This window comes from Terrabacter koreensis (assembly GCF_054783315.1).
Genome location: NZ_BAAGQU010000001.1, coordinates 1 through 57,335, shown reverse-complemented (window position 1 = coordinate 57,335; position 57,335 = coordinate 1). Strand labels below are relative to the sequence as shown.

Below are 57,335 nucleotides of genomic sequence, written 5' to 3'. Positions count from 1 at the left end.
AGCAGCACCACCACCAAGCCGGCCGCGGCCTCCACACGCGCCACCACAGCAGCGACGGCACGCGACCGCGTGCCCGAGCACAAGACGTACGTCCTCGACACGTCGGTGCTCCTGTCCGACCCGCGGGCCATGCTCCGCTTCGCCGAGCACGAGGTCGTGCTGCCGGTCGTCGTGGTCACCGAGCTCGAGGGCAAGCGGCACCACCCCGAGCTGGGCTACTTCGCCCGCCAGGCCCTGCGGCTGCTCGACGACCTGCGCGTCAGCGAGGGGCGCCTCGACAAGCCGGTCGGTGTCGGCGACGACGGCGGCACGCTCCGCGTCGAGCTCAACCACACCGACCCGTCCTCGCTGCCGGCGGGCTTCCGCCTCGGTGACAACGACACCCGCATCCTGGCCGTCGCCAAGAACCTCGCGAACGAGGGCTGCGACGTGACCATCGTGTCCAAGGACCTCCCGATGCGCGTCAAGGCGTCCGCCTGCGGGCTCGAGGCCGAGGAGTACCGCCACGAGCAGGGGGTCGACACGGGCTGGACCGGCCTGCAGGAGCTCGAGGTCACGACCGACGAGCTCGACCAGCTCTACGACCGCGGCCGCGTCGAGCACGCGGGCGCGGCCGAGCTGCCGTGCCACACCGGTCTCGTCCTGCTCTCGCCGCGGGGAAGCGGTCTGGGGCGGGTCGGCGCCGACAAGCAGATCCGGCTTGTGCGCGGCGACCGCGACGCGTTCGGCCTGCACGGCCGCAGCGCCGAGCAGCGCATCGCCCTCGACCTGCTGCTCGACCCCGACGTCGGCATCGTCAGCCTCGGCGGCAGGGCCGGCACCGGCAAGTCGGCGCTCGCACTCTGTGCGGGCCTCGAGTCGGTGATGGAGCGCCGCATCCAGCGCAAGGTCCTCGTCTTCCGGCCGCTCTTCGCGGTGGGTGGCCAGGAGCTCGGCTACCTGCCCGGCACCGAGGCCGAGAAGATGAACCCGTGGGGGCAGGCGGTCTTCGACACCCTGAGCGCGCTGGTCTCGACCGAGGTGGTCGAGGAGGTGATGGACCGGGGGCTGCTCGAGGTGCTGCCGCTCACGCACATCCGCGGCCGGTCGCTCCACGACGCCTTCGTCATCGTCGACGAGGCGCAGTCGCTCGAGCGCAACGTGCTGCTCACGGTGCTCTCGCGCATCGGCCAGAACTCGAAGGTCGTCCTCACCCACGACGTCGCCCAGCGCGACAACCTCCGCGTCGGTCGCCACGACGGCGTGGCCGCCGTCATCGAGAAGCTCAAGGGCCACCCGCTCTTCGCGCACGTCACCCTGACCCGGAGCGAGCGCAGCCCGATCGCGGCCCTCGTGACCGACATGTTGGAGGGTCTGGACGTGTGACCTGAGTCACGTCACGCACGGCGCCCCCTGAGCACGACTTCGGGGGGCGCCGTGTTGTGGCACACAGGCGCAAAACACCCCAACCACCCATTACGGTTGGGCTCGAACTTGCTCTCGGGTGCCGCGCGCTGGCACCGTTGCTCATCGAAGGTCTCGGAACGATAACGCTCGCCGTGGGGTGCGATCGCTGTCGCAGCCTGGACCTCCCTCCCACACGACCAGTCTCCGGGACGGCCAGCTGCCGTCCCGCACCTGCGTCGAGCACTGACCCCGAACCCAGGAAGGCGTGACGTACGTTCATGGCACGGTATGAAGGCCGGCACCGCAACGCCCCGGCTCCCTCGACCGCCCCGCACGAGAAGCGCCCCACCCCGCCGGCGCGCGCGAGCGAGGCCGCGGCCACCCGCCGCAGCCGCCACGAGGCGACCCCGCAGCGCAAGCGCCACCTCGGCCGCCCGGTCCTCGCCGGCGCCCTGGCCCTCGGCCTCGGCGCGTCCGGCCTGGCGTACGCCAAGGCCACGAACATCATCGGCGCGGACTCCGCCGCCTTCGTCGTCGGCTCGGGCGTCGCCGCCCAGACCGACGAGCTGGCCCGCGCGACCACCGTCGACACGACCTACCGTGCCGCCGCCTCGGTCTCGCGCAACGAGCGCCGCACCGCGATCGCCGCCACCGGGCTGCGCACGGCCAAGGAGCTCGAGGCGAAGAAGAAGAAGGAGGCGGCCAAGCAGGCCGAGAAGGCCCGCGAGGCCGCCGAGAAGGCCGAGCGCGAGCGTGAGCGACAGCGCGCCATCGCGAACGCCAAGGAGGACCCGAAGGCCGCCGCCCGCGTGCTCATGGTCGACCAGGGCTGGACGAGCGACTCGCAGTACAACTGCCTCGTCAACCTCTGGACGGGTGAGAGCGACTGGCGCTGGTGGGCCGAGAACCCCAGCTCGGGCGCCTACGGCATCGTCCAGGCGCTGCCCGGCCGCAAGATGGCGACCATGGGCTCCGACTGGCGCACCAACCCCATCACGCAGATGAAGTGGGGCATGTGGTACATCAAGATGTCCTACGGCAACCCCTGCAACGCGTGGTCCACGTGGCAGGCGCGTTCGCCGCACTGGTACTGAGCAGCCGCGGTCGACAGGCCGCCGACGTATGCCGTGTGGCCGGTTCCCAGCGGGAGCCGGCCACACGGCATACCTGCGTCTGCACCCGCTCGCGTGCGGGGCGCGCAGGGCGGCGGGTGGCGCTCAGATCTTGCGGAGCCGGACCCGGCGCACCTCGTGGTTGTCGCCCTTGGACAGCACCAGGCTGGCCCGCGACCGGGTGGGCAGGATGTTCTCGACGAGGTTCGGGCCGTTGATCTCGCGCCAGATGCGGTTGGCGGTGGCGACCGCCTCCTCGTCGGACAGCACGGCATACCGGTGGAAGTACGAGTCGGGGTCGGAGAACGCGGTCTCGCGCAGGCGCAGGAAGCGCTCGACGTACCACTTGCGCACGTCGTCGACCCACGCGTCGACGTAGACGGAGAAGTCGAAGAAGTCGCTGACGGCGAGGCCGGTGCCGCGCACCGGGTGCACCTCGGGCGCCTGGAGCACGTTGAGGCCCTCGACGATGAGCACGTCGGGCTGGCGCACGACGATGCGCTCGCCGGGGACGATGTCGTAGGTGAGGTGCGAGTAGACCGGGGCGGTGACCTCGGCGCGTCCCGACTTGATCTCGGCGACGAAGCGCAGCAGGGCCCGGCGGTCGTAGGACTCGGGGAAGCCCTTGCGCTGGAGCAGCCCGCGGCGCTCGAGCTCGGCGTTGGGCCAGAGGAAGCCGTCGGTGGTGACGAGGGCGACGCGTGGGGTGTCGGGCCAGCGGGCGAGCATCTCGCGCAGGATGCGCGCCGTCGTCGACTTGCCGACGGCGACCGACCCGGCCACCCCGATGACGAAGGGGGTCTTGGCCGGGCGCTCGCCGAGGAAGTCGCTCGTGACCTGGTGCAGCTGCCGGGTCGCGCCGACGTAGAAGTTGAGCAGGCGCGACAGCGGCAGGTAGACCTCCTCGACCTCGTTGAGGTCGACCCGGTCGCCGAGGCCGCGCAGGCGCGCGAGGTCCGCGTCGTCGAGGTTGAGCGGCTGGTTCTCGCGCAGCCGTGACCACGCCGCCCGGTCGAACTCCACGTAGGGGGAGGGGATCGACCCGTTGCCGCCGTTGCTGCCGCTCGGCGTCTCCCTGGATGAGTCCGACACGGTGGCCATTGTGTCGGACGGGTGTCGGACGCGCGCCCGGAGGGTGGCGTCGGGCCCGTGGGCGGTCCCCTAGGCTGGACCTCATGTGTGGAATCGTGGGATACGTCGGCCGGACGAACGACGGCACGGCGCTCGATGTCGTCATGGAGGGCCTGGCCCGCCTCGAGTACCGCGGCTACGACTCCGCCGGTGTCGCCCTGCTCGACGGCGACCACGTCGAGACCCGCAAGAAGTCCGGCAAGCTCGCCAACCTCACCGCCGAGCTCGAGGCCGACCCGCTGCCCGCGTCCACCACCGGCATCGGGCACACGCGTTGGGCCACGCACGGCGGCCCCACCGACGAGAACGCACACCCGCACCGCGGTGGCGGGGACGGCAAGCTCGCCCTCATCCACAACGGCATCATCGAGAACTTCCACAGCCTCAAGAAGGGCCTGCTGGCGGACGGCGTCCAGTTCACGAGCGAGACCGACACCGAGGTCGTCGCCCACCTGCTCGCCGCCGCCTACGAGCGCGAGCACGACCTGACGGTCGCGATGCGTGCCGTCGTCGCCGACCTCGAGGGCGCCTTCACGCTGCTCGCGATCCACGCCGACCAGCCCGACGTCGTCGTCGGCGCCCGCCGCAACAGCCCCCTCGTCGTCGGTCTCGGCGACGACGCCAACTACCTCGGCTCCGACGTCGCCGCCTTCATCGGCCACACCCGTCACGCCCTCGAGCTCGCCCAGGACCAGATCGTCACGATCACGCCCGACGGCGCCACCGTCATCAACTTCGACGGCACGCCCGCCGAGGGCAAGGCGTACGAGGTGACGTGGGACGCCGCGGCCGCCGAGAAGGGCGGCTACGCGACCTTCATGGAGAAGGAGATCCACGACCAGCCGCACGCGGTGGCCGACACGCTGCTCGGGCGTACCGACGCCGAGGGCCGGCTCGTGCTCGACGAGATGAGCATCTCCGAGGAGCAGCTGAAGAACGTCGACCGCATCACGATCGTCGCCTGCGGCACCGCCGCGTACGCCGGCATGACCGCCAAGTACGCCATCGAGCACTGGACCCGTATCCCGGTGGAGGTCGCGCTCGCCCACGAGTTCCGCTACTGCGACCCCATCGTCAACGAGCGCACGCTCGTCGTCTCCATCAGCCAGTCGGGCGAGACGATGGACACCCTCATGGCCGTCAAGCACGCCCGCGAGCTGGGCGCGCTCACCGTCTCGGTGTGCAACACGCACGGATCGACGATCCCGCGCGAGTCCGACGCGGTGCTCTACACGCACGCCGGTCCCGAGATCGCCGTCGCCTCGACGAAGGCGTTCCTCGCGCAGATCACCGCCTGCTACGTGCTCGGCCTCTACCTCGCGCAGCTGCGCGGCGGATCCTTCGCCGACGACGCGGCCGCGGTGATGAAGGAGCTCGGGCAGGTCCCGGCCAAGATCGAGACCCTGCTCGGCCAGATGGGCCGCGTCAAGGAGATCGCGAAGTTCATGGCCGACACCCGCTCGGTCCTCTTCCTCGGCCGCCACGTCGGCTACCCGATCGCGATGGAGGGCGCGCTCAAGCTCAAGGAGCTCGCCTACATCCACGCCGAGGGCTTCGCCGCCGGCGAGCTCAAGCACGGCCCGATCGCGCTCATCGAGCCGGGCCAGCCGGTCTTCGTCGTCGTGCCCTCGCCGACGAGTGAGCACGGCCTGCACGGCAAGGTCGTCTCCAACATCCAGGAGATCCGCGCCCGCGGCGCCCGCACGCTCGTGATCGCCGAGGAGGGCGACGAGGCCGTCGAGCCCTTCGCCGACGAGGTCATCCGCGTGCCCGCGACCTCGCCGCTGCTGGCGCCGCTGCTCACCGTCGTGCCGCTCCAGGTCTTCGCGCTCTGGCTCTCCACCGCCAAGGGCCTCGACGTCGACCAGCCGCGCAACCTCGCCAAGTCGGTCACGGTCGAGTGACGTGATCGTCGGGGTCGGCATCGACGTCGTCGACATCGCGCGCTTCGAGGAGACGCTGCAGCGCACGCCGGCGCTGCGCGAGCGACTCTTCACGCCGGAGGAGCGCGGGCTCGGCATCGCCTCCCTCGCCGCGCGGTTCGCCGCGAAGGAGGCGCTGGCCAAGTCGCTCGGGGCCCCGGGCGGCATGGAGTGGACCGACGCCCGCGTCGTCACCAACGACGACGGCCGCCCCTCGCTCGAGATCGGCGGCACGGTGCGCGCCCGCGCCAACACGCTCGGGGTCGACTCGTTCCACCTGTCCATGTCGCACGACGCGGGTATCGCGTCGGCCGTCGTCGTCGCGGAGGGCTGATGATCAGCGCCCACTCCATCGAGGCCGTGCGGGCCGCCGAGCAGGCCGCCATGGCAGACCTGCCCGAAGGCACGCTCATGGCGCGCGCCGCGCTCGGTCTGGCCGAGGTCGCCGCTGCGCGGCTGTCGGACACCGAAGGCACGACGGTCGTCGGGCTCGTCGGTGGCGGCGACAACGGCGGGGACACCCTGTATGCCGTCGCCCACCTCGCCGAGGCGGGCTACGCCGCCGCCGTGGTGCTGCTCGCGTCGTCCGGCCGCGAGGGGGTCCACGCGGGCGGTCTGGCGGCCGCCGAAGCCGCCGGGGTCATGGTCCACCTCGCGTCCGGCGGACCCGGGGAGGCCGCGGGCCCCGACGCGCTGGGTGATGCCGCCGACGTCGTCGCCGAGGCGGACCTCGTGCTCGACGGCATCGTCGGCATCGGCGGACGCCCCGGCCTGCGTCCCGAGGCAGCCCGGCTCGTCGACGCCATCGACGACGACGCGTGGGTCATTGCCGTCGACGTCGCCAGCGGGCTCGACCCCGCAGGCGGCGCGGGCGAGGACGACGCCGTCTGGGCCGACGAGACGGTGACGTTCGGCACCCCGAAGCCGGCGCACCTGCTGCCTGCGGGCGAAGGTGCCACCGGCGTGCTCACCGTCGTCGACATCGGCGTCCCCTTCGGCGACGTGCCGGCCGCCGTGGAGCGGCTCACCTGGGACGACGTCGCCGCTCTCTGGCCGGTGCCGCACGCGTCCGACGACAAGTACTCCCGCGGCGTGCTCGGCGTCGTCGCCGGCAGCGAGGCCTACCCGGGTGCTGCCGTGCTGTGCACGACGGCCGCGGCCGAGGCCGGCGTCGGGATGATCCGCTACGTCGGCACGCCGACCCCGGTCGGCCTCGTGCACCACGCCGTCCCGGAGGCGGTCGTCGGCGCCGGACGGGTCCAGGCGTGGGTCGTCGGCCCGGGCCTCGACGCGCAGGCCGACGACGACTCGGCCACGGCGCAGCTCGACGCGGCCCGCGATGCCCTGGCCTCCGACCTGCCCGTGGTCGTCGACGCCGGCGGCCTCGACCTCGTCTCGGGCGACCCCCGCGACGCCCCCACCGTGCTGACGCCACACGCCGGTGAGCTGGCCCGCCTGCTGACCCGCCTCGACGGGTCGACCGGCCGGAACGAACCCGCCGAAGGCGACGCCGCAGGCTCGGGGCACTCCGACGATCCGGCCGACCGGCCCGCTGTCACCGCCGACGACGTCAAGGCCGACCCGCTCGGCCACGCCCGGCGCCTCGCCGAGCTCACCGGGGCGACCGTCCTGCTCAAGGGCTCCACGACGCTCGTGGTGACCGAGGACCACGCCGTGCGCGCCCAGGCCGATGCCCCGACGTGGCTGGCCACCGCGGGCGCGGGCGACGTCCTGTCCGGCGTCGTGGGGACGCTGCTCGCGGCGGGCCTCCAGCCGCACGACGCCGCCTCCCTCGGCGCGCTCGTGCACGGCGTTGCCGCCGACCGAGCCTCGGGCGGGGGCCCGCTGCGGGCCCTCGCGGTGGCCCACGGCATCCGGCCCGCCGTGCGCGACCTGCTCGCACGGGGACGGTCAGCACCGGGGTGACCGGCAGGGCCGCCGCCGCCCTGCCCCGCTCAGCGACCCACACCACGAACTGCGAGACTGCACCCATGAGCACCATCGACGCCGCCGAGGCCGCCGACGCCGGGAGTGCGGCCGTGCCCCCCGAGCGCCTCGTGCCCGACACCCGCGGCCTCACGGTGTGGGCCGAGATCGACCTGACGGCCCTTGAGGCCAACGTGCGCACCCTCCGCGCCCTCGCGCCGGCGTCGGAGTTCATGGCCGTCGTCAAGGCCGACGCCTACGGCCACGGCCTGCTGCCGGTGGCGCGGGCCGCCCTGCGCGGCGGCGCGACCTGGCTCGGGGCGGCCCAGTTCGCCGAGGCCTTCGCCCTTCGTGACGCCGGGATCACGACCCGGCTGCTGACCTGGCTGAGCGTGCCGGGCTCCGACTTCGCCGGTGCCGTCGGCCGCGACATCGACCTGTCCGCCTCCGCCCCGTGGGTGCTCGACGAGATCGCCGCCGCAGCTGCCGCCCTCGGTCGCACCGCCCGCGTGCACCTCAAGGTCGACACCGGTCTGGGGCGCGGCGGCGCCTACGGCGCAGACTGGGGCACCCTGGTGGCGCACGCCCGGCGCCTCGAGGCCGAGGGCACCGTCCGCGTCGTCGGCATCTGGACCCACTTCGCCCACGCCGACTCGCCCGAGCACCCCACCGTGCTCGCCCAGCAGGAGCGCTTCTTCGAGGCGGTCGCCGAGGCCGAGCAGGCCGGCATACGCCCGGAGGTGCGGCACCTCGCCAACTCTGCCGCGACCCTCGTGCACCCCTCGGCGCACGCCGACCTCGTGCGGCCCGGCATCGCCATGTACGGCCTCACGCCCGTGCCACAGGTCGACGACGACTTCGGGCTGCGCCCGGTCATGACGCTGCGGGCCCGGCTCGCCCTCGTCAAGCAGCTGCCCGCGGGGCAGGGGATCAGCTACGGCCACGCCTACGTGCCCGACGTCGACACCGTGGTCGGCCTCGTGCCCGCCGGCTACGCCGACGGCATCCCGCGCAACGCCACGAACGTCGGGCCGCTGCTCGTCGACGGGCGCCGCACCACGATCGCCGGCCGGGTCTGCATGGACCAGCTCGTCGTCGACCTCGGGCCGGGTTCCACGGCCCGGGCCGGCGACGTCGTCACGCTCTTCGGCGGGGCACCCGGCGAGCCCACCGCCCAGGACTGGGCCGACGCCACCGACACCATCAGCTACGAGATCGTCACCCGGCTCGGGGCGCGGGTGCCGCGACTGCTCATCGGCGACGAGGGCGCGCCCGCCACGCACGCCGACGGCTCGGATGTCACCACGGCCGGCGCCACCACGGCCGGCGCCGCCACGGCCGACGCCGCCACAGCCGGCGCCGCCGTCGAAGCGGGGCTCGCATGAGCCCCCGCCGCAACCCCGTCATCGGCATCGCCGCCGCCACCCTGGGCGTGGCCGCCGGCGTCGCCGCCGGCATCGCCGCCGACCGCGCCGGCAAGCACCGCGCCGCGATGGCGGCCCTCGAGACCCCCGAGCTGCTCGACATCGAGCCCGACGAGCAGCACGTCGTCCTCACCGACGACGGCGTGGCGCTGCACGTCGAGATCGACCTGCCGACCCCCGAGGCGGCAGCAGCGGCGGCGGACGGCTCGACCCGCCACGGCCGCGCCGACGAGCTGCCCACGGTCGTGCTCACCCACGGCTACTGCCTCAGCCTGCGCTGCTGGGTCTACCAGCGCCGCGCCCTCAAGGAGGCCGGCTACCGCGTCGTCTCGTGGGACCAGCGCGGTCACGGCCGCTCCGGGCGCGGCGAGAAGGAGAGCTACACGATCGACCGCATCGGGCAGGACCTGCGCACCGTCCTGGCCGAGATGGCGCCGGAGGGCGACCTCGTGCTGGTCGGGCACTCGATGGGCGGCATGACGATGCTGGCGCTCGGCGAGCACGACCCGAAGCTGGTGCTCGACCGCGTCGTCGGGGCGGGCTTCGTCGCGACCAGCCCGGGCGGCCTCATGCTCGCCAACGGTGGCCGCGTCGCCACCCTGGGCCGGCTCATGCTGGAGCGGCTGGGGCCCGGCGTGCTCGGCTCGCTCGCGCGTCGCCCCGAGGTGTTCACCAAGATGCGGCGCGCGGCCCGCGACCTCGAGCACTTCATGGTCGAGCAGAACTCGTTCGCGTCGCCGGTGCCCCGCTCGGTCGTGCGTTACACCGCCGACATCCTGCTCGGCACCCCGCTCGACGTCGTCAACGACTACCTCCAGACGTTCGACGGCTTCGACAAGCGACCGGCCCTCGGCGAGTTCCGCAACGCGGTGGTGCTCGTCTTCAACGGGCGCGAGGACATCCTCACCCCGCCGTCGCACAGCGAGCTCATCGTCGAGGGCATCCCCGGCGCCGAGCACATCGTCGTCAACGACGCCGGGCACGTCATCATGCTCGAGCACCCCGACCTGCTGAACGCCCACCTCATCCAGCTCGTCGACCAGGCCACCCGTGCCCGCGCCGAGCAGATCGAGGTCTCGAAGCAGCCGCGCGTGCGCCGCGTCGTCACCGACGTCGCGAAGAACCGGCGCCAGCGCCGGCTCGAGAAGGAGGCGGCCGACCTCGTGCGGACGGGCCGCAGCAAGGCGGCCCGCGCGAAGACGCCGCGTTCCTCGACCCCCCGCGCCAAGGGGGCCTGAGCACGATGGGCGAACGAGCGGGCAACCGGCGCGAGGTGCGCTGGTCATCCCTCGCGCAGACCCAGGACTTCGGGCGTCGGCTCGGGGCGCTGCTCCGCGGCGGCGACGTGCTCGTGCTGACCGGAGACCTCGGGGCGGGCAAGACCACCCTGACCCAGGCCGTCGCCGAAGGTCTCGGCGTGCGCGGGCCGATCACGTCACCAACCTTCGTCATCGCCCGGGTGCATCCCTCGCTCGTCGGCGGCCCCGAGCTCGTGCACGTCGACGCCTACCGCCTCGGCAGCGCCCTCGAGCTCGACGACCTCGGCCTCGACGCCGACCTCGACGCCAGCGTCACCGTCGTCGAGTGGGGTGCGGGTCTCGCCGAGCAGCTCAGCGACACGCGGCTCGAGCTCACCATCACGGGGGACGACGAGCGCACCGTCGAGCTCACCGGCGTCGGCTCCCGCTGGGACGCCGTGCTCGACGAGCTGGCCCCGCGCTCCTGACGCGCTGCCCGACCGCGCCGTCCAGCGCGACGGTGGGCCTCGGATAGCCTGACGACCGTGCTCCTGCTCGCGATCGACACGTCCACGACGGCCATCACCGTCGGGCTGCACGACGGCACGTCGGTGGTGGCCGAGGAGACGACCCTCGACGCCCGTGCCCATGCCGAGCACCTCGCGCCCGGCATCAGCGCCGCCCTCCGCGCCGCGGGTGCCGCGCCCGGTGACGTGACGGACGTCGTCGTCGGCATCGGGCCCGGCCCGTTCACCGGCCTGCGCGTCGGCATCGTCACCGGCCGCACCTTCGCGTTCGCGCTCGGACTGCCGGTGCGGGGGCTCACGAGCCTCGACGCGCTCGCCCACGAGGCCTGGATGGACGGCCACCGCGGAGACCTCCTCGTCGCGACCGACGCCCGCCGCAAGGAGGTGTATGCCGCCGGGTACGCCCTGGGTGACGACGGAGCCGCCCGCACCAGTGCGCCGACGGTCGCTCGCGCAGCGGACCTGCCGGCCGAGCTGCGTGCCCTGCCGTGCGCAGGGCGGGGCCCCTCGCTCTACCCCGAGGCCCTGCCGCACGCGGCGGGACCCCTCGACGTCAGCGGGGGAGCGCTGGCCGACCTCGCCGTGCGCCGACTCACTCGAGACACCGGCGACACCCCGGCCGAGGCGCTCCAGTGGGTCGACCCGGGAGACGGCTTCGACGGGCTCGAGCCGCTCTACCTCCGCCGCCCCGACGCCGCGCCGGCACCGCCGTCGAAGAAGTCGACGCTCGGATGACCGTGGCGACCACAGAGCCGACGGCCCCGACCGGGGGCCCCGAACCCTCCGACGGTGCCGGCATGTCGCCCGACGTGAGGCTCCGCGACCTCGAGTGGACCGACCTCGCCCGTCTCGTCGAGCTCGAGCAGGAGCTCTTCGCCGACGACGCGTGGTCCGAGGCGACGTGGTGGAGCGAGCTGGCCGGGCGTCCGCGCCGTGACTACGTCGTCGCAGTGAGCGCCGACGGGAGCACCGCCGGGTATGCCGGCCTCGACGTCTCGGGTGACGTCGCCGACGTCATGACGGTGGCCACCGCGCCGGCCGCGCAGGGCCGGGGCATCGGTCGGCTGCTGCTCGACGAGCTCGTTCGGCGGGCCGTCGCCCGTGGCGTCGAGGCGGTGCTCCTCGAGGTGCGTGCCGACAACGACGCCGCACGCCGGCTCTACGACCGCGCTGGCTTCGAGGTCATCTCGGTCCGCCGCCGCTACTACCAGCCGGGGGACGTCGACGCGCTCGTCATGCGTCTCCTCGTCCCGAAGGGAGACGCATGAGCGACGAGCCCCTCGTCCTCGGCATCGAGACGTCCTGCGACGAGACCGGGGTCGGGATCGTGCGCGGACAGACGCTGCTCGTCGACACGGTCGCGAGCAGCGTCGACGAGCACGCACGCTTCGGCGGCGTCGTCCCCGAGGTCGCGAGCCGGGCCCACCTCGAGGCCATGATCCCGACCATCGAGCGTGCCTGCCGCGACGCCGGGGTGCAGCTGCGCGACCTCGACGCCATCTCCGTGACGTCCGGTCCCGGTCTCGCCGGCGCGCTGCTCGTCGGCGTCGCCTCGGCCAAGGCCCTCGCGCTCGCCCTCGGCAAGCCCCTCTACGGCGTCAACCACCTCGCGTCGCACGTCGCCGTCGACATCGTCGAGCACGGCCCGCTGCCCGAGCCGACGATGGCGATGCTCGTCTCCGGCGGGCACTCCTCGCTGCTGCTCGTCCCCGACGTCACCAACGACGTGCGCTCGCTCGGCTCGACGATGGACGACGCCGCCGGAGAGGCCTTCGACAAGGTCGCCCGCGTGCTCGGCCTTCCCTTCCCCGGCGGCCCGCACGTCGACCGGGCCGCCCGCGACGGCAACCGGATCGCCATCGACTTCCCGCGAGGGTTGACGACCGGGCGCGACATGGAGCGGCACCGCTTCGACTTCTCGTTCTCGGGGCTCAAGACGGCCGTCGCGCGCTGGGTCGAGACCCGGCACCGTGCGGGGGAGTCGGTGCCCGTCGCCGACGTCGCAGCCAGCTTCCAGGAGGCCGTCGTCGACGTGCTGACCCGCAAGGCCCTGCTCGCCTGCAAGGAGCACGACGTCGACCACCTGCTCATCGGCGGCGGCGTCGCAGCGAACTCCCGCCTGCGGGCACTCGCCGAGGAGCGGTGCGCCAAGGCCGGAGTGACCCTGCGCGTGCCGCATCCCGGGCTGTGCACCGACAACGGCGCGATGGTGGCAGCACTCGGCGCCCAGATGGTGTCGAAGGGGCGCGAGCCGAGCGACCTCGGTCTGCCGACGGACTCGTCGATGCCGGTCACCCTCGTCCAGGCATAGCCCGGCTCACACGCTCGGCGGTCACCCGGCTCGGCAAGTCCGCCGGGCTGAGCCCGTCGGGCACGCGGGGACACTCGCGGCGTGGAGCGCCGGCGGCCGTATGCCGGTACGTCGGCTCCCAGCGTCCGCCGGCCGCCGCCGATGCCGCTCGCGTCCCCGCCCGCCCCCTGCGGGAAGGGGCCCGTGGTCAGCTGCAGGTGGCGAGGCCGCGGCGCAGCTTGAGGTCGACGACGCGGGTGGTCGCGGCCTGGACGAGCGTGGCGAAGGCGGGGTCGGCGGCCATCGTGCGGGTGATCGCGTCGTGCATCGCGGGGATCGTCGAGGGCCGGGCGGTCAGGGTGATGTCGCCCCCGGCCTGGATGAAGCGCGTCGCGCGCTGGGCCACCGGCACGGCGGCGAGGGCCTTGGCCGCCCCGACGTCGTCGGTGATGACGACCCCGTCGTAGGAGAGCCGGCCGCGCAGCAGGTCGGTGACGACCGCCTTGGAGAAGGTGGCGTTGGTGCCGGGGTCGATGCGGCTGTAGATGGCCGAGCCGACCATGACGAGCTCGACCCCGTCCTGGATGCCGGTGCGGAACGGCTCGAGGAACGGGTCGTCGACGGTCGTGGTGCGGTCGGTGATGCCGCTGGACGTGAAGTCGGTGTTGCCGGTGATGCGGCCGATGCCGGGGAAGTGCTTGACGGTCGAGGCCACGCCGCCGGCGCGCATGCCGGCGATGAAGGAGCCCACCATCCGCGACACCCGCTCGGGGTCGCTCGAGAACTGCCGGTCGTGCTGCCCGATGGGACCGTTCGCGCGGCCGACCGACGTCGGCACGGTGTCGGCGACCGGGGCCAGGTTGACGTTGATGCCGGCAGCGCGCAGCTGGTCGGCCCAGCGGGTGGCGTCGGCGGTGAGCTCGCCCGGCGAGCCCTGGTTCTGGACGCGGGCCGACGGCATACGCGTGAAGCCGTCGCCGCGCAGCTGCTGCACCTGGCCGCCCTCCTGGTCGGCGGCGAGGAAGAGACCGAGGCCGGCCGTGGCGCGGTCGGAGGCCAGGCTCGCGAGGTGTCGCGTCGTCGCTCGGACGCGGTCGGCGCCGTTGAACCAGCCGCCGAGGAGGACCACGCCGCCGAGGTGGCGCTTGGCGACCAGCGCATCGAGGCTCGTGCGGCGCGCCCCCGTGTCGAGGCCGACCATGAGCAGCTGACCGGCGCGCTCGCCGGCGTCCATGCGGGCGACGATGCTCGGGGCACAGGAGGTGGAGCCGCCCACCGTCGCAGTGGGGGAGGGCGTCGGCGTGGTGGTCGTCGCGCGGCTCGACGTGGTCGACGGCGTCGGGCTCGTGGTGCTGCTGGGCGAGGTGGCGGAGGAGCCGGCCGCACTGCTCGACGTGCTGGTCGACGTGCTGGTCGACGTGGGCGCGGACGAGCAGGCGGCGACCGTCGACACGACGGCGGCGAGCGTGGCGAGCCTCCGGACGGTCGTCGGGAGGCGGCGTCGGCTGGGGCTCTGGCGCATCATCCGACCCTATCTCGCCCCGCCTCGAGCTTCGTGGGGCCGTGGGTGCGGTGCGACGCTCCGTGCGCCCCGCCGCGACCACGGTGGCCCGGCGACGGGGCACGGCACCACCCGGTACGTTGCCGCTGTGACGACCGAACCCACTCCCGTCGTGCTCGACGTCGACACCGGCGTCGACGACGCGTGCGCCCTGCTGCTCGCAGCGCTGCACCCGGCTCTCGACCTCCGCGCGGTGTCGTGCGTGGGCGGCAACGCCCCCGTGGACGACGTCGTGCGCAACACGCTCACGGTGCTCGAGACGGCGGGCCGCGCCGACGTGCCCGTCGCGCGTGGCGCCGAGCGGCCGCTCCTCGAGCCGCCGCTGCACGCCCGACACGTCCACGGCGAGGACGGCATGGGCGACCTCGGGTGGCCCGCACCCTCGCTCGCGCCCGACCCTCGCCATGCCGTGGAGCTGCTCCGGGACGTATGCCGTGAGGCCGCCGTCGCCGGCCGCCCCGTCACCCTCGTGCCCCTCGCCCCCCTGACGAACATCGCCCTGCTGCTGCGCACCTACCCCGACGTGGCGGCGGGCATCTCGGAGATCGTCTTCATGGGCGGAGCGGCCAACGTCGGCAACGCCACGGCGTCGGCCGAGTTCAACGTCTTCCACGACCCCGAGGCCGCTGCGGTCACGCTCGATGTCGCGGCCGACCTCGGCATCCGCGTCACGATGTACGGCCTCGACGTGTTCTACGACCCGGTCATCTCGACCGAGGCGGCGGCCGAGCTCGTCGCCGTCGGCGGGCGCGGGCCGGCCGAGCTGGGCGGCCGGTTGATGGACTTCCAGCGCGAGCGGCTGGGCGGCCAGGACGCGACGATCGGCGACGCCGGTGCCGTCTGCGCGGTCATCGACCGCGAGGCCCTGCGCACCCAGGTGCTGCCGATCCGCGTCGAGCTCGCGGGCCACTGGTCGCGGGGGCGCACCATCGTCGACCGCCGCGACTGGAGCGGGGCGATCAAGCACGACCCGCACGGTGAGGCCCCGGTCCGCGTGGACGTGGCCCTCGGCGTCGACGGTGGCCGCTACGCCCGGCTGTGGGCCGACACCCTGCTCGGCCGCGTGGGGCAGCGCTGATGGGTCGCGTGGTGGTGCTCGGCTCGCTCAACGTCGACGTCGTGACCCGCGTGGAGCGGCACCCCCTGCCCGGCGAGACCCTGCTCGGCGAGGCGGACGGACGGTTCGCCGGCGGCAAGGGCGGCAACCAGGCCATGGGGGCCCGCCGCGCGGGGGCAGACGTCGTCATGGTCGGCGCCGTCGGCGCCGACGAGGCCGGAGACGCCTACCTGGCTCGGCTGCACGCCGCCGGCATCGGGACGGCCGTGACGCGTGACCCTGAGGCGCCGACGGGCACCGCGTACATCGCCGTCGACGACGCGGGCGAGAACACCATCATCGTCGTGCCGGGCGCCAACGGCCTCGTGCGGGACGAGGCGGTGGCATCGGTCGGGATCGGCCCGGGTGACGTGCTGCTGTGCTCCCTCGAGGTGCCGCTCGACACCGTCGCCCGGACGGCGCTCGCAGCGCGCCGGGCGGGTGCCCGGGTCGTGCTCAACATGGCCCCGTACGCGCCCCTGCTCTGGGACGCCGTCGCCGTGTGCGACCCCGTCGTCGTCAACGAGTCGGAGATGCGGCAGCTCGCCGACTCCGACCTCGTGCCCGGCTCGCTGCTCGTCACGTTCGGTGAGGCGGGGGCCCGCTGGGGTGAGCACCAGGTCGACGGCATACCTGTGGGTGCGGGCGACGTGGTGGACACGGTCGGCGCGGGCGACGCGTTCTGCGGGGCGCTGGCCGCCGCCCTGGCGGCAGGAGCCGACGACGCGGCGGCGCTCGAGGCGGCCAACCGCGCCGGCGCCGAGGCGGTGCGCTGGGCCGGGGCCCAGCCCGACGCCGCCCTCTGACTCGACCAGAGCCGTGTGTATCTTGACGGTTACGTAACCGACAAGTTACGTTTGGGGCGTGAGTGGGACCTTCGAGGCACTGAGCGACCCGACGCGTCGCGCGATCGTCGAGCACCTCGCGCGTGAGGAGCTGACGGCGGGCGACGTCGCGGCGCTCTTCGACACGGCCCGGCCCGGCATCTCGAGGCACCTGCGGGTGCTGCGCGACGCCGGCGTGGTCGAGGCCGAGGCGGTCGCCCAGCGGCGGGTCTACCGCCTGGTGCCCGGCGCGCTCGACGAGGTCGAGCAGTGGTGCCGCGAGGTCCGCTCGTTCTGGGGGCAGCGACTCGACGCACTCGACACCGAGATCGCCCGCGGCGCGCGGGCCAGACGACAGGATGAGGGATGAATGAGCTGCTGCAGGTGCTGGGCCGGATAGAGCGCAGCGACGACGCCGTGGCCGTCGTCTTCGAGCGGCACTACGCGACGACGGTCGACGACCTCTGGCAGGCCTGCACCGACCCCGACCGGCTTGCGCGGTGGTTCGCCCCGGTGTCGGGCGACCTGCGCGAGGGTGGCGCCTTCACCATCCACTTCGACGACGCCGACACCCCGGTGTGCCGGGTCGTCGAGTGCGCAGCCCCCGGTCGGCTCGTCTGGGAGTGGCCGGTGGGGGAGGCTGCCAGCCTCGTCACGGTCGGCATCGCCGGCGACGGCGACGGGGCGCGTCTCACGCTGCGGCACGAGCGACTCTCACCCGGTCAGGCGGCCGGGTACGCCGCCGGCTGGGACACCTACGTGCGTCGGCTCGACGCCGACCTGTCCGGTGCTGCGATGCCGGACTGGGAGGCCACGTGGAGCGCCCTGCACCCGCTGTACGCCGCCTCGTCGGGCCTCGGCCGTCAGTGAGGCCCGTGAGCCGACCCCGTGGGTCGAGTGCCCAGTTCCTCGCCCAGGAGACAGCCGCGCAGCCACCACCCATTGGTCGAGTGCTCATTTCCCGACGCCCCTCCGTCACGAAACTGAGCACTCGACCGGGGCCTGGCGTTGGGAACTGAGCACTCGACCGGGGCCGGGGGTTGGGAACTGAGCACTCGACTGGGGCTTGGGGTTGGGAACTGAGCACTCGAGGGGGGTCGGTGAGGTCGGTCAGGCGGGGGTGACGACGACGGCGGCCTGGGCGCCGCCGACGCGCGTCAGCACGAGGATCGCCTCCGACCCGCCCTTGCCGCGGCCGGTCATCTTCAGCTGCCGCCGCAGCACGTCGGCGTCGAGGGTGACGCCGCGCTTCTTGATGGTGACGCGGTCGTGGCCCTGGTCGCGCAGCCAGCGGGCCAGTCGCTTCGTCGACAGCGGCATCGCCTCGACCACGCGGAACCGGCGCGCCCACGGCAGGTCGCGCGCCACCGCGCTCGTCACGTAGCCCACGCCGGTGGCCAGCTCGGTCCCCTCGACGGCCGACACGAGGGCCCCGGTGAGGCCGGCGCGGATCACGGCGCGGTCGGGCTCGTAGAGCCACTCGCCCATCTCGTTGACCGAGCCCAGGACGGGGCGGTGCGCGCCGTCGCCCGCGTCGTCCTCGGTGACGACGGACGTCGACGTCTCGGTGCACACCGCGGCGGTGCGCCCGGTCGTCGACACGAGCGGGCCCCACCAGACGGCGCACTCGAGCACCTCGCCGTGCCAGGAGGTCCACTGGGCCTCCGCCCCCCGCGGCACGGACCCGTGGGGGAAGGCGGGGGAGAGCTTCGCGCCGGTCGCGGGCACGGCATCGGCGAAGGCCAGCACCTGCGACCACGACGGCGAGATGGCATCGAGCGAGAAGACTCGCTTGGTGCGGCCCTGCACGTCGGCCACTCCGCGAACGCGGCGGGCGGGGTCGAGCCACACGCCGACGTGGCGGTGGGCGTCACCCGGCGGCAGGCGTACGTCCTCGGCGAGCCCGTGGGTGACCCGGGCCGACGGCCAGTGCCGCAGGTTGACGGCGGCGACGCGGGCCGTGGCGTCGTCCGCGTCCACGGCGTGCACCGTGAGGTCGAGGCCGGCGAAGGCCATCGCGTCGGCGCCGAGCCCGCACCCGAGGTCGTGCACCTCGCGGACCCCTGCGCTGACGTAGCGGTGCGCGTGCCGGGCGGCGATCGCGAGCCGGGTCGCCTGCTCGAGACCGTCGGCCGTGAAGAGCATGCCGGCCGCGAAGTCGCCGAACTTCTCGGTGCCGCGGGACCGCAGCCGCGACTGCGTCATCGCGGCGGCGACGAGGTCGGCCGCGAAGCCCGCCTCGCGGAGGCGGTCCTGCAGGTGGAGCGACCCGGCTTCGTCGTAGGGCGGCAGCGACTGGAGCAGCGCCCAGCCCTCACCCGTCGCGAGGCGATCGACCATGGCGGCGTCCATGCGCACATCCTGCCAGCGAGGACGGTCCGACCCGCTCGGGGCGACGCGCGACGGATTCTGGCACTCGACTTGACCGAGTGCTAACCGAAACCTAGATTTCTTCCTGTTGGCACTCTCCACCCGGAAGTGCCAGCGTCCTCCTCGAGGGAGGTCGACCCCCGCGACGGCGACCAGTCTCGAGAGCCCACAGTCCGCAATCCAGTTTTCGACTGTCCCGAAGGGAAGGTCACCACCGTGTCGGTTTCCATCACGCCGCTCGAAGACCGCATCGTCGTCAAGTCCCTCGAGGCCGAGCAGACCACCGCGTCCGGCCTCGTCATCCCGGACACCGCCAAGGAGAAGCCGCAGGAGGGCGAGGTCCTCGCCGTCGGCCCCGGCCGCTTCAACGACAACGGCACCGAGCGCGTGCCGCTCGACGTCAAGGTCGGCGACAAGGTCATCTTCAGCAAGTACGGCGGCACCGAGGTCAAGTACGGCGGCGAGGAGTACCTCATCCTCTCCGCGCGCGACGTCCTCGCGATCGTCGGCTGACCCGACGCCGTATGCCGTGACGCACCCCGGTGAGCCCCGCTGGGGTCTCCCCGGGGTGCGCCTCGTTCGGCCCTCGCCTGACCGGGCACGATCGCATCCGCCCGGAATCCCCAAGAACCGCAAAGCAACCCGAGCCAAAGGAACACCATGGCCAAGCAGCTGGAGTTCGACGACTCCGCCCGCAAGTCGCTCGAGCGCGGCGTCAACGCGCTCGCCAACGCCGTCAAGGTGACGCTCGGCCCGAAGGGCCGCAACGTCGTCATCGACAAGAAGTGGGGTGCCCCCACGATCACGAACGACGGCGTGACCATCGCCCGCGAGATCGAGCTCGAGGACCCCTACGAGAACCTCGGCGCCCAGCTCGCCAAGGAGGTCGCGACCAAGACGAACGACGTCGCCGGTGACGGCACGACGACCGCGACCGTGCTCGCCCAGGCCATGGTCAAGGAGGGCCTGCGCAACGTGGCCGCCGGCGCCGCCCCGGCCGCGCTCAAGCGCGGCATGGACAAAGCCGTCACCGCGGTCAACGACCGCCTCCTCGAGAACGCCCGCGAGGTCGACGGCAAGGACGAGATCGCCTCCGTCGCGACCCTCTCCGCCCAGGACGCCACCCTCGGCGGCCTCATCGGCGAGGCGTTCGACAAGGTCGGCAAGGACGGCGTCATCACCGTCGAGGAGTCCTCGACGACCGCCACCGAGCTCGAGTTCACCGAGGGCATGCAGTTCGACAAGGGCTACCTCTCGGCCTACTTCGTCACCGACACGGAGCGCATGGAGACCGTCCTCGAGGACGCCTACGTGCTCATCAACCAGGGCAAGATCTCCGCGGTCGCGGAGATCCTCCCGGTGCTCGAGAAGGTCGTGCAGTCGGGCAAGCCGCTGCTCATCATCGCCGAGGACGTCGACGGCGAGGCCCTCTCGACGCTCGTGGTCAACAAGATCCGCGGCACGTTCAACGTGGCGGCCGTCAAGGCCCCCGGCTTCGGCGACCGCCGCAAGGCCATGCTCCAGGACATCGCGATCCTCACCGGTGGCCAGGTCATCGCCGAGGAGGTCGGCCTCAAGCTCGACCAGGCCGACCTGACCGTGCTCGGCCAGGCCCGCCGCATCGTCCTCACCAAGGACAACACGACGATCATCGACGGCAACGGCGACGAGTCCGAGGTGGCCGGCCGCGTGCACCAGATCAAGGCCGAGATCGAGCGCACCGACTCCGACTGGGACAAGGAGAAGCTCCAGGAGCGTCTCGCCAAGCTCGCCGGCGGCGTCTGCGTCATCAAGGTCGGCGCGCACACCGAGGTCGAGCTCAAGGAGAAGAAGCACCGCATCGAGGACGCGATCTCCGCGACGCGCGCCGCGATCGAGGAGGGCATCGTCGCCGGTGGCGGCACCGCCCTCATCCACGCCGCCTCGGCCATCGACAGCCTCGAGCTCACGGGCGACGAGGCCACCGGTGCCAGCATCGTGCGCAAGGCCGTCGCCGAGCCGCTGCGCTGGATCGCCGAGAACGCGGGCCACCAGGGCTACGTCGTCACCTCCAAGGTGGCTGCGCTGCCGATCGGCCAGGGCCTCAACGCGGCGACCGGCGAGTACGGCGACCTCATCGCCGCCGGCGTCATCGACCCGGTCAAGGTGACCCGCTCGGCGCTGCGCAACGCCGAGTCGATCGCGTCGATGATCCTCACGACGGACACGCTCGTCGTCGACAAGCCCGAGGACGAGCCCGAGGCCGGCGGCCACGGTCACGGCCACGGCCACTGACCGACGTCTGACGCGTACGTCCGGCGTGCACGCCTGACGCACGACGAGGGCCGCTCCCCCGGGGAGCGGCCCTCAGTCGTGTCGGGCTCGTGTCGGGCTCGTGTCGTCGAAGGGCCCGTGTCGTCCAACGGGCCCGTCAGGGCTGCGTCAGGACGCTTCCTGGATGCCGTCGTAGAGCAGCTCGCGCTCGGACTCGGTGAGCCCGCCCCAGACGCCGTACGGCTCGCGGACCTCGAGGGCGTGCGAGCGGCAGGCGGCCACGACGGGGCAGGCGGCGCAGACGGCCTTGGCCTGGGCGTCGCGGTTGCGGCGGCGTGGGCCGCGCTCTCCCTCGGGGTGGAAGAAGACCTCGGGGCTGGTGCCTCGGCAGGCGCCCTCCAGCTGCCAGTCCCAGAGGTCGGCGACTGGTCCGGGCAGGCGGGTGATCTCGGCCATGAACTCGTCTCTCAGGTCGGGCGGGATAGCCGCCAGGTCGAACCGGTCCGCTCGGTGCATGTGGGGGCGCGAACCGCGAAATCGACGCTAACCGGGCACGCGATCACGGATAAAGGTTGGAATCTTAAGGACTTGTTCAAGAATTGCCATTCGGATGGCATGCTCGTCGGAGACGTGCTGGGGGCCTCCCCAGGGTCGTCGGGGAGCGCAGGTCGGGCTAGCATGGGCGCGCTCCGGGCAGGCCGACGAGCAGCGCACCGTGGCGCTGGAACTACGAGACGACAGTTCGGGGGACGACGACTCACATGGGTCCTGGATGGTCGAGGCGCGCCCGCGTAACACCGGGCGGGGCAGCAGCGATGGAGCGGATGGACGCTCCATCGCTTCGTGAGCTGGCTGCCGATGCTGTGCGCGACCCGCATGCGCGGGACCTGCTGCTGGCCCGCGTCAGGGACATGGCCCTGCGGTACTCCCGCGTCCGACTCGGTCGTTTCGGCGCCGAGGACATTGCCCAGGACGTCGCCCAGGAGGTGTGCATGGCCATCGTGACGGCCCTGCCGACCTACGAGGAGCGCGGCCTGCCCTTCGAGGCGTTCGTCTACACGATCACCTCTCGCAAGCTCGCGGACGCCCAGCGTGCCGCCATGCGGGGCCCGGCGCCCGTCGCCGAGATCCCCGACGGCCCGGCCGACGGGCCCTCGCCCGAGTCGGTCGCCATCATGCGCGACGACGCCGCGACCGCGATGAGCCTCATGCGCCAGCTGCCGCCGCAGCAACGCGAGATCCTGACCCTGCGCGTCGCGGTCGGGATGTCGACCGAGGAGACCGCGGCAGCGCTCGGCATGTCGGCCGGCGCCGTCCGCGTGGCCCAGCACCGAGCCCTGGGCAAGCTGCGCGGCCTCATCGCCGACGCCGAGGCGGGTGACGTCGCGTGAACGACATCTCTCCCTTCAGCAGCGCGGGCGACGTGCTCGCCGACGACCTGCTCCTCGACCGCCTCGCGGGCCGTGCCGACGTCGGCAGTGAGCCTGTGGCCGGGCTCCTCGCCGCCCTCGCCGCGCACGCCGACACCCCGCTGCCCGCACGCACGGGTCGGCGGCGCATCGCCAACAAGCACCGCTACCTGGGCGCGTTCGCCGCGCTCGCCGTGGCGGCCAGTGGCGCCGGCGTGGCGGCTGCGGTGTCCCGCCCCCACGTGGGCTCCCTGCTGGCCGACCGGGCACGCATCGAGCAGCGCATGGAGCAGAGTGCCCGAAGCGGCGCCCCCAGCGCGCTGCTGTCGCGCCTCGGGCTCCCCGCCACCGACGGCACCACGACCGCGCGCGGTCTGGTGCTCGCGCGCGGAACGGACGGCACCTTCGTGCTGCTCCCCGCGGCCGTGGCGCAGGTCAGGACGCCGGCCGCTGCGGCGGCTGCGGCGGGTGCGGCCGCAGGTGGGGGCGCAGCCCACGCAGGCACTGCCGGCGCCGTCGGGGCTCCCGGCAGCGGCTCCGCCGCGGGGCCGTCGGCGTCGGGCCGTTCTGTCGCCGCCCCGGCGGCGGGCCGGGACAAGACCCCGAAGGACAAGCCCGCAAAGCCGGCCAGGACCCGTCCGGGCGGCGCCACCAGCAACGGCCAGGGAGCCGACGCCCAGACCGGCGGCCCCGCGGGTCAGACCGGCGGCGACCCGATCTGGGTGGTCGACCCCTCCACAGGGACCACGGGCACGACCAGCGACCAGACGACGCCACCCACCGACACCACCGTCGCGGGGCCCGCCCCCGTCGTCGGCCGTCTGGCCGACCCGGCGAACCAGCAGTCCCTCGTGGGGCCGCCGACGAGCCCGCAGCCGGGCCAGCGAGCCGCCGCGCCCGAGGTCCTTCCACCGGCGGGACCGGGCGCTGCGCACCCCGTGGGTGCCGCCCCGGCCGCCCCGGCCGCCCCGGCCACCCCGGCCACCCCGGCGGACCCGGCCCACCCGGCGGCGTCGACGCCCGCGACGGCTGCGACCCCGGCGACGCCTGCGACACCTGGTGCGCGCACGTCCGGCGCCGCTGCCTCGTCGGCGGCTCCCGCCTCCTGAGGCGTGTTCGGGGGAGCTCCTGCGAGCCCGTAGAATCGGCGAATGAGCCTCGGATCGTCTGACGTGCCCGCTGCTTTCGCCACGATGGGACTGACGTACGACGACGTCCTGCTCCTGCCCGGCTACAGCGACCTCGCCCCGAACGACATCGACACCACGACGCGCCTCACCCGTGAGCTGTCGATCACGTCGCCGCTCATCTCCGCAGCGATGGACACCGTCACCGAGGCTCGCATGGCGATCGCCATGGCCCGCCAGGGGGGCCTTGGTGTGCTGCACCGCAACCTGTCGATCCAGGACCAGGCCTACCAGGTCGACCTCGTCAAGCGGACCCAGACCGGGATGATCTCCAACCCGATCACCATCGGCCCCGACCGCACCCTCGAGGAGCTCGACGCCATCTGCGGCGAGTACCGCGTCTCGGGGCTGCCGGTCATCGGCGAGGACAAGAAGCTCATCGGCATGGTCACCAACCGCGACCTGCGCTTCACGCCGGTGGCCGAGTGGGCCACGACCCTCGTGCGCGACGTCATGACGCCGATGCCGCTCATCACCGGCCACGTCGGCATCAGCCGCGACGAGGCGACCGCGCTGCTGCGACAGCACAAGCGCGAGCGGCTGCCGCTCGTCGACGACGAGGGCCACCTCACCGGCCTCATCACCGTCAAGGACTTCGTCAAGAGCGAGCAGTTCCCCAACGCCAGCAACGACGCCGACGGCCGCCTCATGGTCGGTGCGGCGATCGGCTACTTCGGCGACGCGTGGGAGCGCGCGACGACGCTCATCGAGGCGGGCGTCGACGTCCTCGTGGCCGACACCGCCCACGGGCACGTGCGGCTGCTCATCGAGATGGTCGAGCGTCTGAAGAAGGACCCCGCCACCCGGCACGTGCAGGTCATCGGCGGCAACGTCGCGACGACTGCCGGCGCGCAGGCGTTCGTCGACGCGGGCGCCGACGCGGTGAAGGTCGGCGTCGGTCCGGGCTCGATCTGCACGACCCGCATCGTCACCGGCGTCGGCGCCCCGCAGATCACCGCGGTCCACGCGGCGGCCCAAGCCTGCAAGCCGGCCGGCGTCCCGGTCATCGCCGACGGCGGCCTCCAGTACTCCGGTGACATCGCGAAGGCCATCGTCGCCGGCGCCGACTCCGTCATGGTCGGGTCGCTCCTCGCCGGCTGCGAGGAGAGCCCGGGCGAGCTGATCTTCGTCAACGGCAAGCAGTTCAAGAGCTACCGCGGCATGGGCTCGCTCGGTGCCATGAGCAGCCGCGGCAAGAAGTCCTACTCCAAGGACCGCTACTTCCAGGCCGAGGTCGAGTCCGACGACAAGATCGTGCCCGAGGGCATCGAGGGGCGTGTCGCCTACCGCGGCCCCCTCTCGGCGGTCGCCCACCAGATGCTCGGCGGCCTGCGCCAGTCGATGTTCTACGTCGGTGCGCGCACCGTGCCCGAGCTGCAGGAGAAGGGCCAGTTCGTGCGCATCACGCAGGCCTCGCTCAAGGAGAGCCACCCGCACGACATCCAAGGCATGGTCGAGGCCCCCAACTACGCCGGCTGAGCCGACCACCCCGACCACGTATGCCGTCCCGCGGAGCCCGCGGGACGGCATACGTCGTCGGCGGGGCCGGTCGGTAGGATCGGCCGGTGACCGAGATCGAGATTGGCCGAGGCAAGCGCGGACGGCGCGCCTACTCCTTCGACGACATCGCCGTCGTGCCCTCGCGGCGCACGCGCGACCCCGAGGAGGTCTCGGTGTCGTGGCAGATCGACGCATACCACTTCGACATCCCGGTCATGGCCGCCCCGATGGACTCCGTCGTCTCGCCCGAGACGGCCATCGCCCTCGGCAAGCTCGGTGCCCTGCCGGTGCTCGACCTCGAGGGCCTGTGGACCCGCTACGAGGACCCGACCACCCAGCTGCGCGAGATCGCCGACATCGAGCCGGGCACCGCGACCGCCCGCATGCAGCAGATCTACGCCGAGCCGATCAAGCCCGAGCTCATCACCGAGCGGCTGCGCCAGCTGCGTGACGCCGGTGTCCCGGTCGCGGGCGCCCTGTCGCCCCAGCGCACCCAGCAGCACTGGAAGACCGTGGTCGACGCGGGCGTCGACCTCTTCGTCATCCGCGGCACCACCGTCTCGGCAGAGCACGTGAGCGGCCGCGCCGAGCCGCTCAACCTCAAGCGGTTCATCTACGAGCTCGACGTGCCCGTCATCGTCGGCGGCGCGGCGTCCTACACGGCGGCCCTGCACCTCATGCGCACCGGCGCGGCGGGCGTCCTCGTCGGCTTCGGTGGCGGGGCGGCGCACACGACGCGCACCGCGCTCGGCATCCACGCCCCGATGGCCTCGGCGGTGGCCGACGTCGCGGCCGCCCGCCGTGACTACCTCGACGAGTCGGGCGGCCGCTACGTCCACGTCATCGCCGACGGCGGCGTCGGCACGTCGGGCGACATCGTCAAGGCGATCGCCTGCGGCGCCGACGCGGTCATGCTCGGCGCGGCCCTCGCGCGCGGCACCGACGCCCCCGGCGGCGGCTACCACTGGGGTCCCGAGGCGCACCACCAGCAGCTGCCGCGCGGCGAGCGGATCGCCCTGGGCAGCCAGGCGTCGATCGAGGAGATCCTCTTCGGCCCGGGTCGGCACGCCGACGGCACGACGAACGTCATCGGAGCCCTCAAGCGCGCCATGGCCACGACCGGCTACTCCGACGTCAAGGAGTTCCAGCGCGTCGAGGTCGTCGTCTCCCCGTACCTCGGCAACTGAGCGCGCCGGCGCGGGTTGGCGACCCGCGCTGGACACCTCAGTGGCCCGTGCGCGCGAGCGCCACGAGGTCGCGCACGCCGGCGTCGGGCAGGTAGGCGCGGCTGAGCGCCAGCCCGATCCGTGGCAGCGCCGCCTCGTCGGGGAAGACGAGGTAGAGCGGGTGGTGCACGGGCTGGAACTTGGCCTTGAAGGCGAGCAGCGAGCGGAAGCCGTAGTAGGGCTCGAGCGTCTCGCCGAGCCGGTCGAGGAACGCGTCGACCGTGCCGCGGTCGAGCCCGTCGTCGTTCGCCGCGCTGCGGGCCAGGGGTGCGCCCGACAGTGACACGACCGACGAGCCCTCGTCGCGGAAGCTGAGGCAGGCCGAGGCGATGAGGAACTCCATCGAGTAGCGGAAGCCGCCGGGGAGCCTCCGCATGACGTCGAGCGTCCAGCCGACGGCCGCGCCGCCGACGTCGTGGATCGGCATCCACGACGTGACGCCGTGCACCGTGGACTCGCCGTCGACGGCCAGGCCCACGCGCACTGCCGGGTCCATCGCCTCGTCGACGCCGCCGAGGGTGAAGCCCATCTCGGGCAGACCCTTGTCCTCGACCCACTCCGACGAGATGGCCTTGACCTGCATCTGCAGCCCGCGTGGCAGCTGGGCGAGCGGCTGGAGGCTGAGGTGGATGCCGAGCTTGGCTGCCTGGTTGAGCGCGGTGCGCACGTCCTGCCAGGCCTTCCCGACGAAGTCGAGGGTGGGCAGCTCGATGACGGCCTCCTCGGCGACCTGGAGGCTGTGCCACCCCAGCTCGCGCGCGTGGCGGCACGCCTCGGCGCTGACCGTGAAGAGGCACGGCACGAGCCCCTGGGCGTGGACGCGGTCGGAGAACTCGACGAGCAGGGCCGCCCGGTCCTCCTCGTCGGCGGCGACCGGGTCGCAGAGGCCGACGGCCACGCCCGCGTGCACGCGGTAGGCGACGTAGCCGGCGCGGTCGGGGCTGGTGAACCACCGGTTCTCCGGCCAGGTCGTCATCCAGGCGAGCCGGTTGACGGTGCCCTCCTCGCGCAGCAGGGCCGTGGCCTGCGCGCGCTGGTCGTCGTCGGCGGGTGCCACGAGGCTTCCGCGGGTGCGGCGCGCGCGACGCGGTGACGGGTTGCGGAAGGCATGCCGCCCGACGATGAGCACGACGAGACCAGCGCCGTTGCCGACCGTCTCCCAGCCGGCGGCGAGGAGCCCGGGCTCCCCGGTCGCGACCATCCAGCCGTAGTTGGCCAGCTGGATCCCGAGCACGACCACGAGCAGCGCGACCGCCCAGCGCCAGGCGCGCCGCCGGCCCTTGTAGAGCGACCGGGCGAGCCACAGCCACAGCACGATCTGCAGCACCCCGAACGCGAGGTCGGGGTTGGAGAGCTCCTGGGCGCGCGCGTCGGGCGACAGGGTGACCATGAACGGTCCGTCGCCGGTGGTGAAGGGGCGCAGCGACACCTCGGCCGCCGCGACGACGAAGAAGCCGGAGGCGAGCAGCCGGAAGTCCCGCCGGGTGAGCTGCCGCCGCGTGAGGGCCGGGCGACGACCGACGAGGAACGGCCCGAGGGCCAGCCCCAACCCGACGCTGAGCAGGTGCTCGAGGTCGGCGAGGGCGCCCATGTGGATGAGGAAGAGCACGACGTACGCGACGAGCAGCGTCCGCGCGCGCCCCCGCCAGGGCGGCGCGACCGTCACCGTCGCCGCGGCCGCCGCCCCGAGGAACGCGGCCGAGGGGCCGGCGTCGCGGGCGTGTGCGAGCGTGGTCGTCCAGACGTAGCCGTGGTCGCGGGTGAGCCACAGGAGACCCGCGGCGCCGACGACCCCGGCGACGTGGCACGCGACGAGCGCGACGGCATACCTCCTCGTGCCCAGGCGCCATTCGGCGAACCCGCCGAACACGGCGAGGCCCACGACGATGGGCACGTACTGGAGGGGCCTTGCCGCGAAGAAGGCGCCGGCGGCGAGAGTCCACCAGCCGCCGGACTCGAAGGCCGGCAGCCCGTAGCCGAGGCTCGTGTGGAGGGACCGGTCGAGCAGCGGGTCCCACAGGGTCCGGGTGACGACCGAGAGGGCGATGATGGCGGCGAGGAGGGCGCTCGTGAGTGGCAGGCGTCGCATCACCGTCCGGGGACGGGGCATGCCCCCATGCTGCCCCTCGCAGCGCTGCCGCGTCAGGGGTCCCGGTCAGGTGACGCAAGTTACTCTCGGTAGCCCCAGGCCCTCGGCCACCCTAGGCTGTGCCCATGGAGCACGACCACGACGTCGTCGTCATCGGGTCCGGCTTCGGCGGCTCCGTCGCGGCCCTGCGTCTCGCCGAGAAGGGCTACCGGGTCCACGTCTACGAGGCGGGTCGGCGCTACGAGGACGACGACTTCGCCGAGAGCAGCTGGAACCTGCCGAAGTACTTCTGGATGCCGTGGATCGGCTGCTACGGCATCCAACGCGTCCATCGCCTGCCCGACTGCCTCGTGCTCGCCGGCGCGGGGGTCGGCGGCGGCTCGCTCAACTACGCCAACACCCTGTACGTCCCCCCGACTCCGTTCTTCCGCGACCGGCAGTGGGCGCACATCACCGACTGGGAGGCCGAGCTCGCGCCGCACTACGCGACGGCGCAGCGGATGCTCGGTGTCGTCACCAACACGTGCGACGGCCCCGTCGAGCAGATGATGCGCGACACCGCCGACGACCTGGGGGTCGGCGACACCTTCCGCCGCACCCCGGTCGGCGTCTTCTTCGGCGAGCCGGGCAAGCGCGTGCCCGACCCCTACTTCGGCGGCGACGGTCCCGAGCGCACCGGGTGCACCCAGTGCGGCAACTGCATGGTCGGCTGCCGCGTGGGCGCCAAGAACACCCTGATGAAGAACTACCTCGCCCTCGCCGAACGCCGCGGCGTCACCATCGAGCCGATGCGCACGGTCCGTTCGGTGCGCCCCCTCGACCCCGACTCACCCGAGAGCGGGTATGCCGTCACGACGGCGCACACGGGTCCGTGGGGCCGCCGCCGGTGGTCGACGGTGACGACCGGGCAGGTTGTCGTGGCAGCCGGTGCGTGGGGCAGCGCGAAGCTGCTCCACGCCCTGAAGGACGGACCGCTGCCACGGATCTCCGACCAGCTGGGGGTGCTGACCAGGACGAACTCCGAGTCCCTCTCGGGTGTCGTGCTCGACCGGGTCCCGGCCGGTCAGGACCTGACCCGCGGCATCGCCATCACGACGAGCTTCAACATCGACGACTCGACGCACATCGAGAACTGCCGCTACGGCAGGGGCAGCAACGCGTCCGGCCTGATGGACGTCATGGCGGTGCCGTCCGAGGGAAAGGGACCACGCTGGGTGCGTTTCGTCGTCGCCGCCGCCCGGCACCCGCTCGAACTGGCGCGGTCGGTGTCGAAGCGCCGGTGGAGCGAGCGGACGATCATCGCGCTCGTCATGCAGACCCACGACAACTCGATCACCGTGCGGCGCCGCAAGTGGCCGGTCGGCTCGACGCTCACCTCGACGCAGGGCACGGGCGAGCCCAACCCGACCCACATCCCCGAGGCGATCCCTGCCGTGACCGGCCTGGCTCGTCGGCTCGAGGCGCTGACCGGGGGCCGGGCCCGCCTGCGGAGCAGCATCGGCGAGGTGCTCGACATCCCGATGACGGCGCACTTCCTCGGCGGCGCGGTCATCTCGGACACGCCCGAGACCGGTGTCGTCGACCCCTATCACCGGCTCTGGGGCTATCCGGGCATCCATGTCGTCGACGGATCCGCGGTGTCGGCGAACCTCGGCGTCAACCCGAGCCTCACGATCACGGCCCAGGCCGAGCGAGCCTTCTCGCTCTGGCCGGCCCGGGGAGAGGTGGATCGGCGCCCGACGCAAGGGGACGCGTACGTCCGCCTCGACGCCGACCCCCCTTCTCGATCGAGAGAACGCTCCGTCACCCCGGCCACGTGACGCACCGTTCTTTCGATCGGTCAGAGCTGGGTGTTGAGGTAGGCCTGCAGCTGGCGGACGGTGCGCGCGTTCCACGTGGTGGCGCCGTCGTGCGAGAGGCCGAGGTAGGACTGCAGGGCGGCCATCGACCGGCTGCCCCAGACGCCGGTGGCGGGCACGTTGACCCGGACCTGCAACGCGCGGACCGTCACGCTGCCGAGCGTTCCCGTACGCGTGACGCCGAGCCAGCGTTGGAGCGACGAGATCGTCGACGTGGACAGCGATCCGGTCACCGCGATCCTCGTGCCGAGCATGCCGTTGGCCGCCTTGACGGTGAGCACCCGCAGCGCAGCCGCGTTGACCCGGGCACGCAGGGTGGCGTCGGTGGCGACCCTCGCGCTGACGGCGTTGACCATCGCCGGGATCACCGTGGGGTCGACGGTGAGCACGACGTCGCCACCGGCGTCGAGGAACCTGATCGCACGGGTGCCGGGTGACCAGGCCTGCACGGCTCGGGCCGCGCCGAGGTCGTCGCTGATGACGACGCCCGTGAAGTGCAGGTCGCCGCGGATCATCCCCGTGATGACGGTGGGGGAGAAGACCGCGGGTCGGGCGGCGTCGATGCGGCTGTAGACGGCCGAGGAGACCATGAGCAGCTGGGCCCCGGCTCCGAGCGCGGACCGGAACGGGCCGATGTCGGGCGACGTGCGGGTGGTGACCCGGTCGGTGACGCCCGCTGTCGTGTCGGTGTTGCCCGTGACGCGGCCGAGGCCGGGGAAGTGCTTGGCCGCCAGGGCGAGTCCGGTCGACCGCATGCCGCGCGTGAAGGCCGATCCCTTCTCGGCGACGAGGGCCGGCGTGTGGCCGAACTCGCGCTGGAGGGCGCCGATGGGCGCGTTCAGCGGGGCGAACGACGCCGAGACGGTGTCCATGACGGGGGCGAGGTTGACGTTGACCCCGGCGCGCAGCACCTGGCTGCCCCACAGCGTGGCGCTCCGGGTGAGCCCGGCGTCGGTGTAGGTGCCCTGCGTCAGTGCCGTGGGCATCCTCGAGAACCACGGGCCCTGCAGCACCTGGACGAGGCCGCCCTCCTGGTCGGAGGCGACGAGCAGGGGCACCGCCGAGGTGGCCGCGTTGGTGGTCGCCAGCTGCGCGGCCGCGGTCAGGGCCCGCACCGGCGCGGCGCCGGTGGTCGTGCGGCCCGTGAGGATGAGGTTGCCGACGTGGTAGCGGCTGATCGCGGTGCGAGTCGCCGCCGACAGGCCCTTGACCGAGCCGCCGACCATGAAGAGCTGCCCGATGCGCTGGGCCGTCGTCAGCCGGTTCAGCACCGCCTGCGCTGTCGCCGCGGGGGAGACGACGGCGGGCACGGCTGCCACGCTCGCGGTCGGGGCCGCAGCGACCACCGCTGTGGCGGGCGCGGGGGCGGACAGCACGGCCGCCCCGGCAGTCGCAGCCACCCATGACAGGACGAGGCGTCGCCAGCTGCTCATTTCCAGCCTCCAGCTCGGCCCTGTCGAGCGAACCGCTCGCCCCCACCTCTGATTCTAGGTCGCATCGCCCCACGTGGCGGTGAGGACGGCGGCCGACGTGGCGACGGGTCGGGCGAACGATGAAGGGGTGAGGCCGTCACCCCTCAGAGACGGCCCCACCCCGCGGCGCACGAGCCTTCAACCGGTCGAGAATCGGCCCGGCACCGCGCTGACAACGACGTGCACGGGTGGGGGTTACGGGGGTTGTCATTTCTTTGCGAAAGTATTTTCCGGCGCCCCGGGGCGCCCGCGCTCAGACGGCCGGCTGCGGCTCGTCGCGCCACGAGCGCCACAGCGCGGCATACGCCCCGTCGGCCGCGAGCAGCTCCTCGTGCGAGCCGATCTCGCTGATGCGCCCGTCCTCGACCACGCAGACGCGGTCGGCGTCGTGCGCGGTCATGAGCCGGTGCGCGATGGCGACCACGGTGCGGCCCTGGACGACGGCCGCGAGGGACCGCTCGAGGTGGCGGGCCGCGCGCGGGTCGAGCAGCGACGTCGCCTCGTCGAGCACCAGGGTGTGCGGGTCGGCGAGAACGAGCCGGGCGAGGGCGAGCTGCTGCGCCTGGGGCTCGGACAGCCGGTGGCCGCCGGAGCCGACGACGGTGTCGAGACCGTCGGGCAGCCCGAGGGCCCAGGCCTCGGCGTCGACGGCCTCGAGCGCCTCGAGCAGCTGCTCGCGCGAGGCCTCCGGCCGCGCCAGGCGCAGGTTGTCCTCGAGCGAGCCGACGAAGACGTGGTGCTCCTGCGTCACGAGCGCCACCTGCCCGCGCAGCTGGGCGAGCTCGAGGTCGACGAGGCGCACCCCGCCGACGTCGACGCGTCCCTGGCGGGGCCCGTCGATCCCGGCCATGAGCCGGCCGAGCGTCGACTTGCCGGCGCCGGAGGGTCCGACGATGGCGAGCCGCTCGCCGGGCTGCAGGTCGAGCGAGACGCCGCGCAGCACGTCGCGACCGGCACGGTACGAGTAGTGGACGTCGTCGACGTCGAGCCGGTCGTCGGCCGGCTGCTCGCCGGTCGCGGACCGGTCCGGGGGCACGTCCGCGATGCCGATGACACGGGCGAGCGAGGTCGCCCCGACCTGGATCTCGTCGAGCCACGAGATCAGCTCGTCGAGGGGGCCGGCCATCTGCTGCACGTAGAGCGCGACCGCGGTGACCGTGCCGGCCGTGGCGAGGTCGCGCGAGATGAGCCAGCCGCCCCAGAGCAGGGTGACGGCCACGGGCGCGAAGAACGCGAACTCGACCGACGGAAACCAGCGCATGCGCAGCCGCAGCGTGTAGCGCTCGGCGTCGTAGCAGTCGCGCAGCGCGTCGTCCATGCGGCGACGGCGACGGTCGCGCAGCCCGAGGGCGTCGACGGTGCGGCCGCCGTCGGCGGACTCGGTGACGACGCCGTTGAGGACGGCGTACGTCGCCCGCTCGCGCAGGTAGCCGTCGGGTGCGAGACGCAGGTAGCGGCGCGTCGACAGCACCAGCACGGGCACCCCGACGAGGACCGCGAGCGCCACCTGCCAGCCGGTGAGGAAAGCAGCCACGAGCGTGATCGCGGTCGTGACCGCGCCGACGAAGATCGCGGGCACGCCGAACCGGATGACGTGCGAGAGCGCCTCGACGTCGTTCGTCGTGCGCGACACGAGGTCGCCGGTGCCGGCGCGCTCGACGGTCGACAGCGGCAGCTCGACGACCCGGCCCATGAACTGCTCGCGCAGCTCGGCGAACACGGTCTCGCCCATGACGAACGACGCACGACGGGCGAACCACGTGACGACGGTCTGCAGGACGACGGCGCCGGCGATCCACAGCGCGAGGGAGTTGACGACGTCGAGCGACCGGCCGTGGCTGATCTCGTCGACGAGCAGGCCGATGACGCGTGGTGCGACGAGGCCGGCGACGGCCGCGACGGCGTGCAGCCCCACGACCGTGGCGAGGCTGGCCCGGTGTCGGCGCAGCAGGCTGCGGGTGTGGGCGCGCACCGACGCGGTGTCGGCGACGGGAAGCGTGCGCGTGGACGGCGCTGGTGTCAGCGACATCAGTCCTCCTCTCCTCGGACGACGGTGCGTCGGTAGTCGGGGTGCTCGGCCATGAGCCGGTCGTGGGTGCCGGCCGCTGCGACGGTGCCGTCGCGGAGGAAGACGACGTGGTCGGCCTTGTCGAGGATGAGCGGGCTGGCCGACATCACGACGGTGGTGCGGCCCCGGCGGGCGGCGGTGAGGCGTTCGGCGATCCGGGCCTCGGTGTGGGCGTCGACGGCGCTCGTCGGTTCGACGAGCACGAGGGTCTCGGCGCCGGTGAGCAGGGCGCGGGTCAGGGCCAGTCGCTGGCGCTGGCCACCGGAGAAGGCGCGGCCGCGCTCCTCGACCTCGTTGTCGAGACCGCCGGGCAGCGCCTCGAGCACGTCGTCGCCGCTCGCGACCGCCAGCGCCTCGAGGATCGTGGCGTCGTCGTGGTCGCCCCACGGGTCGAGCTCGTCGCGCAGCGTTCCCGTGAAGAGGCGAGGGTCGTTCTCGGACACGACGATCCGTCGCCGCACGTCGGCGAGGGGCGCGTCGGCCAGCCGGGTGCCGTCGAGGCGCACGTCGGTCTCGGCGGCGCCGAAACGGCCCAGCCGGTCGGCGAGCGCGGCGGAGTCCTCGGGGCGTGCCGAGACCACGACCGTGAACCGGCCCGGCTCGATCGAGACGTGGCTCGTGGGGTCGTGCAGCCGGGCGGGCCCGGGCGGCAGCGGCTGGGTCTGCGCGGCCTCGGTCTGGTCGGGCTGCACCGCGAGGATGCGGGTCAGCTTGCGCGCGCCGATGTGGGCACGGGTCGCGCGGTCGACCATCTCGGTCGCGGTGCGCAGCGGGATGACGAGGAAGGCGGTGTAGCCGTAGAACGCGACGAGCTGGCCGGCCGTGATCTGCCCCTCGATGGCGAAGCGGGCCCCGAGCCACACGACGACGAGCACGAAGATGCCGGGCAGCAGCACCTGGCCCGCGTCGAGCGCGGCCTGGTAGCCGGCGACCCGGTTGCCCACCTCGCGCACGGACTGCGACTGGACGGCATACCTGCGCAGGAAGGTCTGCTCGCCGCCGATGCCGCGCAGCACGCGCAGACCTGCGACGGTGTCGGCGCCGAGGCCGATGAGCTTGCCGGACTCCTCGCGCTGCGCGAGCTGGCGGGCCTGCAGCGGTCGCACGATGAACGTGAGGGCAGCGACGAGCACCGGCACGCCGATGAGCACGACGAGCCCGAGCGGGGCCGAGGCGCCGAGCAGGATGAGCGCGACGACCACGTAGGAGACGACCGAGCCGGCGAAGCGGGCGAGCACGTCGTAGAGCCCACCGATGCGCATCGAGTCCGAGCTGACCGTGGCGACGACGTCGCCGGTCGGGACCGCGCGCGTCAGCGCCTCACCGGTGTCGGCGGCCTTGTGGCCGACGAGCTGGGCGGAGCGGAACGCACCCTGCATCCAGTTGACGACGGCGTACCGGTGACGCATCATCCCCGACAGCGCGCTCACGGTGACGAGCCCGACGAGGATCGCGCACCACCGCAGCAGAGCGCCGGAGTCGCGGCCGATGATGCCCTCGTCGATCGCCTTGCCCATGGCCGCAGGGAAGAGCGCCTGGCTCACGAGCCACACGATGCCGAAGCAGATCGCGACGGTGAGGGTGCGCCACTGGCCCCTGCCGACCCAGCGCAGGTATGCCGTCGGGCTGGAGATGACGGGGGTGCCGGGGTCGGCGTGGGGCAGTGAGATCACTTGGTTCATTTTACGTTCGGCGAGAACGCGACTCATGCCATTTTCCGTCGGGGTCACGGCCCGACCGTAAGAGTTCGAGTGGACGTGAGGTCAAACCCCGATGGGGTATGCCGTCGGGCCGCTCACCGGGAGGGCGCGGTCAGCGCGTGGGGTCCCACCCCGAGCGCTCGAGCGCGTCGGAGAGCTCGTCGACCTCGAGGGTGCCGGAGTCGACGCGGCGGTTGCGGTATGCGGCGCGCCCGACGAGGTGGGCCGAGACGGGCGAGGTGAAGAACTGGGTCGCCGCGAGCAGCACCAGGGTGGTCAGGGCCGCCCAGGTGCGCAGCGTCAGCGCGAGCCCGGCGAGGATGAGGATGAGCCCGAGCGTCTGCGGCTTGGTGGCGGCGTGCAGCCGGGAGAGCGTGTCGGGGAAGCGGATCAGCCCGACGGCTCCGGCCAGGCAGAGGAACGAACCGAGGAGCAGGCACACGCCCCCGCCGGCGTCGAGCACGTCCGTCCAGGTCATGGCTGCTCCTTCGTCTCGCGTCGCACGTCGGTGGGCTCGTCGGAGTCGCGCGACAGGAAGCGCGTCACGGCGACCCCGCCGACGAAGCCGACGAGGCCGAGCACCATGAGCAGCGGCAGGTAGGTCGAGGTGCCCTGGCGCGCCGACTCGATGGCGACGCCCGCGACGACGATGACGAGCAGGATCTCGGCCGCGACGATGCGGTCGAGGTTGCTCGGGCCGCGGAACAGTCGCACCAGCACGAGGGCGGCCGCCCCGCCGAGCATCGCGAGCGAGAGGGCGAGCACGATCGTCATGGCTGTTCCTCCTCGTCGGGGCGCTCCGGAGCAGGGCCGGGGTCTCGGGGGCCCTCGACGGCCTCGATCTCCTCACGCGAGCCGAACGCGCGCACCACGCGGCGCTCGACCTCGAGCACGTGGGCGCGCTGGGCGGCGATGCCCGCCTCGTCGTGCACGTCGAGCAGGTGCAGGTAGAGCACCGAGGTCGACCGCCGTGCGTCGACGACGACCGAGCCCGGAACGAGCGCGACGAGCTCGGCGGTGATCGTGAGGTAGAAGTCGGAGCGTGAGCGCAGCTGCACCTCGATCACGGCGTTGCGCGGCCGGTGGCTGCCGAGGGCCAGGCGCATGACCTGCCACGACGCGACGACGAGGTCGGCCAGGAACCGCACGATGAGCCACACGAGCCGGTGCGGCCGCAGTCGCCCCTGGAACTCGATCGACGGCAGCGGGAACGCGTAGGTGACGACGAGCCCGACGAGGATGCCGTTGACGACGTTGCCCCACGTGACGCGGTCCCACAGCAGCACCCAGGCGAGGGCGATGGTGGCCACGGCGCGGGGCTGCAGCACGCGGCGCCGACGGCGCGGCGCGTCGGGCTCGGGCGACGGGGGTGGCACGGCCGGCCGGGTGGTCACGCTCATCGCCGCACGTCCTGGGGTAGCACCGTGGTGATGTACGGGTCACGGGCCGCGAGGTCGCTCGCGGCCCGCTGGGTGTAGGCGAAGAGCGGGCCGGCGACGAGGGTGATGGCGAGGCCGACCGCCGTCATCGCCGCGGTGGCGCCCAGCATCGTGCGGGGCAGGGTGCGCGGAGCGGTGTCGACGACGACGGCCGTGGCCGGGTCGGCGGCCGGGTCGACGTCGAGGGTGCCGGCACCGAGGGCCGCGACGGTCTCGGTCGAGTGTGGGGCGTCGGCCAGGGTGCGCCAGAACGCCTGGCTCCACACCTTGGCCAGGGCGTAGAGGGTGAGCAGGCTCGTGACGATGCCGCCGACGACGAGGAGCCAGGCGAGCGGTGTGCCGACCTCGATGCCGGCGTGCAGCAGCCCGATCTTCGCCAGGAACCCGGACATCGGCGGGATGCCGGACAGGTTCATGGCCGAGACGAAGAAGAGCGTCGCCAGAACCGGCGACGCGACCGCGAGCCCACCGAGCCGGTCGAGCGAGGTGGTGCCGCCGAGCCGCTCGACGAGGCCCGTGATGAGGAAGAGCGCCGTCTGGATCGTGATGTGGTGGGCGACGTAGAAGATCGCGCCGGCCGTGCCGTGGGGCGTGGCGAGGGCGATGCCGAAGATCATGTAGCCGATGTGGCTGACGAGCGTGAACGACAGGATCCTCTTCAGGCCCGACTGCGACACCGCGCCGAGGATGCCGATGACCATCGTCAGCAGGGCCGCCCACATGAGCAGCCCCTGCAGCGGCGAGTCGGGGAAGAGCAGGGTCTGCACGCGGATGATCGCGTAGACGCCGACCTTCGTCAGCAGGCCCGCGAAGACGGCCGTGACCGGTGCCGGGGCCGTGGGGTAGCTGTCGGGCAGCCAGGCCGACATCGGGAAGATCGCCGCCTTGATCGCGAACGCGGTGAGCAGGCAGAGCTGGAGCACGAGGGCGACGCCGGGGGCGAGGTCGCCGATGCGGATCGCGAGCTGCGCGAGGTTGACGGTGCCGGTGGCCGCGTAGACGGCGGCGATGCCGACGAGGAAGAGCGCCGAGCTGAGCAGGCTGACGACGACGTACGTCGTGCCGGCGTGGATGCGCGACGCCGCACCGCCCACGGTGATGAGCACGTAGGAGCTGAAGAGCAGGATCTCGAAGCCGACGAAGAGGTTGAACAGGTCACCGGCGAGGAAGGCGTTGGAGACGCCCGCCGAGAGCACGAGGTAGGTGGGGTGGAAGATCGTGAGCGGCGTCTCGCTCTCGTTCTCCTCGTCGCTGTCGGCCTGTCCCTGGCCGATGGCGAAGACGAGCACGAGCAGGGTCACGATGCCGGAGACGAGCAGCATGAGGGCGCTCAGCCGGTCGGCGACCAGCGAGATGCCGAGGGGCTCCTGCCACGCGCCGAGCCACAGCACCTGCGGTCCGCGCGCGTCGGTCTGCCACACGAGCACCGCGGCGACCGTGACGACCGCCGCCAGCACGACGATGCTCACGCTGCGCTGCAGGCGCGGGGAGCGGCGGAAGGCGAGCGTCAGGGCTGCGCCGAGCAACGGCAGCAGCACCGGCAGGGGCACGAGGTTCGGCACCGGGAAGTCGGTCATCTCGGATCGCCCCCCGCGCGGGCGGTCATGGTCCCGGACGGCTCGGTGCCGGACGGCTCGGTGGCGGACGGCTCGGTGCCCGAGGACCCGGCGCCGGAGACGACGCCCTCCTCGGCCAGCTCGTCCGAGGTGGTCGTCGACGCCTCGGAGGGGTCGTAGGTCGACGACGTCTGGTCCTCGAGGGCGAGGCGCTGGATGCGGGCGTCCTCGGCGTCGTCGGGCACGTCGTCGGTGCCGGAGACCTGCCACAGCCGGTAGGAGAGCGCGAGGAGGAAGCCGATCGTGGCGAGCGAGATGACGATGGCGGTGAGCACCATCGCCTGGGGGAGCGGGTCGCTGATCGCCGCGGGGTCCTCGCCGACGAAGGGCGCCCGACCTGCTCGCCCGCTGATGACGAGGTAGAGCACGGCCACGCCGTTGCCGATGAGCACCATGCCGAGCAGCACGCGCACGAGGCTGCGGTCGAGCGCCAGGGCGGTGCCCGTCGCGACGAGGAAGACGGTCACGAGCACGAGGGTGAGGTTGGGCTGGAGCGTCGACTCGATGAGGGTGGGGGCCACGGTGGTCACGTGCGGGCCACCTCCCGCTCCTGCTCGGACTCCTCGTCGGCGATCTGCCGGTCGATGCCCGTGCCGAGGCTGCGCACGATGTCGAGCATCATCCCGACGACGATGAGGTAGACGCCGATGTCGAAGAAGAGCGAGGTGACGAGGTGCACCTCGCCCCAGGGCGGCAGCGTGAAGTCGACGGCGGTCGTCTCGAGGATCGTGCCGCCGAAGGCGAGCGGCGCCAGGGCCGAGCCGACCGCGACGAGCAGCCCCAGCCCGACGAGCAGGCCGGCGTCGAAGGGCGCCGCCTCGTCGAGCTCGTAGCGGCCGCCCGCGAGGTAGCGCACGACGAGCGCGAGCCCGGCGACGAGGCCGCCCGCGAAGCCGCCACCGGGCTGGTTGTGCCCGGCGAAGAGGAGGAAGAGCGAGGCGGCCAGCATGACGTGGAACACCAGTCGCGTGACGACCTCGAAGATGACCGAGCGCTTCTCCTTGCGCATGGTGCGACCGCCGTGCAGCCACGTGCCCCGTGCCGGGTTGCTCGAGGGCAGCGCCTTGGCCGTCGCCCGCGAGAGCCGCGTGTTGCGGGTGCGCACGAAGATGAGGCTCGCGATGCCGGTGGCGGCCGCGACGAGGACCGAGACCTCACCGAGGGTGTCCCACGCGCGGATGTCGACGAGGGTGACGTTGACGATGTTCTTGCCGTGGCCGAATGCGTAGGCCTCCGTGGGGAACTCGGCTGAGACCGGGTCGGCGGTGCGCCCGCCCGACGCGACGAGGGCGATGAGTCCGACCGAGGCGCCGACGGCGACGCCCAGGGCGATGCGCCACGTGCGCGACGGCGAGTGCGGGTGGCGCGTGAACTTCGTCGGAAGTCGCCGAAGGGCCAGCACGAAGACGACGAGCGACACGGTCTCGACGAGCATCTGGGTGATCGCGAGGTCGGGGGCGCCGTGCAGGACGAAGAGGAGCGAGACGCCGTAGCCGGTGGCGCCGACGAGCATGACCGCCGTGAGCCGGCGTCGCGTGACGAGCACCAGCACGGCGGCGGCCACCATGAAGACCCCGACGACGGCCTGGCCGACGTTGTCCCACAAGCGGATCGACGGCAGCGTGCCCCGGGTGAGGGCCGCGGCCCCGGGCAGGGCGACGAAGACGATGAGGATGGCGGCGAGGTAGATGGGCAGTGAGCCGCGCTGGGTCACGGCCGTCGTCTCGACGGCGCCTCGGTCGACCCATCGCATGGTGCGCGAGAACCCGCGCTCGCCGTCGACGAGGGCTGGCACCCTCGCCTGCGCCCGCCCGACGACGTCGCGGCGGACGAAGAGCAGCAGTCCGACGGCCACCGAGACGAGCGAGAGCCCGAGCGGCACGGTCAGGCCGTGCCACAGCGCGAGCGAGGGCGGGGTGTCGCCGAGCGGGGACGAGACGGCATACGGCATGAGCCACGGGGACTCGAGCGGCGAGAGCAGCCCGAGGAGCAGGCAGCCGACGCCGAGCAGCAGCGGCGAGAGCACGAAGCCCGGGTGGGCTGCCTTGACCGGGGTCGGGTCGACGCCCGGCTTCGTCGCGAAGGCGCCCCAGAGGAAGCGGGCCGTGTAGGCGACGGTGAGGGCAGACCCCGCGACGACCCCTGTGACGGCCAGCCAGCTCCAGGGGCCGGGAAGTGGCGTCGAGGTCTGGACGTCCTGCCACAGCGCCTCGAGCGCGCTCTCCTTGGAGACGAACCCGGCGAGCGGGATGATGCCTGCCATCGACAGGGCAGCGAGCGTGGCCGGGACCGACACCGGCAACAGCCGTCGGCCGACACTAGAGAGCTCACGCAGGTCGCGCGTGCCGGTGCACTTGTCGACGACTCCGACGGTGAGGAAGAGCGTCGACTTGAAGAGGCCGTGCGCGATGACGAGGGCCAGCGCCGACAGTGCGGAGGTCTTGGTTCCGAGACCCGCGATGGCGACGATGAAGCCGAGCTGGCTCACCGTGCCGTAGGCGAGGAGCAGCTTGATGTCGTGCTGCCGCAGCGCCCGCCACCCACCGACGAGCATCGTGAGGAGCCCGAGCCCGACGGTCAGCGCGTGCCAGGCCGGAGCCCCGGCGAACGCGGGCGCGAGCAGGGCCACGAGGTAGATGCCGGCCTTCACCATCGCCGCGGCGTGGAGGTAGGCGCTCACGGGCGTCGGCGCGGCCATGGCGCCGGGCAGCCAGAAGTGGAACGGCACGAGCGCCGACTTCGACAGGGCGCCCACGAGGAGCAGCACGAGCGCGGTCACGGTGACGGCGTCGAGCGGCGGCGGGTCGGCGAGGAGCTCGCTGATGGAGTAGGTGTGGTGGACACCGACGGCGATGATGCCGATGAGCATCGCCAGGCCGCCGAACGTCGTGACGATGAGCGCCTGCATCGCCGCACGACGGTTCGTCGAGCTCGCCGGGTTGTGGCCGATGAGCAGGTAGGAGAAGACGGTCGTCAGCTCCCAGAAGACGTAGAGCACGAGCAGGTTGTCGGTGAGGACCAGCCCGAGCATCGCGCCGGCGAAAGCGGTGAAGACGGACGTGAAGCGCCAGAGCGTGGGGTCGCGCTCCGCGAAGTACCAGGTGCAGTAGAGCAGCACGAGCGCACCGACCCCGGTGACGAGGAGGGCGAGCACCCACGACAGCGTGGTGAGCCGGAAGTCGAGGTCGATCCCGAGCCCCGGGACCCACGAGATGCGTTGTGTCGGAAGGTTGCCCGCGCGAACGTCACTCGAGACGGAGACGAGCCAGCCGAACGAGACAGCGGGGGCGACGGCGAGGACCGGGAAGGCCTTCCTACGAAGCACTTTCGCGAGCCATGGCGCGACGACGGCGGCAAGCAGGTGCAGGAGCAACAGTTGCGCCACGGCGGCCCCTCGGTCGTCGGGTGTGCGCGGATCGGTCCACGTCAGGTCGTGGCCGCAATCCTACGTGCTCGAAGCGGCCGCCCCGACCTCGGGCCTGCCCGCTAGAACGTGACGAAGGTGCTGCGCGCGACGAAGAAGCCGTGCCGCGACCCGCTGTCGACGCACGTGACACCGGCCTCCTCGCTGAGGCAGGCGACCGGGTCGAGCGAGGCGGTGCGCGAGCCGTAGGGCAGCTTCGGCTCGCCACCCTCACGGATCGTGTCGGAGTTGCAGACGGGGAAGGCCCCGGTGCGCTCGAGCTCGAGTCGTCCGATGTCCTTCGGCCCGTCAGGTGGGCAGATCGAGGGCAGCGGCGGGGTGACCCGACCTGACCGGACCTCGCACGCGGCAACGGGCATCGGGGCGCCCCCGAGGTTGCACACGATGTTGCCGCTGGGGGTCACGAAGCGGTCGGTGACCGACGCGGCGCTCGGGGCCGCGACGATGCGGGCGCGCGCCTCGGCGTAGGAGTGCGGTGCGCCCCGCTGTCGTCCGGCGGCGAGCTGGGTCGGGACGCCGCTCGGGGAGGGTTGGGGGTTCACGGTGCGCGCCGACGTCGCGGTCGGAGCCGGTGCCGACGGTCTCGTGCCGGCAGGCGCGTCGACGAAGACCGTCACGGTCGGCCGGGTCGACGGGATGTCCGTGCCGCACGCCGCCACGGGGGAGACGCACGCGAGCAGGACTGCCGGCGCGACGAGAACGGCGCGTGACGGCATACGGCCTCGACGGTGGCGCAAGGGTGGCATGGCGCAGGAGTCTGGCACGGATGGGTGCCCGGGGCAGGTCGGAGACGAGGGGGTGACCTACCCTTGGGACGTGTTCCGGCAGCTGCTCACCCCCCGCTGGGTCGGCATGATCGCCGGCCTGCTGGTCGTCGTCGCCGCCTGCGTCTGGCTCGGCCTGTGGCAGCTCGGGGTCGCCCGCGACTCGGGCCGGCAGGAGGCGGTCGCCGCCGCCTCGACCCAGCGGCGGGCGCCGCTCCAGCAGGTCACGGCCGCCCACAGCGACTTCCGTCCGGAGCTGTCCAACCGTCCCGTCACCGTCACGGGCACGTATGCCGCCGAGCGCAGCCTGCTCGTCGTCGACCGTCGGCTGGGCGGCCGGGTCGGCTCGTGGGTGGTGACGCCCCTGGTCACCGACGGTGGCACCGTGCCGGTGCTCCGAGGGTTCGTCGAGGGCACCCCGTCCGCGGTGCCGGCGCCGCCGGTCGGTGTCGTCACGGTCAGCGGCACGCTCGGGCCGGGGGAGTCGCCCCGTCCCGGGACTCCGCTGCCGGCGCCGCAGGTGCGCTCCATCGACCTCGCGGTCCTCGTCAACGAATGGCCGGGTGACCTCTACAACGCCGTCGTCCTCGCCTCCGCGGAGACGGCCGGCCCCACCGCGGGCGCCGACGTCGCGCAGCCCGGCCTGACCCGCGTGCCGCCCCCACCGCTCGACGCCCCCCTGAACCTGCGCAACGCGGCATACGCCGTGCAGTGGTGGGTCTTCGGGATCTTCGCGATCTGGATGTGGTGGAAGATGTTCCGAGCAGAGCAGCAGGCGGAGGACCCCGTCGCTGCACCGAGAGACGCACCGAGAGAAGGCGCGACGACGTGAGCACGTACCCCCAGACCCTGGCCAAGCCGCAGCAGATCCGGTCGGCCCTGTCGATCTACCGCGTCCTCGCGACCGTGGCCGGCATCGCGCTGTTCGTGCTGATCCTCGAGATGGTCATGAAGTACGCCTTCAAGCAGACCAACGTGCTCACCGAGTACTGGAGCCCGATCCACGGCGTCATCTACATGGCGTATGCCGCGTCGGTCGCGAACCTCGGCATCAAGTCCGCGTGGGGCATGGGTCGCATCGTCAAGAACCTGCTCGCCGGCTTCGTCCCCGTCGTGCCGTGGATCGCCGAGCGGCGCAACACGGTCGCCACCGAGGCGCTGCTCTCGCGGGCCTACGCGGTGGGCGGGTCAGAGTCCGTCTAGTCCGTGGGTCCGGACCCAAGCGGGCTGGGGACCCGAATCCGCAGATGTCGTTCTATCTCCGAATTCCGTTGCGCTGCAGGCCGTCTTAGACATATGGGATTCACCTGCGGACGTCTCGACGCCTGCCTAGATTTGAGGTACTGAGCACGACGGCCTCCAGCAAGGGGGGCGCAATGACCTTCATCGGCACGGCAGACGTTGACCTTCGGGACGCGCAGGAGGCATCCCGCGGCAGCAGCAGCCGCGACGGACCCCCGCGGCCCGACCGGGGCGGCAGGACGCCCGGGGCGGGCGGGCCCGGCCCCGTGGCGGCGCAGCGACACGGCCGCTCCGTGCTCGCGGTGGGTGCGTGCCTCGTGGTGCTCGCCGGATCCGCCCTGGCCGAGGCCCGCACCGACGTCCTGACGTCGCCCTCGGCCACGACCTCGGCGCAGGGGCAGGCGCAGGCTCAGGTGCCGGCAGAGCGTGCCCGCACCCCTCGGTCGCTCACGCCCGACCGGCTGTTCGGGGCGCTCCCCTTCATGGCCGGGCTCGGCGCGATCCTGGTCGGACCGGCACAGCGCGCCGCTGCAGCGGTGCCCCCGACGGCGGTCCTCACACCGGTGTCGGCCCTCGTGAGGCCCGGCGCCCCCGGCTTCACGCACCCCCTCGGCGGGACCGCGACGTACTTCCCCCTCGTTGCCGGCACGCGCTACACGTACGAGGGCACCGTCACCGACGCCGACGGCACCCACCGGCACCAGCTGGTCTTCGTCGTCACCGACCTCGTCAAGAGGGTCGACGGGATGGATGCCCGCGTCATCCTCGACCGGGACTACAGCGACGGCGTGCTCACCGAGTCCGAGCTCGCGTTCTTCGCCCAGGACGACGCCGGCAACGTGTGGACCCGGGGGGAGTACCCCGAGGAGTACGAGGACGGCGCCTTCGTCGGCGCCCCCAGCACGTGGGTCACCGGCGTGCGTGGCGCACGCGCCGGGATTCTCGTCCCGGGCACGGCCGCGCCGGGGACACCGCCGTTCGTCCAGGGACGCGCTCCCGCCGTGGGCTTCTACGACGTCGGGTAGGTCGTGGCGACGGGGCTGCGCGTCTGCGTGCCCACGGGCTGCTACTCCGGCGTCGTGGAGGTCAAGGAGTCGGCCCCCGACGCTCCGGACGACGGCATCCAGCTGAAGTACTACGCGCCCCGGGTCGGGGGGGTCCGCATCGCGGCGCAGGGCGGCGACTCGCGGGAGGTCATGGTGCTGAGGTCGCTCGCACGTCTCGGCGCCCGTGACCTGCAGGTGGCGCGCACCGAGGCGCTGCGCCTCGACCGTCGGGGCTACACGGTCTCGAAGGACTACCGGGCGACCGGGAGGGCGCACCTGGCCGGCTGAGCCGCCCATCGGGCGGCGGTCCGGGCCGCACCTGCCGGGCAGATAGGCTGGCGCCCGTGAGCGAAGCGCAACCGACCGACCTGCAGAGCCACCCCGTCCTCGTCGTCGACTTCGGCGCACAGTACGCCCAGCTGATCGCCCGACGGGTGCGCGAGGCGCAGGTCTACAGCGAGGTCGTCCCTCACTCGATGAGCGTCGCCGACATGCTCGCCAAGGAGCCCGCGGCGATCATCCTCTCCGGCGGCCCGAGCTCGGTCTACGAGGACGGCGCCCCCCGCCTCGACCCGGCGTTGCTCGAGGCCGGCGTCCCGGTCTTCGGCATGTGCTACGGCTTCCAGTCGATGGCCCAGGCCCTCGGCGGCACCGTGGCGCGCACCGGAGCCCGCGAGTACGGCAAGACCGACGCAGCCATCAGCGACGTCGAGTCGACCCTCTTCGACGGGCAGCCGCCGAGCCAGGTCGTGTGGATGTCGCACGGCGACTCCGTCAGCGCCGCCCCCGACGGCTTCGCCGTCACCGCCACCACGGCAGGTACGCCGGTGGCCGCGTTCGAGGACGACGAGCGGCGCCTCTACGGCGTGCAGTGGCACCCCGAGGTGCTGCACTCCGAGCACGGCCAGCGGGTCCTCGAGAACTTCCTCTGGAAGGGCGCGCGCATCACGCCCGACTGGACCCCCGGCCACGTCGTCGACGACCTCGTCACGACGATCCGCGAGCAGGTCGGCGAGGACCGCGTGCTCTGTGCCCTGTCGGGTGGCGTCGACTCCTCCGTCGCGGCGGCCCTGGTGCAGAAGGCCGTCGGCGACCAGCTGACGTGCGTGTTCGTCGACCACGGCCTGCTCCGCGAGGGCGAGGCCGAGCAGGTCGAGAAGGACTTCGTCGAGGCCACGGGCGTCGACCTCGTCGTCGTCGACGCCCGCGAGCGCTTCCTCGAGGCGCTCGCCGGCGTCACCGACCCCGAGACGAAGCGCAAGATCATCGGCGAGCAGTTCATCCGCGTCTTCGAGCAGGCTGCGCGTGACGTCGTCCACGACCGCGGCGACGAGGAGCACCCCGTCAAGTGGCTCGTCCAGGGCACGCTCTACCCTGACGTCGTCGAGTCGGGCGGCGGCGAGGGCGCGGCCAACATCAAGAGCCACCACAACGTCGGCGGCCTGCCCGACGACCTGCAGTTCAAGCTCATCGAGCCGCTGCGCACGCTCTTCAAGGACGAGGTGCGCCAGGTCGGCCTCGAGCTCGGCGTGCCCGAGGTCATCGTCTGGCGCCAGCCGTTCCCGGGCCCGGGCCTCGGCATCCGCATCATCGGCGCCGTCGACGCCGAGCGCCTCGCAGTGCTGCGTCGCGCCGACGCGATCGCGCGCGAGGAGCTGACGAAGGCCGGGCTCGACCGCGACATCTGGCAGTGCCCCGTCGTGCTGCTCGCCGACGTCCGTTCGGTCGGCGTCCAGGGCGACGGCCGCACCTACGGCCACCCGGTCGTGCTGCGGCCCGTCGCCTCCGAGGACGCGATGACGGCCGACTGGGCCCGCGTGCCCTACGACGTCCTGGCGACCATCTCGACGCGCATCACCAACGAGGTCGAAGAGGTCAACCGGGTCGTGCTCGACGTCACGAGCAAGCCGCCGGGCACCATCGAGTGGGAGTGACGTCGGCGCCCTCGTCCCGGCGCCGCGGCCCCGTACGGAACTGAGCACTCGACGCTGAGCTTGCGTCGAGTGCTCACTTCTCGACGTGACGGTGTGACCGCCTGAGCCGAACCGCGCCTCGGTTTCGTCCTCTTTTGTCACGGGGGTAACACGTCGGCGGTGCCGTCCGAGGCCGAAAAGGCACCCAATTTTCGGCGCGGCCGGCCACCGATGCTGGCGCGTGCCGCCCCGCGGACCCGCTCCCATCATGGACTCACGTCCTTGAGGGGGGATCGTGATGAAGCGACACGGGGAACGTCTGAGCATCAGGCTCTGTGGGGGTCTGGCGCTGAGCGGTGGAGGTGCCACGCTCGGCCCGCGCCAGCTCGGCGGCGCCAAGGCGCGGCAGGTGCTGCTGGCGCTCTGCCTGCACCGGAGCGGTGTCTCCAAGGCGCGGCTCATCGAGCTGCTGTGGGGCTCGGCCGCTCCGCACGGGGCGACCGCGACGCTCGAGTCGTACGTGAGCCTCCTGCGCCACCGTCTCGAGCCTCTGCTCGGCACCGGCGAGAGCCCCGTGCGCACGATGGCCGGCGGCTACCGGATCGACGTCGACGGCATGGAGCTCGACGTCGACCGCTTCGAGCGGCTCCTCGTCCTCGCGCGTGAGGCCGGCACCGACGCCGCCGCGGCGCTGAGCCGCTACGCCTCGGCCCTCTCAGCCGTCCAGGCGCCGCTGCTGCCCGAGGAGGACGCGGTCTGGGTCACCGAGGCGCGAGAGACCCACGACGCCGAGGTCCTGCGCGCCACCCTCGAGGCAGCCGAGCTGGCACTCTCCGCAGGAGCCCACGGGCAGGCCGAACGCTGGGCCGCCCAGGCACTGCAGCGCGACCAGTTCTCCGAGTCGGCGTGGCTCGTGCTGCTCCGGTCGTTCGAGCTGCGCGGCCAGCACGCCGACGGGCTGCGCGCGTACGCGTCCTGCCGGTCGCTCTTCGCGGCCGAGCTCGGCTGCCCACCCGGCGTGCGGGTGCGGGAGGTCTTCCCGCGGCTGCTCGGCGCCGACGCGGACCACCACGACGACGAGCTCGACGAGCTGGTCGACGCCGTCTTCCGGCTCCACCTCGCCCTTGCCGCCGATCCCGCCAGGGACGCCGTCGGTATGCCGCGTGGTCCCGCCGTCGGCGACGCCGGCCTGCTGACGCGGGCGTTCGAGGACGACTCGTCCCGGCTCAAGCAGCTGCTCGACGACGTGACGAGGCAGCTCTCCGTGACACCGGTGTCGGCATGACCGCCCGGAGGCTCACCACCCGAGCCGAAACACCCAGCACCACCACGAGGAAAGAACGCAGGAGGAGGACGGCAATGTTCAGTCAACTGGAAGGTGCGCTCACCGGGCGCACCGCCGGCGGATCGGGTGAGGGGGGTGGCTCGCCTCGTCGACGCCGACTCCTCTCGGCCGTAGCCGCCATCGCTCTCGCCGGAGGCCTGGCACCGGTGGCGAGCAACGCCGCGAACGGTGCGGTCGCACCGCTCGTCGCCCCCGCGATCAACCCCGTGGTGGCCTCGAGCACGCAGTTCGACATCACCGGTTTCATCCAGACCGCAACGGTCGACACGCCTGCCGACGTGCACTCCGGAGGCGTGCTCACCGTCAACGGGCACACGATCATCATCCCGAAGGAGACCGTCGTCATCCTCCCGGCGAGCGCTCTCACCTGGCAGGAGCTCTTCACCCACGCGCCGGCCCCGTGGGGACCGACCCAGACGGGCATGGCCCTGGCCGACTCGCCCAAGCCGCTGACGACGTACGAGGTGCACGTCGTCGGCAACCGCGTCGTCAACGCGTCCGGTGACCGCTACATCGCGGGCATGGTCGACATCTCGCAGCAGGACCTCAACAACGGGGCCGGCTACGTCAACTTCATCGACTACACCACGGGCGAGCTCGAGGTCGGCGGCAAGACCGGCGTGGCCGGCACCGGCACCCGCGTCCGCATCAACGATCCTGCGGTCGGCACGACCGGCACGGGGCGCTACGGGCGCGCCGCGTCGCCCGACGACCGCTTCCAGGTCGACCAGGACAACCCGACGATCCTCGCCGAGACCGGCTTCCCGATGTGCATCCCGCGCTCGGCGCCGACGACGACGGACGACGACGCACTGTGCCCCCAGGCGAACCGCCCGGTCTACGACGGCACGGACAGGTCGGGGATCACCCCGCAGCCGGCGCTCCCCGTGCTGGGTGCGGCCTACACCATGTTCCGCATGGACTCGCCGGCCGACGTGACCGCGGGTACCTGCCTTCGCAACCCCTGCGCCGACCCGCGCAAGCAGGCCCCCTTCGAGATCGGTGACTACGTCACGTTCGCCGGCAACCTCGTGGAGGAGTCCGCCAGCGTCAAGTACGTCTCGGCCCACACGATCGTCGCGAGCCTCGGCATCTACACCCAGCCCGGTGTCGACCCGGCCTACGTGTCCGTGGACGTGTCGCTCATCGGCACCGGTGGCCTGACGGTCTTCGGCGCGGGTGAGGCAGCCGTGCGCACCCGCTTCGAGGGCATGAGCACCGACGAGACACGTCTCGTCCGCCTCTACGGCGTGGACATCAACCCGGTCACCGGCGCCACCAGCGACCGCGAGTGGGGCACGATCATGCCCGATCCCGGCCCTCCCGGCGGTGCGGTGCGCGGACGCTGGCGGTTCCGTCCGCCATGCACCGCGACGGTCGCGACGCAGAAGGCCTGCACGCCCCCTGCCGGCGGTCAGTTCATCCCGCCCACCCGTGAGGTGCGAGCCGTCATCGACGGTGGCTCGCAGTTCAAGCCGGGCACGATCGAGGCGAACCCGAACAGCCAGGTCCCCGGAACGCCGGGCTCCCAGACGGCCGCCAACGGCATCTACTACGGGCAGTACCACGCCCCCATCGGCGAGTACATCTTCCCGGAGAACGTCCCTGGCACCGCCGTGCCCGAGAACAACTTCAACACGATCCCGTTCCTCGCCTACGGCGGCTACCAGTCGCTGACCGGCACGCAGGCCGGCGTGCTCGACCCGTGGCCGAGCGACGTCACCCCGCCCGCAGTGGTGTGCGCGACGCCGACGCTCAACGGCGCGCCCTACTCGGTGGCCAACGGTGGCAGCGTCCAGCTCTCAGGCAGCATCCCGGCAGGAGCCTCCAGCCCGGTCACGCTCCAGTGGACGGCGGGAACCGCAGCCGGCGGCACCAACCTGAACGGTGCGCTCACCGGTGCCAGCACCACCACGCCGACGTTCAACGCGTCCGGTCTGGCAGCCGGGACGTACCACCTGACGTTCACCGCGTCGAACCCCTGTGGTGTGGCCTCGGTCGCCACGACCATCACGGTCGCGGCAGCACCCCCGCCCACCATCGCGCCGATCCAGAACCAGACGGTGACGGCCGGCAACCTGGTGACCCTCACGGCCACGAGCAGCTCGCTGCCCACGCCGACGTGGGCCTGGACCCAGAGCGGCGGCACGGCGGTCACGACCTCGCAGACACCGTCTGCGGCCACCGCGACCGGCTCGTCGCAGCTGAAGTTCACGCCTACTGTCGCAGGCACCTACACGTTCGACGTCGTGGCGACCAACAGCCAGGGCTCGTCGCCGGCGACCACCGTCACCGTGACCGTGACGGCGGCCGTGCCGACGAACATCACCCTGACGCCGGTGGAGTACCGCACCAGCAAGCAGCGGCTGATCGTCACGGCGACGTCGACCGACACGACCGTGAGCTCGATGCGGCTGCTGCCCTACCTGACGGAGTCGGGCACGACGTTCGACCCGGCGACGCTGGGAGCGGCGAACCTCACCGTGTCCCTCGTGGCACCCGGTTCGTTCACGGTGACCGCGGTCGGCGCCCCGCCGCCCGCCTGCAACCTCGGCGGCACGTACGCCACGCCGTGTGCGCAGTCGCCGATCACGGTCAAGGCGCTCAACGCGGCCGGAACGGTGATCGGGACGAGCCCGCCGTCGAAGCTCGACAAGATCAGGCAGTAACCAGCCTGACCGACGGTGGCTGCCGGGGTCGCTCGACCCCGGCAGTCACCGGAGCGCCCGCTCTCGTGGCGCGGGGGGAGCCGCCACCGCCTCGAGAGCACCCCAGGACGTTGTCGTCGGGGTCACCTCCCCCCGGACCCCGACGGCAACCCTGTCCATGTACCCGACGTGCATCACACCCGGCCCGCCCAGAAGCGCGCCGGGTCCAGCGGCTCTCGAGGAGGTCCTGCAATGTCCCTTCCCCACCTGGCACGGCGTGGACTCCTTGCCTCGACGGTGGCCGTGCTCGCCGGTGGCTTCCTGTCGGCCTGCGGGGCCCAGACTCCCGCACCAGCGTCGCCGGCCACGCTCGTGCCTGCTTCGGCAGCTCCCGGGCCCGCGCAGCCGACGGCCGCGGCGTCGGCTGCGCTGGCCGTGGCGCCGCCGCCCGGACCCTCAGTGGGGCAGCCGGTGCAGCCGGTGCAGCCGGTGGGAGCCGACCGCGTCGACGTCGACAAGTGCTGGACGAACGCCACCGCCACCTCGGGCGGGCAGCTGCTCGTCAGCGCGCGGAGCTCGGACCGGGCAGCGCGCCTGTTCGCCTACCGGGCCGACGGCCGGCTCATCGGCGAGGTCCAGAACGGTCATGGCCAGCGTTACGGCGGCACCGTGTTCGCCTGGCAGGCAAACGACCCGGGCACCGTGACCGTCCGGAGCAGCTCCGGTGGCAGCGCCACCGTGCACACTGCCCCGTGGCGTGCGGAGAACTGAGGCCATCGCACGCGGACGAACGTATGCCGCCTGGGGGGCCAGGCGGCATACGCAGTCTCTGGGTCGACGGGTCAGAGGCCCGTGGCGGCGATGTAGGCGCCCGGGTTGCCGTTCGGGTTCACCAGCACCCGCGGCATGTGGCAGTACTTCGGCAGCCAGACCTTGCCGTCGAGGCGGGCGTCGCCGTCGGTGTCGAGGGGGACGCTCTTGGTCGTGCCGACGACCATGTTGTTGCACACCACGCTCGCGCTGATCGTCTTCACCGCCCCGGTGCCGGTGCCGGGGATGACGAGGCCCTCGACACGTACGCGGACCCGCCCGTCCGAGCGGACGCGAGCCATGCCCTCGTCGATGACCCACGGCCTGCCGCCGGGTCCCACCATGGCGATGACCGGGCCGTCAGGCATGCTGCCCTCGAGGTGGGCGCGGAGGATGGTGTGGCCGGACCGGTGGTGGCCGGACGAGCTGTCGCTCGCGGAGGCGGTGGGGGCCACGAGGGTGGTGAGGCCGAGGACGGCTCCTGCCACGAGTGCGGCACTGCGGGTCGGTCGGTGCATGACGTGCTCCTTCTCCGTTGAGGGTGCTCCCCAATGGACGACGCTCATCCGCGGCAGCCCGGTTCACGTTCTCGCGAGTTTTGTGCGGCGCCGGTGCGGGGCACGGCGGGGGTGGGGCGGCCCGGGTCGCCGCCCGTCTAGGGTTGACCCCATGTGCGGAATCGCCGGACACCTGGGTGTCCACGCCGACGAGGCCCTGCTCGACCGACTGCTCGCGACGCATCCGGGCGCGGGCCCTGCGTCGACGGCGCGCGACGGCGACGCCGGGCTGGCTGCTCGCCCGGCGCACGACGCGACGGGGCTGGACCGGCTCTCGACCGGCCGCGGCGGTCGTTTCACGCTCGCCTTCGACGGCGAGCTCTACAACCGGTCCGAGCTGCGTGCCGACCTCGAGACGCTCGGCCACGACTTCGGTGTGGGCAGCGACGCCGAGGTCGTGCTCACCGCGTTCACCGAGTGGGGCACCGACGGCCTCGACCGGCTCGACGGCGCGTTCGCCCTGGCCGTGTGGGACCGCGACACCCGCACCATGACGCTGGCGCGCGACCACTTCGGCGTGCGTCCGCTCTACGTCGCCGCCGCCGGGTCGGGATGGCTCGTGGCGAGCGAGATCCGGGGCATCCTCGACAGCGGCCACCACGAGCGCCGCCCCGACGACCGCACCATCTACCGCTACCTGCGCTTCCGGGTCCACGACGACGGCCCGGCGACCTTCTTCGCCGGCATCGAGCGCGTCGGCGCAGGCGAGGTCGTGACGCTCGGACCCCAGGGCATCGAGCGCCGGCGCTACACCCGGCTGCGTGAGGAGCTCGCCGAGCTCGCCCGCTCGCCGCGTGCCTACACGCCGGCTGCGGCGGACGAGTTCCGCTCGTTGCTCACCGCGGCCGTACGCCGTCGGTCGGCCTCCCCGGGGCGCGTGGGCACCGCGCTGTCCGGCGGCATCGACTCCGCGGCCATCGCCGCGCTCGTCGACGCGGTCGAGCGGGAGGCGGGCGGGTCGGACGTGCAGGACACGTGGTCCGCGGTCTACCCGGGCTCGCGCATCGACGAGCAGGCGCAGGTCGACGCCGTCACGGCGTCGCTCGGGTCGCGGGTCGACGCGCACCGCTTCGAGCCGACCCCGTCGGAGTTCAAGAAGGACATGCGCGACCTCGTGCGCACCCAGGAGGAGCCGCTCGGTTCGACGGGTCCCTACACGCAGTACCGCGTGCTGCAGGAGGCCGCGCAGCGCGACGCCGTCGTGCTCGACGGACACGGCGGCGACGAGCTGCTCGGCGGCTTCGGGGCGCACCACCTGATCCACCTGCGCGGGCTCAAGGGCCGCAGCGCGGCGCTCGCCGCCTCCGAGCTGGGCCGCTCCCTCGACGTGCTCGTGCGCCGCGGGCGTCCCCACGTCGGCGACCGGCTGCGCGGCCGCAAGGCCGTCGCCGTCACCTCGCTCCTGGGCGCCGAATTCGCCCGCGCGCACGCCGGTGAGACCCACGAGACCGAGCGCACCGACCTGCGCAAGCGCCTCGTCGACGACCTCTTCGTCGACTCGCTGCCGTCGCGGCTGCGCGCCACCGACAAGAACGCCCGCCGGTTCGGGGTGTCGGTAAGGCTGCCGTTCGTCGACCGCGAGCTGGCGCGCTTCGTCTTCGGCCTCGACGACGCCGCCCTCATCAAGGACGGTCTCGGCAAGCGCGTGCTCCGCGACGCGATGCGCGGCCTGCTGCCCGACCCGGTCGTGGAGCGCCGCGACAAGGTGGGTGCGAGCACACCGCAGGCCGACTGGTTCATGCGCCTCAAGAACCACATCTACGGCGAGTTCCTCTCCGAGTCGTTCGCCAACCGGCACTACTTCGACCAGACGGCGGTGCTGCACGCCTTCGAGGGCTGGATCAAGGGCACCAACTCCGTCGACTCGATGACGATCTGGCGCATCCTCAACGTCGAGCTGTGGCTGCAGGAGTTCTTCGACGAGCGCGCGCCCGAGGCCGAGACCGGCGACGCCGCCGCCCCGGTCAAGACCGACTACGAGCCCAACGCCCGCAAGCAGCTCGACCTCGTGACGGCCGACGGCACCACGGTTCGCCGCTACCCGCTGCGCACCGACCTCTACGCCCGCGAGGACGACCTCGAGGCCAAGACGATGGCCTACATCGACCGGTTCTTCTCGGGCCTGCTCGAGGCCGGCGACGAGCACGTCGCGGCGACGACGGGCCGTTGGTACTTCTTCATCTCCGAGAAGATCGTCGCCATCACGCAGGGCCGGTCGTTCTTCATCTGGGACATCAAGGTCGGTCGCCCGGCGCGCCTGCTGAGCCGCTACGTCACGCGCACGCCGGCGGGCATCGGGCTCGGGTCGCCGTTCACGATGCAGCTGGCCATCGAGGAGGCCGGCCTGCCGCGCGTCCTCTTCGCGTCGGCCGGCGGCGCCATCGGCAAGGTGCTCGGCAAGCGAGGGCTCTTCTACGACCTGGTGGGCGGCGACATCCGCGCCATCGACGGCCCCACCGAGTACTCCGTCTACCCGGCCAACGTGTCGGCCAAGCTCGGCCCGAAGGACCCCGACGAGGTCGCTGCGCGCCTGTCGGCGGCGATCCGCGAGCGGGTGCCGGCGGCATACCGGGACTCGTTCGGCGGCACCGTCGTCATGGACGCCAACGACATCGGCCGCAACGTGCTCGGCAAGGACGCGCCCGGGTCGAAGGAGCACTACGAGCTGATGTTCGCCGACAACCCGCTCGGCCAGGGCTCGGAGCAGACCCCCATGGCCATCGTCTTCGAGCAGCCCGCCGCGACCGGGTGACCCCTGGCTGGTCGGGAGTCCACGTCGGGCCGCCCTTCAGCCCTCGATGAGGCCGTCTCGCACCTGCTTGCGCAGGACCTTCCCGATCTGGGAGCGCGGCAGCTCGTCGACGACCACGACCCAGCGGGGAACCTTGTACGCGGCGAGCCGGGACCGACACAGCGCGCGCACGTCGTCGACCTCGAGCTCCACCCCCGGCTCGACGGTCACGACCGCCACGACCTCTTCGCTGCCGTCCGTCCTGGGCAGGCCGACGACGGCGGCATCGGTGACGCCGGGGATGCTGCGCACGACGGCCTCGACCTCCGACGGCATCACGTTGAAGCCGCCCGTGATGATGAGCTCCTTGATGCGGTCCACCACCGAGACGAAGCCGTCCTCATCGACGACGACGATGTCGCCGGTGCGGAACCAGCCGTCGGCGAGCAGCGCCTTTGCCGTCTCCTCGGGCTTGCCCCAGTACCCGCCGAAGACCTGCGGCCCACGGATGAGCAGCTCGCCACGCTCGCCGACGGGACGGTCGTGGGTCGGGTCGTCCGGATCGACGACGCGGATGTCGGTGCTCGGGAAGGGCACGCCCACGGCTCCCGGTCGCCGCTCACGGCCGATGGGGTTGCCGATCGCGACGGGCGAGGTCTCGGTGAGCCCGTAGCCCTCGACGAGGAGGCCGCCGGTCACCTCCTCCCACAGCTCCAGGGCCTCGCGGGGCAGCGCCATGGCGCCTGAGATCGCGAATCTCGCTGCGGTCAGGTCGATCCCGCGCTCGCGAGCCGCCGTGGCGAGCCGCTGGTAGATGGGCGGCACTGCCGGCAGGAAGGTCGGCGGATGCTTCTGGGCCGCGGCGAGCACGAGGTCGACGTCGAACCTCGGGAAGAGGACGAGCCGTGCGCCCACACTCATCGCGAAGGTGAGGCAGAGGGTCATGCCGTACGCGTGGAACATCGGCAGCACGGCGTACACGACCTCCTGTCCCGGTCGCAGGCCAGGCACCCAGGCGCGGCCCTGTGCGGCGTTGGCCACGAGGTTGCGGTGGCTGAGCATGGCGCCCTTGGGCACGCCGGTCGTGCCGCTCGTGTACTGGATCGCCGCGAGGTCGTCCACGCCCGGTCGGCGCACGGACGGCGCGAGCGGGCCGTGCCGCAGCAGGTCGGACCACGGCCTCGTGCCGGTCGACGGCCCCGTGAGCTGGGCCTGCAGCTCCCGAGCCCGACGAACCGGCAGCCGCAGCGCCATCCGCTTCGTCCACGGCATCGAGGCCGTGATGTCGACGGCGACGACGTGCTCGACCCCCGGGAGGTCTGCGACGGCACCGGCGACCTTGTCCCACACGACAGCGACGGTCGCCCCGTGGTCCGCGAACTGGTGGGCCATCTCCGTCGGTGTGTAGAGCGGGTTGTGCTCCACGACGACCGCCCCGAGCCGGAGCACCGCGTAGAACGCGACGATGTGCTCGGGACAGTTCGGCAGCACGAGCGCGACGCGGTCGCCCTGCAGCACACCGAGCCGGCGCAGCCCCTCGGCCGCCAGGTCGACGCGCCGTCCCAGCTCCGTGTAGGTGAGCTCGGCGCCGAAGAACTCGAGAGCCGGACGCGGCCCGTACGCGGCAACGGCCGCGGTCAGCAGGTCGACAAGTGAGTCCGTGGGAGCGTCGATCCCGGCCGGCACCCCCTCGGCGTAGTGGGCCACCCAGGTGTGGTCGAGTCCCGCGGTCGTCATGCCAGCCTCCGTTGCCGGTCTCCTGCCGCGCCGTACGGCAGGCTCAGTATGGCGGTCGCGCACACGTGCGTATGCCGTCCGCCCCGTCGTCGCTCGACGTCGCCGCCGCGTCGCCGGCGCCCCGGCGGCCACCCGGCATACGCAGTCCGCGTCTCAGCCCGGCGCACGATGGCGACCTGGCCGTCGCGCCGGGGCGGGCCCGGAGGGGACGAGAGCGAAGGCGCCCTCCTCCTCCTGGCTGTTGTGGAGGCGGCACACGGCGTAGAGCCCGTAGAGCAGCCGGCGCAGCTCGGTGACGTCCTCGGGGGTGACCTGGCCCGGGACGATGCCGGTGAGCAGGCGCCGCAGCCGCGAGACCTGGTGCTCGATCTCGGCGTGGGTGCGGCGCATCGTCGCCGTGGCCGAACCGCCGAGCGCTCGGGCGACTAGGTGTACCCGGCCATCAGGTTGGTAGCAGCCGGCTGGTTGGTGGTTTGCCTCCGAGGGCGCTGTG

49 protein-coding genes are annotated in these 57,335 nt (G+C 72.7%); 31 read left to right on the top strand and 18 right to left on the bottom strand.

Translation table 11 applies throughout. The annotated features are described in order from the left end of the window. Positions 1-129 precede the first annotated feature (129 nt). Entirely contained in the window at positions 130-1,365 is a 1,236-nt protein-coding gene (locus tag ACYVNR_RS00245; RefSeq protein ID WP_458802436.1) for a PhoH family protein, read from the top strand. 299 nt (positions 1,366-1,664) lie between these two features. Then, positions 1,665-2,480 (top strand): aggregation-promoting factor C-terminal-like domain-containing protein, encoded by an 816-nt coding sequence (locus ACYVNR_RS00240; RefSeq protein WP_461045707.1) that lies wholly within the window; start codon positions 1,665-1,667, stop codon positions 2,478-2,480. A gap of 123 nt (positions 2,481-2,603) precedes the next feature. Here the strand turns inward: ACYVNR_RS00240 and coaA are convergent, their stop codons facing one another. After that, a complete protein-coding gene (gene coaA / locus ACYVNR_RS00235) occupies positions 2,604-3,599 on the bottom strand; it encodes a type I pantothenate kinase (RefSeq protein WP_045187612.1) in 996 nt (331 codons plus the stop codon). A gap of 74 nt (positions 3,600-3,673) precedes the next feature. Here coaA and glmS point away from each other — a divergent pair, with 74 nt between their 5' ends. The 9 genes from glmS to tsaD all read left to right on the top strand — a co-directional run bounded on the left by glmS (position 3,674) and on the right by tsaD (position 12,977). Then, complete coding sequence (gene glmS / locus ACYVNR_RS00230) at positions 3,674-5,533, top strand: glutamine--fructose-6-phosphate transaminase (isomerizing) (protein ID WP_461045704.1); 1,860 nt, start codon at positions 3,674-3,676, stop codon at positions 5,531-5,533. 1 nt (position 5,534) lies between these two features. Continuing rightward, positions 5,535-5,885: a holo-ACP synthase gene (locus tag ACYVNR_RS00225; RefSeq protein ID WP_045187608.1), complete on the top strand. Its 351-nt coding sequence runs from the start codon at positions 5,535-5,537 to the stop codon at positions 5,883-5,885. Continuing rightward, positions 5,885-7,477: a bifunctional ADP-dependent NAD(P)H-hydrate dehydratase/NAD(P)H-hydrate epimerase gene (locus tag ACYVNR_RS00220; protein WP_461045702.1), complete on the top strand. Its 1,593-nt coding sequence runs from the start codon at positions 5,885-5,887 to the stop codon at positions 7,475-7,477. Before ACYVNR_RS00225 ends, ACYVNR_RS00220 begins: the two co-directional genes overlap by 1 nt. Positions 7,478-7,542: 65 nt before the next feature. Further along, positions 7,543-8,862 (top strand): alanine racemase, encoded by a 1,320-nt coding sequence (gene alr / locus ACYVNR_RS00215; RefSeq protein WP_461045700.1) that lies wholly within the window; start codon positions 7,543-7,545, stop codon positions 8,860-8,862. Next, a complete protein-coding gene (locus ACYVNR_RS00210; protein ID WP_461045699.1) occupies positions 8,859-10,139 on the top strand; it encodes an alpha/beta fold hydrolase in 1,281 nt (426 codons plus the stop codon). The genes alr and ACYVNR_RS00210 overlap by 4 nt, the downstream gene beginning before the upstream one ends. A gap of 5 nt (positions 10,140-10,144) precedes the next feature. Next, complete coding sequence (tsaE, locus tag ACYVNR_RS00205) at positions 10,145-10,627, top strand: tRNA (adenosine(37)-N6)-threonylcarbamoyltransferase complex ATPase subunit type 1 TsaE (protein ID WP_461045697.1); 483 nt, start codon at positions 10,145-10,147, stop codon at positions 10,625-10,627. A 57-nt stretch (positions 10,628-10,684) separates the two neighbouring features. Next, on the top strand, positions 10,685-11,401 hold the full coding sequence (tsaB, locus tag ACYVNR_RS00200; protein WP_461045695.1) for a tRNA (adenosine(37)-N6)-threonylcarbamoyltransferase complex dimerization subunit type 1 TsaB: 717 nt from the start codon (positions 10,685-10,687) through the stop codon (positions 11,399-11,401). Positions 11,402-11,463: 62 nt separating this feature from the next. Continuing rightward, on the top strand, positions 11,464-11,934 hold the full coding sequence (gene rimI / locus ACYVNR_RS00195) for a ribosomal protein S18-alanine N-acetyltransferase (protein ID WP_461045693.1): 471 nt from the start codon (positions 11,464-11,466) through the stop codon (positions 11,932-11,934). Next, positions 11,931-12,977 (top strand): tRNA (adenosine(37)-N6)-threonylcarbamoyltransferase complex transferase subunit TsaD, encoded by a 1,047-nt coding sequence (gene tsaD / locus ACYVNR_RS00190; RefSeq protein WP_461045691.1) that lies wholly within the window; start codon positions 11,931-11,933, stop codon positions 12,975-12,977. Before rimI ends, tsaD begins: the two co-directional genes overlap by 4 nt. A 187-nt stretch (positions 12,978-13,164) precedes the next feature. Here tsaD and ACYVNR_RS00185 read toward each other — a convergent pair whose 3' ends face one another. Beyond that, the gene (locus ACYVNR_RS00185) at positions 13,165-14,190 is read right to left on the bottom strand and encodes a glycoside hydrolase family 3 N-terminal domain-containing protein (RefSeq protein WP_461045689.1); all 1,026 of its coding nucleotides are present in this window, start codon (positions 14,188-14,190) and stop codon (positions 13,165-13,167) included. Between ACYVNR_RS00185 and ACYVNR_RS00180 the strand changes: the two genes are divergently transcribed. From ACYVNR_RS00180 to ACYVNR_RS00165, 4 genes are read left to right on the top strand one after another with little or no spacing between them, the layout of a single operon-like run. Further along, positions 14,189-15,595, top strand: coding sequence for a nucleoside hydrolase (locus ACYVNR_RS00180; protein ID WP_461045687.1), 1,407 nt, complete (start codon positions 14,189-14,191; stop codon positions 15,593-15,595). The two genes, ACYVNR_RS00185 and ACYVNR_RS00180, sit on opposite strands and share 2 nt — an antisense overlap. Continuing rightward, positions 15,595-16,419 (top strand): PfkB family carbohydrate kinase, encoded by an 825-nt coding sequence (locus tag ACYVNR_RS00175; protein ID WP_461045685.1) that lies wholly within the window; start codon positions 15,595-15,597, stop codon positions 16,417-16,419. The genes ACYVNR_RS00180 and ACYVNR_RS00175 overlap by 1 nt, the downstream gene beginning before the upstream one ends. A 58-nt stretch (positions 16,420-16,477) precedes the next feature. Continuing rightward, entirely contained in the window at positions 16,478-16,807 is a 330-nt protein-coding gene (locus tag ACYVNR_RS00170) for an ArsR/SmtB family transcription factor (protein WP_461045682.1), read from the top strand. Continuing rightward, on the top strand, positions 16,804-17,307 hold the full coding sequence (locus tag ACYVNR_RS00165) for an SRPBCC family protein (RefSeq protein ID WP_461045681.1): 504 nt from the start codon (positions 16,804-16,806) through the stop codon (positions 17,305-17,307). The genes ACYVNR_RS00170 and ACYVNR_RS00165 overlap by 4 nt, the downstream gene beginning before the upstream one ends. Positions 17,308-17,547: 240 nt before the next feature. Here the strand turns inward: ACYVNR_RS00165 and ACYVNR_RS00160 are convergent, their stop codons facing one another. Further along, positions 17,548-18,789 (bottom strand): class I SAM-dependent methyltransferase, encoded by a 1,242-nt coding sequence (locus ACYVNR_RS00160; RefSeq protein WP_461045678.1) that lies wholly within the window; start codon positions 18,787-18,789, stop codon positions 17,548-17,550. 234 nt (positions 18,790-19,023) lie between these two features. Here ACYVNR_RS00160 and groES point away from each other — a divergent pair, with 234 nt between their 5' ends. Together groES and groL are read left to right on the top strand one after the other, a co-directional pair. Then, complete coding sequence (gene groES / locus ACYVNR_RS00155; RefSeq protein WP_045187591.1) at positions 19,024-19,320, top strand: co-chaperone GroES; 297 nt, start codon at positions 19,024-19,026, stop codon at positions 19,318-19,320. Positions 19,321-19,467: 147 nt separating this feature from the next. Further along, positions 19,468-21,081 carry a chaperonin GroEL gene (gene groL, locus ACYVNR_RS00150; protein ID WP_045187589.1) on the top strand — a complete coding sequence of 538 codons (1,614 nt, stop codon included), beginning with the start codon at positions 19,468-19,470 and terminating at the stop codon, positions 21,079-21,081. Positions 21,082-21,228: 147 nt separating this feature from the next. On the opposite strand, the gene ACYVNR_RS00145 is transcribed toward groL, so the two are convergent. Next, positions 21,229-21,516 carry a WhiB family transcriptional regulator gene (locus ACYVNR_RS00145; protein ID WP_045187799.1) on the bottom strand — a complete coding sequence of 96 codons (288 nt, stop codon included), beginning with the start codon at positions 21,514-21,516 and terminating at the stop codon, positions 21,229-21,231. Between the two features lie 305 nt (positions 21,517-21,821). Here ACYVNR_RS00145 and ACYVNR_RS00140 point away from each other — a divergent pair, with 305 nt between their 5' ends. The 4 genes from ACYVNR_RS00140 to ACYVNR_RS00125 all read left to right on the top strand — a co-directional run bounded on the left by ACYVNR_RS00140 (position 21,822) and on the right by ACYVNR_RS00125 (position 26,343). Further along, positions 21,822-22,451 carry a sigma-70 family RNA polymerase sigma factor gene (locus ACYVNR_RS00140; RefSeq protein WP_458803083.1) on the top strand — a complete coding sequence of 210 codons (630 nt, stop codon included), beginning with the start codon at positions 21,822-21,824 and terminating at the stop codon, positions 22,449-22,451. Then, positions 22,448-23,578: a hypothetical protein gene (locus tag ACYVNR_RS00135; RefSeq protein ID WP_461045675.1), complete on the top strand. Its 1,131-nt coding sequence runs from the start codon at positions 22,448-22,450 to the stop codon at positions 23,576-23,578. Before ACYVNR_RS00140 ends, ACYVNR_RS00135 begins: the two co-directional genes overlap by 4 nt. A 42-nt stretch (positions 23,579-23,620) precedes the next feature. Next, positions 23,621-25,135, top strand: coding sequence for an IMP dehydrogenase (gene guaB, locus ACYVNR_RS00130; RefSeq protein WP_045187583.1), 1,515 nt, complete (start codon positions 23,621-23,623; stop codon positions 25,133-25,135). Positions 25,136-25,221: 86 nt separating this feature from the next. Continuing rightward, positions 25,222-26,343 carry a GuaB3 family IMP dehydrogenase-related protein gene (locus tag ACYVNR_RS00125; RefSeq protein WP_045187581.1) on the top strand — a complete coding sequence of 374 codons (1,122 nt, stop codon included), beginning with the start codon at positions 25,222-25,224 and terminating at the stop codon, positions 26,341-26,343. Positions 26,344-26,380: 37 nt separating this feature from the next. Here ACYVNR_RS00125 and ACYVNR_RS00120 read toward each other — a convergent pair whose 3' ends face one another. Beyond that, positions 26,381-28,492, bottom strand: coding sequence for a bifunctional lysylphosphatidylglycerol flippase/synthetase MprF (locus tag ACYVNR_RS00120; RefSeq protein ID WP_458803079.1), 2,112 nt, complete (start codon positions 28,490-28,492; stop codon positions 26,381-26,383). A 104-nt stretch (positions 28,493-28,596) separates the two neighbouring features. On the opposite strand from ACYVNR_RS00120, the gene ACYVNR_RS00115 reads away from it, so the two are divergent. After that, positions 28,597-30,291, top strand: a complete 1,695-nt coding sequence (locus ACYVNR_RS00115; RefSeq protein WP_461045672.1) for a GMC oxidoreductase — start codon at positions 28,597-28,599, stop codon at positions 30,289-30,291. Between the two features lie 20 nt (positions 30,292-30,311). Here the strand turns inward: ACYVNR_RS00115 and ACYVNR_RS00110 are convergent, their stop codons facing one another. The 10 genes from ACYVNR_RS00110 to ACYVNR_RS00065 all read right to left on the bottom strand — a co-directional run bounded on the left by ACYVNR_RS00110 (position 30,312) and on the right by ACYVNR_RS00065 (position 42,795). Further along, on the bottom strand, positions 30,312-31,763 hold the full coding sequence (locus ACYVNR_RS00110) for a glycoside hydrolase family 3 N-terminal domain-containing protein (protein WP_461045670.1): 1,452 nt from the start codon (positions 31,761-31,763) through the stop codon (positions 30,312-30,314). A 292-nt stretch (positions 31,764-32,055) separates the two neighbouring features. Beyond that, positions 32,056-33,831, bottom strand: a complete 1,776-nt coding sequence (locus ACYVNR_RS00105; protein WP_461045668.1) for an ABC transporter ATP-binding protein — start codon at positions 33,829-33,831, stop codon at positions 32,056-32,058. Further along, a complete protein-coding gene (locus ACYVNR_RS00100) occupies positions 33,831-35,552 on the bottom strand; it encodes an ABC transporter ATP-binding protein (protein ID WP_461045666.1) in 1,722 nt (573 codons plus the stop codon). The genes ACYVNR_RS00105 and ACYVNR_RS00100 overlap by 1 nt, the downstream gene beginning before the upstream one ends. 130 nt (positions 35,553-35,682) lie before the next feature. Beyond that, positions 35,683-36,048 (bottom strand): monovalent cation/H(+) antiporter subunit G, encoded by a 366-nt coding sequence (gene mnhG, locus ACYVNR_RS00095; protein ID WP_461045664.1) that lies wholly within the window; start codon positions 36,046-36,048, stop codon positions 35,683-35,685. Further along, on the bottom strand, positions 36,045-36,344 hold the full coding sequence (locus tag ACYVNR_RS00090; RefSeq protein WP_045187571.1) for a monovalent cation/H+ antiporter complex subunit F: 300 nt from the start codon (positions 36,342-36,344) through the stop codon (positions 36,045-36,047). The genes mnhG and ACYVNR_RS00090 overlap by 4 nt, the downstream gene beginning before the upstream one ends. After that, a complete protein-coding gene (locus ACYVNR_RS00085; RefSeq protein ID WP_045187569.1) occupies positions 36,341-36,970 on the bottom strand; it encodes a Na+/H+ antiporter subunit E in 630 nt (209 codons plus the stop codon). Before ACYVNR_RS00085 ends, ACYVNR_RS00090 begins: the two co-directional genes overlap by 4 nt. Continuing rightward, complete coding sequence (locus ACYVNR_RS00080; protein WP_045187567.1) at positions 36,967-38,586, bottom strand: Na+/H+ antiporter subunit D; 1,620 nt, start codon at positions 38,584-38,586, stop codon at positions 36,967-36,969. Before ACYVNR_RS00080 ends, ACYVNR_RS00085 begins: the two co-directional genes overlap by 4 nt. After that, entirely contained in the window at positions 38,583-39,155 is a 573-nt protein-coding gene (locus ACYVNR_RS00075) for an NADH-quinone oxidoreductase subunit K (RefSeq protein WP_461045661.1), read from the bottom strand. Before ACYVNR_RS00075 ends, ACYVNR_RS00080 begins: the two co-directional genes overlap by 4 nt. Next, the gene (locus ACYVNR_RS00070) at positions 39,152-42,010 is read right to left on the bottom strand and encodes a Na+/H+ antiporter subunit A (protein ID WP_461045659.1); all 2,859 of its coding nucleotides are present in this window, start codon (positions 42,008-42,010) and stop codon (positions 39,152-39,154) included. Before ACYVNR_RS00070 ends, ACYVNR_RS00075 begins: the two co-directional genes overlap by 4 nt. Before the next feature lie 101 nt (positions 42,011-42,111). Beyond that, complete coding sequence (locus ACYVNR_RS00065; protein ID WP_458803060.1) at positions 42,112-42,795, bottom strand: hypothetical protein; 684 nt, start codon at positions 42,793-42,795, stop codon at positions 42,112-42,114. Between the two features lie 70 nt (positions 42,796-42,865). Between ACYVNR_RS00065 and ACYVNR_RS00060 the strand changes: the two genes are divergently transcribed. From ACYVNR_RS00060 to ACYVNR_RS00025, 8 genes are all read left to right on the top strand, one after another. Beyond that, a complete protein-coding gene (locus ACYVNR_RS00060; protein ID WP_045187561.1) occupies positions 42,866-43,645 on the top strand; it encodes an SURF1 family protein in 780 nt (259 codons plus the stop codon). Continuing rightward, complete coding sequence (locus ACYVNR_RS00055) at positions 43,642-44,016, top strand: DUF3817 domain-containing protein (RefSeq protein ID WP_045187559.1); 375 nt, start codon at positions 43,642-43,644, stop codon at positions 44,014-44,016. The genes ACYVNR_RS00060 and ACYVNR_RS00055 overlap by 4 nt, the downstream gene beginning before the upstream one ends. 173 nt (positions 44,017-44,189) lie before the next feature. Then, positions 44,190-45,080 carry a hypothetical protein gene (locus tag ACYVNR_RS00050; protein ID WP_461045657.1) on the top strand — a complete coding sequence of 297 codons (891 nt, stop codon included), beginning with the start codon at positions 44,190-44,192 and terminating at the stop codon, positions 45,078-45,080. Between the two features lie 3 nt (positions 45,081-45,083). Continuing rightward, positions 45,084-45,389: a hypothetical protein gene (locus ACYVNR_RS00045; RefSeq protein WP_461045655.1), complete on the top strand. Its 306-nt coding sequence runs from the start codon at positions 45,084-45,086 to the stop codon at positions 45,387-45,389. A gap of 56 nt (positions 45,390-45,445) precedes the next feature. Continuing rightward, positions 45,446-47,035 (top strand): glutamine-hydrolyzing GMP synthase, encoded by a 1,590-nt coding sequence (gene guaA / locus ACYVNR_RS00040; RefSeq protein ID WP_045187557.1) that lies wholly within the window; start codon positions 45,446-45,448, stop codon positions 47,033-47,035. A gap of 277 nt (positions 47,036-47,312) precedes the next feature. Further along, positions 47,313-48,299 (top strand): AfsR/SARP family transcriptional regulator, encoded by a 987-nt coding sequence (locus ACYVNR_RS00035; RefSeq protein WP_052677055.1) that lies wholly within the window; start codon positions 47,313-47,315, stop codon positions 48,297-48,299. A gap of 74 nt (positions 48,300-48,373) precedes the next feature. After that, positions 48,374-51,028, top strand: a complete 2,655-nt coding sequence (locus tag ACYVNR_RS00030) for a PKD domain-containing protein (RefSeq protein WP_461045651.1) — start codon at positions 48,374-48,376, stop codon at positions 51,026-51,028. Between the two features lie 231 nt (positions 51,029-51,259). After that, positions 51,260-51,778, top strand: a complete 519-nt coding sequence (locus ACYVNR_RS00025; protein WP_461045649.1) for a hypothetical protein — start codon at positions 51,260-51,262, stop codon at positions 51,776-51,778. A 71-nt stretch (positions 51,779-51,849) separates the two neighbouring features. Here the strand turns inward: ACYVNR_RS00025 and ACYVNR_RS00020 are convergent, their stop codons facing one another. Beyond that, a complete protein-coding gene (locus ACYVNR_RS00020) occupies positions 51,850-52,335 on the bottom strand; it encodes a hypothetical protein (protein ID WP_461045647.1) in 486 nt (161 codons plus the stop codon). A 151-nt stretch (positions 52,336-52,486) separates the two neighbouring features. Between ACYVNR_RS00020 and asnB the strand changes: the two genes are divergently transcribed. Further along, positions 52,487-55,126, top strand: a complete 2,640-nt coding sequence (gene asnB / locus ACYVNR_RS00015; RefSeq protein WP_461045646.1) for an asparagine synthase (glutamine-hydrolyzing) — start codon at positions 52,487-52,489, stop codon at positions 55,124-55,126. 36 nt (positions 55,127-55,162) lie between these two features. Here asnB and ACYVNR_RS00010 read toward each other — a convergent pair whose 3' ends face one another. Together ACYVNR_RS00010 and ACYVNR_RS00005 are read right to left on the bottom strand one after the other, a co-directional pair. Next, entirely contained in the window at positions 55,163-56,842 is a 1,680-nt protein-coding gene (locus ACYVNR_RS00010; RefSeq protein WP_461045644.1) for a long-chain-fatty-acid--CoA ligase, read from the bottom strand. A gap of 153 nt (positions 56,843-56,995) precedes the next feature. Then, on the bottom strand, positions 56,996-57,232 hold the full coding sequence (locus ACYVNR_RS00005; protein WP_461045642.1) for a hypothetical protein: 237 nt from the start codon (positions 57,230-57,232) through the stop codon (positions 56,996-56,998). Between the last annotated feature and the right edge of the window lie 103 nt (positions 57,233-57,335).

Bases quoted from the DNA above. Each gene is read 5' to 3' on its own strand.
- groL (WP_045187589.1), top strand. From the start codon at position 19,468: ATGGCCAAGCAGCTGGAGTTCGACGACTCCGCCCGCAAGTCGCTCGAG.
- ACYVNR_RS00085 (WP_045187569.1), bottom strand. From the start codon at position 36,970: ATGAGCGTGACCACCCGGCCGGCCGTGCCACCCCCGTCGCCCGAGCCC.
- ACYVNR_RS00165 (WP_461045681.1), top strand. From the start codon at position 16,804: ATGAATGAGCTGCTGCAGGTGCTGGGCCGGATAGAGCGCAGCGACGAC.
- ACYVNR_RS00240 (WP_461045707.1), top strand. From the start codon at position 1,665: ATGGCACGGTATGAAGGCCGGCACCGCAACGCCCCGGCTCCCTCGACC.
- ACYVNR_RS00005 (WP_461045642.1), bottom strand. From the start codon at position 57,232: ATGCGCCGCACCCACGCCGAGATCGAGCACCAGGTCTCGCGGCTGCGG.
- asnB (WP_461045646.1), top strand. From the start codon at position 52,487: ATGTGCGGAATCGCCGGACACCTGGGTGTCCACGCCGACGAGGCCCTG.
- ACYVNR_RS00140 (WP_458803083.1), top strand. From the start codon at position 21,822: ATGGGTCCTGGATGGTCGAGGCGCGCCCGCGTAACACCGGGCGGGGCA.
- ACYVNR_RS00035 (WP_052677055.1), top strand. From the start codon at position 47,313: ATGAAGCGACACGGGGAACGTCTGAGCATCAGGCTCTGTGGGGGTCTG.
- tsaD (WP_461045691.1), top strand. From the start codon at position 11,931: ATGAGCGACGAGCCCCTCGTCCTCGGCATCGAGACGTCCTGCGACGAG.
- ACYVNR_RS00220 (WP_461045702.1), top strand. From the start codon at position 5,885: ATGATCAGCGCCCACTCCATCGAGGCCGTGCGGGCCGCCGAGCAGGCC.
- ACYVNR_RS00105 (WP_461045668.1), bottom strand. From the start codon at position 33,831: ATGTCGCTGACACCAGCGCCGTCCACGCGCACGCTTCCCGTCGCCGAC.
- ACYVNR_RS00090 (WP_045187571.1), bottom strand. From the start codon at position 36,344: ATGACGATCGTGCTCGCCCTCTCGCTCGCGATGCTCGGCGGGGCGGCC.
- ACYVNR_RS00175 (WP_461045685.1), top strand. From the start codon at position 15,595: ATGGGTCGCGTGGTGGTGCTCGGCTCGCTCAACGTCGACGTCGTGACC.
- mnhG (WP_461045664.1), bottom strand. From the start codon at position 36,048: ATGACCTGGACGGACGTGCTCGACGCCGGCGGGGGCGTGTGCCTGCTC.
- rimI (WP_461045693.1), top strand. From the start codon at position 11,464: ATGTCGCCCGACGTGAGGCTCCGCGACCTCGAGTGGACCGACCTCGCC.
- ACYVNR_RS00100 (WP_461045666.1), bottom strand. From the start codon at position 35,552: ATGAACCAAGTGATCTCACTGCCCCACGCCGACCCCGGCACCCCCGTC.
- ACYVNR_RS00025 (WP_461045649.1), top strand. From the start codon at position 51,260: ATGTCCCTTCCCCACCTGGCACGGCGTGGACTCCTTGCCTCGACGGTG.
- ACYVNR_RS00010 (WP_461045644.1), bottom strand. From the start codon at position 56,842: ATGACGACCGCGGGACTCGACCACACCTGGGTGGCCCACTACGCCGAG.
- ACYVNR_RS00110 (WP_461045670.1), bottom strand. From the start codon at position 31,763: ATGAGCAGCTGGCGACGCCTCGTCCTGTCATGGGTGGCTGCGACTGCC.
- ACYVNR_RS00185 (WP_461045689.1), bottom strand. From the start codon at position 14,190: ATGGACGCCGGCGAGCGCGCCGGTCAGCTGCTCATGGTCGGCCTCGAC.
- tsaE (WP_461045697.1), top strand. From the start codon at position 10,145: ATGGGCGAACGAGCGGGCAACCGGCGCGAGGTGCGCTGGTCATCCCTC.
- ACYVNR_RS00020 (WP_461045647.1), bottom strand. From the start codon at position 52,335: ATGCACCGACCGACCCGCAGTGCCGCACTCGTGGCAGGAGCCGTCCTC.
- ACYVNR_RS00120 (WP_458803079.1), bottom strand. From the start codon at position 28,492: ATGCCCCGTCCCCGGACGGTGATGCGACGCCTGCCACTCACGAGCGCC.
- ACYVNR_RS00065 (WP_458803060.1), bottom strand. From the start codon at position 42,795: ATGCCACCCTTGCGCCACCGTCGAGGCCGTATGCCGTCACGCGCCGTT.
- ACYVNR_RS00160 (WP_461045678.1), bottom strand. From the start codon at position 18,789: ATGGACGCCGCCATGGTCGATCGCCTCGCGACGGGTGAGGGCTGGGCG.
- guaB (WP_045187583.1), top strand. From the start codon at position 23,621: ATGAGCCTCGGATCGTCTGACGTGCCCGCTGCTTTCGCCACGATGGGA.
- alr (WP_461045700.1), top strand. From the start codon at position 7,543: ATGAGCACCATCGACGCCGCCGAGGCCGCCGACGCCGGGAGTGCGGCC.
- ACYVNR_RS00115 (WP_461045672.1), top strand. From the start codon at position 28,597: ATGGAGCACGACCACGACGTCGTCGTCATCGGGTCCGGCTTCGGCGGC.
- coaA (WP_045187612.1), bottom strand. From the start codon at position 3,599: ATGGCCACCGTGTCGGACTCATCCAGGGAGACGCCGAGCGGCAGCAAC.
- ACYVNR_RS00210 (WP_461045699.1), top strand. From the start codon at position 8,859: ATGAGCCCCCGCCGCAACCCCGTCATCGGCATCGCCGCCGCCACCCTG.
- ACYVNR_RS00050 (WP_461045657.1), top strand. From the start codon at position 44,190: ATGACCTTCATCGGCACGGCAGACGTTGACCTTCGGGACGCGCAGGAG.
- ACYVNR_RS00180 (WP_461045687.1), top strand. From the start codon at position 14,189: ATGCGGGCGACGATGCTCGGGGCACAGGAGGTGGAGCCGCCCACCGTC.
- ACYVNR_RS00245 (WP_458802436.1), top strand. From the start codon at position 130: ATGCTCCGCTTCGCCGAGCACGAGGTCGTGCTGCCGGTCGTCGTGGTC.
- ACYVNR_RS00030 (WP_461045651.1), top strand. From the start codon at position 48,374: ATGTTCAGTCAACTGGAAGGTGCGCTCACCGGGCGCACCGCCGGCGGA.
- ACYVNR_RS00080 (WP_045187567.1), bottom strand. From the start codon at position 38,586: ATGACCGACTTCCCGGTGCCGAACCTCGTGCCCCTGCCGGTGCTGCTG.
- ACYVNR_RS00145 (WP_045187799.1), bottom strand. From the start codon at position 21,516: ATGGCCGAGATCACCCGCCTGCCCGGACCAGTCGCCGACCTCTGGGAC.
- glmS (WP_461045704.1), top strand. From the start codon at position 3,674: ATGTGTGGAATCGTGGGATACGTCGGCCGGACGAACGACGGCACGGCG.